Source organism: Peribacillus sp. NPDC060253 (assembly GCF_042727425.1).
Taxonomy (GTDB): Bacteria; Bacillota; Bacilli; order Bacillales; family DSM-1321; genus Peribacillus.
Genome location: NZ_JBHXAS010000018.1, coordinates 1 through 57,671, shown reverse-complemented (window position 1 = coordinate 57,671; position 57,671 = coordinate 1). Strand labels below are relative to the sequence as shown.

General features: G+C 41.3%; 55 protein-coding genes, 2 rRNA genes, 1 pseudogene and 2 riboswitches. Of the genes and pseudogenes, 15 read left to right on the top strand and 43 right to left on the bottom strand.

All coding sequences use genetic code 11. The features are described 5' to 3' along the window. The first annotated feature begins 118 nt into the window (after positions 1-118). A riboswitch (PreQ1 riboswitch) is annotated at positions 119-163 on the top strand. 6 nt (positions 164-169) lie between these two features. The 3 genes from ACFWE9_RS07315 to ACFWE9_RS07305 all read left to right on the top strand — a co-directional run bounded on the left by ACFWE9_RS07315 (position 170) and on the right by ACFWE9_RS07305 (position 3,173). Then, positions 170-655 carry a QueT transporter family protein gene (locus tag ACFWE9_RS07315; protein ID WP_230160889.1) on the top strand — a complete coding sequence of 162 codons (486 nt, stop codon included), beginning with the start codon at positions 170-172 and terminating at the stop codon, positions 653-655. Between the two features lie 121 nt (positions 656-776). Next, positions 777-1,433 (top strand): TVP38/TMEM64 family protein, encoded by a 657-nt coding sequence (locus ACFWE9_RS07310; protein ID WP_230160886.1) that lies wholly within the window; start codon positions 777-779, stop codon positions 1,431-1,433. A 114-nt stretch (positions 1,434-1,547) separates the two neighbouring features. Then, positions 1,548-3,173: a PAS domain-containing sensor histidine kinase gene (locus ACFWE9_RS07305; protein ID WP_230160884.1), complete on the top strand. Its 1,626-nt coding sequence runs from the start codon at positions 1,548-1,550 to the stop codon at positions 3,171-3,173. 62 nt (positions 3,174-3,235) lie between these two features. Here ACFWE9_RS07305 and ACFWE9_RS07300 read toward each other — a convergent pair whose 3' ends face one another. After that, the gene (locus ACFWE9_RS07300; protein ID WP_377356235.1) at positions 3,236-4,693 is read right to left on the bottom strand and encodes a cadherin-like beta sandwich domain-containing protein; all 1,458 of its coding nucleotides are present in this window, start codon (positions 4,691-4,693) and stop codon (positions 3,236-3,238) included. Positions 4,694-5,015: 322 nt separating this feature from the next. Between ACFWE9_RS07300 and ACFWE9_RS07295 the strand changes: the two genes are divergently transcribed. Further along, positions 5,016-6,650, top strand: coding sequence for a copper resistance protein CopC (locus tag ACFWE9_RS07295; RefSeq protein ID WP_377356233.1), 1,635 nt, complete (start codon positions 5,016-5,018; stop codon positions 6,648-6,650). 19 nt (positions 6,651-6,669) lie between these two features. Continuing rightward, on the top strand, positions 6,670-7,323 hold the full coding sequence (locus ACFWE9_RS07290; protein WP_230160878.1) for a YcnI family copper-binding membrane protein: 654 nt from the start codon (positions 6,670-6,672) through the stop codon (positions 7,321-7,323). Between the two features lie 80 nt (positions 7,324-7,403). On the opposite strand, the gene ACFWE9_RS07285 is transcribed toward ACFWE9_RS07290, so the two are convergent. The 5 genes and pseudogenes from ACFWE9_RS07285 to ACFWE9_RS07265 form a co-directional block, all read right to left on the bottom strand. Beyond that, on the bottom strand, positions 7,404-8,363 hold the full coding sequence (locus tag ACFWE9_RS07285) for a S8 family peptidase (RefSeq protein ID WP_377356231.1): 960 nt from the start codon (positions 8,361-8,363) through the stop codon (positions 7,404-7,406). Between the two features lie 334 nt (positions 8,364-8,697). Beyond that, positions 8,698-8,775, bottom strand: a pseudogene (locus ACFWE9_RS27125) (SEC-C metal-binding domain-containing protein); the annotation flags it as partial. Between the two features lie 614 nt (positions 8,776-9,389). Continuing rightward, positions 9,390-9,959 carry a nitroreductase family protein gene (locus ACFWE9_RS07275; RefSeq protein WP_230160872.1) on the bottom strand — a complete coding sequence of 190 codons (570 nt, stop codon included), beginning with the start codon at positions 9,957-9,959 and terminating at the stop codon, positions 9,390-9,392. A gap of 11 nt (positions 9,960-9,970) precedes the next feature. Beyond that, positions 9,971-11,143: a toxic anion resistance protein gene (locus tag ACFWE9_RS07270; protein WP_377356229.1), complete on the bottom strand. Its 1,173-nt coding sequence runs from the start codon at positions 11,141-11,143 to the stop codon at positions 9,971-9,973. Then, positions 11,140-11,796: a 5-bromo-4-chloroindolyl phosphate hydrolysis family protein gene (locus tag ACFWE9_RS07265; RefSeq protein ID WP_230160867.1), complete on the bottom strand. Its 657-nt coding sequence runs from the start codon at positions 11,794-11,796 to the stop codon at positions 11,140-11,142. The genes ACFWE9_RS07270 and ACFWE9_RS07265 overlap by 4 nt, the downstream gene beginning before the upstream one ends. 248 nt (positions 11,797-12,044) lie before the next feature. Between ACFWE9_RS07265 and ACFWE9_RS07260 the strand changes: the two genes are divergently transcribed. Together ACFWE9_RS07260 and ACFWE9_RS07255 are read left to right on the top strand one after the other, a co-directional pair. Beyond that, positions 12,045-12,509, top strand: coding sequence for a hypothetical protein (locus tag ACFWE9_RS07260; RefSeq protein WP_290370623.1), 465 nt, complete (start codon positions 12,045-12,047; stop codon positions 12,507-12,509). Positions 12,510-12,757: 248 nt separating this feature from the next. Continuing rightward, positions 12,758-12,928, top strand: coding sequence for a hypothetical protein (locus ACFWE9_RS07255; RefSeq protein WP_377356227.1), 171 nt, complete (start codon positions 12,758-12,760; stop codon positions 12,926-12,928). Between the two features lie 338 nt (positions 12,929-13,266). Here ACFWE9_RS07255 and ACFWE9_RS07250 read toward each other — a convergent pair whose 3' ends face one another. The 4 genes from ACFWE9_RS07250 to ACFWE9_RS07235 all read right to left on the bottom strand — a co-directional run bounded on the left by ACFWE9_RS07250 (position 13,267) and on the right by ACFWE9_RS07235 (position 17,421). Next, the gene (locus tag ACFWE9_RS07250; protein WP_377356225.1) at positions 13,267-15,087 is read right to left on the bottom strand and encodes a hypothetical protein; all 1,821 of its coding nucleotides are present in this window, start codon (positions 15,085-15,087) and stop codon (positions 13,267-13,269) included. A gap of 369 nt (positions 15,088-15,456) precedes the next feature. Continuing rightward, positions 15,457-15,684, bottom strand: a complete 228-nt coding sequence (locus ACFWE9_RS07245) for a group-specific protein (protein ID WP_230160862.1) — start codon at positions 15,682-15,684, stop codon at positions 15,457-15,459. 49 nt (positions 15,685-15,733) lie between these two features. Then, positions 15,734-17,011: an ammonium transporter gene (locus ACFWE9_RS07240; protein ID WP_230160860.1), complete on the bottom strand. Its 1,278-nt coding sequence runs from the start codon at positions 17,009-17,011 to the stop codon at positions 15,734-15,736. Next, positions 17,008-17,421 (bottom strand): hypothetical protein, encoded by a 414-nt coding sequence (locus ACFWE9_RS07235; RefSeq protein ID WP_230160858.1) that lies wholly within the window; start codon positions 17,419-17,421, stop codon positions 17,008-17,010. Before ACFWE9_RS07235 ends, ACFWE9_RS07240 begins: the two co-directional genes overlap by 4 nt. A 283-nt stretch (positions 17,422-17,704) precedes the next feature. Between ACFWE9_RS07235 and ACFWE9_RS07230 the strand changes: the two genes are divergently transcribed. From ACFWE9_RS07230 to ACFWE9_RS07200, 7 genes are all read left to right on the top strand, one after another. Further along, complete coding sequence (locus tag ACFWE9_RS07230) at positions 17,705-17,908, top strand: DUF1657 domain-containing protein (RefSeq protein ID WP_230160856.1); 204 nt, start codon at positions 17,705-17,707, stop codon at positions 17,906-17,908. A 77-nt stretch (positions 17,909-17,985) separates the two neighbouring features. Beyond that, entirely contained in the window at positions 17,986-18,456 is a 471-nt protein-coding gene (locus tag ACFWE9_RS07225; protein ID WP_377356222.1) for a YhcN/YlaJ family sporulation lipoprotein, read from the top strand. Positions 18,457-18,479: 23 nt separating this feature from the next. After that, positions 18,480-18,959 (top strand): stage V sporulation protein AC, encoded by a 480-nt coding sequence (gene spoVAC, locus ACFWE9_RS07220; protein WP_377356220.1) that lies wholly within the window; start codon positions 18,480-18,482, stop codon positions 18,957-18,959. Beyond that, positions 18,959-19,978 carry a stage V sporulation protein AD gene (gene spoVAD, locus ACFWE9_RS07215; RefSeq protein ID WP_230160850.1) on the top strand — a complete coding sequence of 340 codons (1,020 nt, stop codon included), beginning with the start codon at positions 18,959-18,961 and terminating at the stop codon, positions 19,976-19,978. The genes spoVAC and spoVAD overlap by 1 nt, the downstream gene beginning before the upstream one ends. Continuing rightward, on the top strand, positions 19,975-20,325 hold the full coding sequence (gene spoVAE, locus ACFWE9_RS07210; RefSeq protein ID WP_230160849.1) for a stage V sporulation protein AE: 351 nt from the start codon (positions 19,975-19,977) through the stop codon (positions 20,323-20,325). Before spoVAD ends, spoVAE begins: the two co-directional genes overlap by 4 nt. 12 nt (positions 20,326-20,337) lie before the next feature. Further along, on the top strand, positions 20,338-20,544 hold the full coding sequence (locus ACFWE9_RS07205; RefSeq protein WP_230160847.1) for a DUF1657 domain-containing protein: 207 nt from the start codon (positions 20,338-20,340) through the stop codon (positions 20,542-20,544). Between the two features lie 32 nt (positions 20,545-20,576). After that, positions 20,577-21,437, top strand: coding sequence for a DUF421 domain-containing protein (locus ACFWE9_RS07200; protein ID WP_377356217.1), 861 nt, complete (start codon positions 20,577-20,579; stop codon positions 21,435-21,437). A gap of 11 nt (positions 21,438-21,448) precedes the next feature. Here the strand turns inward: ACFWE9_RS07200 and ACFWE9_RS07195 are convergent, their stop codons facing one another. The 18 genes from ACFWE9_RS07195 to ACFWE9_RS07110 form a co-directional block, all read right to left on the bottom strand. Continuing rightward, the gene (locus ACFWE9_RS07195) at positions 21,449-21,997 is read right to left on the bottom strand and encodes a YitT family protein (RefSeq protein ID WP_377356215.1); all 549 of its coding nucleotides are present in this window, start codon (positions 21,995-21,997) and stop codon (positions 21,449-21,451) included. A 218-nt stretch (positions 21,998-22,215) separates the two neighbouring features. Next, complete coding sequence (gene rlmD, locus ACFWE9_RS07190; protein ID WP_230160842.1) at positions 22,216-23,586, bottom strand: 23S rRNA (uracil(1939)-C(5))-methyltransferase RlmD; 1,371 nt, start codon at positions 23,584-23,586, stop codon at positions 22,216-22,218. 476 nt (positions 23,587-24,062) lie between these two features. Beyond that, positions 24,063-24,638, bottom strand: a complete 576-nt coding sequence (locus tag ACFWE9_RS07185; RefSeq protein WP_230160840.1) for a GNAT family N-acetyltransferase — start codon at positions 24,636-24,638, stop codon at positions 24,063-24,065. 64 nt (positions 24,639-24,702) lie between these two features. Continuing rightward, a complete protein-coding gene (locus tag ACFWE9_RS07180) occupies positions 24,703-25,617 on the bottom strand; it encodes a diacylglycerol kinase (RefSeq protein ID WP_230160838.1) in 915 nt (304 codons plus the stop codon). A gap of 181 nt (positions 25,618-25,798) precedes the next feature. Next, the gene (locus ACFWE9_RS07175; protein ID WP_230160836.1) at positions 25,799-26,716 is read right to left on the bottom strand and encodes a LiaF transmembrane domain-containing protein; all 918 of its coding nucleotides are present in this window, start codon (positions 26,714-26,716) and stop codon (positions 25,799-25,801) included. Further along, positions 26,713-27,783, bottom strand: a complete 1,071-nt coding sequence (locus ACFWE9_RS07170; RefSeq protein ID WP_230160834.1) for a hypothetical protein — start codon at positions 27,781-27,783, stop codon at positions 26,713-26,715. Before ACFWE9_RS07170 ends, ACFWE9_RS07175 begins: the two co-directional genes overlap by 4 nt. Further along, positions 27,776-28,243, bottom strand: a complete 468-nt coding sequence (locus ACFWE9_RS07165) for a hypothetical protein (RefSeq protein WP_230160832.1) — start codon at positions 28,241-28,243, stop codon at positions 27,776-27,778. The genes ACFWE9_RS07170 and ACFWE9_RS07165 overlap by 8 nt, the downstream gene beginning before the upstream one ends. Next, positions 28,240-28,782: an RNA polymerase sigma factor gene (locus ACFWE9_RS07160; RefSeq protein ID WP_230160830.1), complete on the bottom strand. Its 543-nt coding sequence runs from the start codon at positions 28,780-28,782 to the stop codon at positions 28,240-28,242. The genes ACFWE9_RS07165 and ACFWE9_RS07160 overlap by 4 nt, the downstream gene beginning before the upstream one ends. A 184-nt stretch (positions 28,783-28,966) precedes the next feature. After that, positions 28,967-30,394: an Asp-tRNA(Asn)/Glu-tRNA(Gln) amidotransferase subunit GatB gene (gatB, locus tag ACFWE9_RS07155; protein WP_230160828.1), complete on the bottom strand. Its 1,428-nt coding sequence runs from the start codon at positions 30,392-30,394 to the stop codon at positions 28,967-28,969. A gap of 12 nt (positions 30,395-30,406) precedes the next feature. Then, on the bottom strand, positions 30,407-31,867 hold the full coding sequence (gatA, locus tag ACFWE9_RS07150) for an Asp-tRNA(Asn)/Glu-tRNA(Gln) amidotransferase subunit GatA (RefSeq protein WP_230160826.1): 1,461 nt from the start codon (positions 31,865-31,867) through the stop codon (positions 30,407-30,409). 12 nt (positions 31,868-31,879) lie between these two features. Continuing rightward, positions 31,880-32,170 (bottom strand): Asp-tRNA(Asn)/Glu-tRNA(Gln) amidotransferase subunit GatC, encoded by a 291-nt coding sequence (gatC, locus tag ACFWE9_RS07145; protein WP_137018236.1) that lies wholly within the window; start codon positions 32,168-32,170, stop codon positions 31,880-31,882. Between the two features lie 457 nt (positions 32,171-32,627). After that, entirely contained in the window at positions 32,628-33,797 is a 1,170-nt protein-coding gene (locus ACFWE9_RS07140; RefSeq protein ID WP_230160824.1) for a CamS family sex pheromone protein, read from the bottom strand. An 11-nt stretch (positions 33,798-33,808) separates the two neighbouring features. Further along, positions 33,809-35,815: an NAD-dependent DNA ligase LigA gene (gene ligA, locus ACFWE9_RS07135; RefSeq protein ID WP_230160822.1), complete on the bottom strand. Its 2,007-nt coding sequence runs from the start codon at positions 35,813-35,815 to the stop codon at positions 33,809-33,811. Positions 35,816-35,917: 102 nt separating this feature from the next. Next, the gene (gene pcrA, locus ACFWE9_RS07130) at positions 35,918-38,167 is read right to left on the bottom strand and encodes a DNA helicase PcrA (protein ID WP_230160821.1); all 2,250 of its coding nucleotides are present in this window, start codon (positions 38,165-38,167) and stop codon (positions 35,918-35,920) included. 61 nt (positions 38,168-38,228) lie between these two features. Continuing rightward, a complete protein-coding gene (pcrB, locus tag ACFWE9_RS07125; RefSeq protein WP_230160819.1) occupies positions 38,229-38,912 on the bottom strand; it encodes a heptaprenylglyceryl phosphate synthase in 684 nt (227 codons plus the stop codon). Positions 38,913-39,145: 233 nt separating this feature from the next. After that, entirely contained in the window at positions 39,146-39,460 is a 315-nt protein-coding gene (locus tag ACFWE9_RS07120) for a YerC/YecD family TrpR-related protein (RefSeq protein WP_061461279.1), read from the bottom strand. A 26-nt stretch (positions 39,461-39,486) separates the two neighbouring features. Continuing rightward, entirely contained in the window at positions 39,487-40,524 is a 1,038-nt protein-coding gene (locus tag ACFWE9_RS07115) for a DUF3048 domain-containing protein (RefSeq protein WP_377356207.1), read from the bottom strand. A gap of 43 nt (positions 40,525-40,567) precedes the next feature. Continuing rightward, positions 40,568-42,313: an adenine deaminase C-terminal domain-containing protein gene (locus tag ACFWE9_RS07110; protein ID WP_230160815.1), complete on the bottom strand. Its 1,746-nt coding sequence runs from the start codon at positions 42,311-42,313 to the stop codon at positions 40,568-40,570. A 146-nt stretch (positions 42,314-42,459) separates the two neighbouring features. Here ACFWE9_RS07110 and ACFWE9_RS07105 point away from each other — a divergent pair, with 146 nt between their 5' ends. After that, positions 42,460-42,726, top strand: coding sequence for a YgaP-like transmembrane domain (locus ACFWE9_RS07105; protein ID WP_377356205.1), 267 nt, complete (start codon positions 42,460-42,462; stop codon positions 42,724-42,726). Between the two features lie 65 nt (positions 42,727-42,791). Here ACFWE9_RS07105 and purD read toward each other — a convergent pair whose 3' ends face one another. From purD to ACFWE9_RS07030, 15 genes are all read right to left on the bottom strand, one after another. Further along, positions 42,792-44,051 (bottom strand): phosphoribosylamine--glycine ligase, encoded by a 1,260-nt coding sequence (gene purD / locus ACFWE9_RS07100; RefSeq protein ID WP_230160811.1) that lies wholly within the window; start codon positions 44,049-44,051, stop codon positions 42,792-42,794. 19 nt (positions 44,052-44,070) lie between these two features. Next, positions 44,071-45,606, bottom strand: coding sequence for a bifunctional phosphoribosylaminoimidazolecarboxamide formyltransferase/IMP cyclohydrolase (gene purH / locus ACFWE9_RS07095; protein WP_377356203.1), 1,536 nt, complete (start codon positions 45,604-45,606; stop codon positions 44,071-44,073). 18 nt (positions 45,607-45,624) lie between these two features. Beyond that, positions 45,625-46,200, bottom strand: a complete 576-nt coding sequence (gene purN / locus ACFWE9_RS07090; protein ID WP_377356201.1) for a phosphoribosylglycinamide formyltransferase — start codon at positions 46,198-46,200, stop codon at positions 45,625-45,627. Then, complete coding sequence (gene purM / locus ACFWE9_RS07085; protein ID WP_377356199.1) at positions 46,200-47,225, bottom strand: phosphoribosylformylglycinamidine cyclo-ligase; 1,026 nt, start codon at positions 47,223-47,225, stop codon at positions 46,200-46,202. Before purM ends, purN begins: the two co-directional genes overlap by 1 nt. A 42-nt stretch (positions 47,226-47,267) precedes the next feature. Further along, positions 47,268-48,683 (bottom strand): amidophosphoribosyltransferase, encoded by a 1,416-nt coding sequence (purF, locus tag ACFWE9_RS07080; RefSeq protein ID WP_230160803.1) that lies wholly within the window; start codon positions 48,681-48,683, stop codon positions 47,268-47,270. Further along, the gene (purL, locus tag ACFWE9_RS07075; RefSeq protein WP_377356197.1) at positions 48,668-50,890 is read right to left on the bottom strand and encodes a phosphoribosylformylglycinamidine synthase subunit PurL; all 2,223 of its coding nucleotides are present in this window, start codon (positions 50,888-50,890) and stop codon (positions 48,668-48,670) included. The genes purF and purL overlap by 16 nt, the downstream gene beginning before the upstream one ends. Then, positions 50,874-51,560, bottom strand: a complete 687-nt coding sequence (gene purQ, locus ACFWE9_RS07070; RefSeq protein WP_230160800.1) for a phosphoribosylformylglycinamidine synthase subunit PurQ — start codon at positions 51,558-51,560, stop codon at positions 50,874-50,876. The genes purL and purQ overlap by 17 nt, the downstream gene beginning before the upstream one ends. Beyond that, positions 51,557-51,811: a phosphoribosylformylglycinamidine synthase subunit PurS gene (gene purS / locus ACFWE9_RS07065; RefSeq protein WP_098177030.1), complete on the bottom strand. Its 255-nt coding sequence runs from the start codon at positions 51,809-51,811 to the stop codon at positions 51,557-51,559. The genes purQ and purS overlap by 4 nt, the downstream gene beginning before the upstream one ends. Then, the gene (purC, locus tag ACFWE9_RS07060; protein WP_377356194.1) at positions 51,804-52,523 is read right to left on the bottom strand and encodes a phosphoribosylaminoimidazolesuccinocarboxamide synthase; all 720 of its coding nucleotides are present in this window, start codon (positions 52,521-52,523) and stop codon (positions 51,804-51,806) included. The genes purS and purC overlap by 8 nt, the downstream gene beginning before the upstream one ends. Positions 52,524-52,625: 102 nt before the next feature. Beyond that, positions 52,626-53,918: an adenylosuccinate lyase gene (purB, locus tag ACFWE9_RS07055; protein WP_230160796.1), complete on the bottom strand. Its 1,293-nt coding sequence runs from the start codon at positions 53,916-53,918 to the stop codon at positions 52,626-52,628. Further along, positions 53,915-55,075, bottom strand: coding sequence for a 5-(carboxyamino)imidazole ribonucleotide synthase (gene purK, locus ACFWE9_RS07050; protein WP_377356192.1), 1,161 nt, complete (start codon positions 55,073-55,075; stop codon positions 53,915-53,917). Before purK ends, purB begins: the two co-directional genes overlap by 4 nt. After that, on the bottom strand, positions 55,059-55,547 hold the full coding sequence (purE, locus tag ACFWE9_RS07045; RefSeq protein WP_230160967.1) for a 5-(carboxyamino)imidazole ribonucleotide mutase: 489 nt from the start codon (positions 55,545-55,547) through the stop codon (positions 55,059-55,061). Before purE ends, purK begins: the two co-directional genes overlap by 17 nt. Positions 55,548-55,728: 181 nt before the next feature. After that, positions 55,729-55,830, bottom strand: a riboswitch (purine riboswitch). Positions 55,831-55,904: 74 nt separating this feature from the next. Next, complete coding sequence (locus ACFWE9_RS07040) at positions 55,905-56,174, bottom strand: NETI motif-containing protein (protein ID WP_377356190.1); 270 nt, start codon at positions 56,172-56,174, stop codon at positions 55,905-55,907. 622 nt (positions 56,175-56,796) lie between these two features. Next, a 5S ribosomal RNA gene (gene rrf, locus ACFWE9_RS07035) occupies positions 56,797-56,912 on the bottom strand. A gap of 64 nt (positions 56,913-56,976) precedes the next feature. Next, positions 56,977-57,671, bottom strand: a 23S ribosomal RNA gene (locus ACFWE9_RS07030); the annotation flags it as partial.

Here is a 57,671-nt window from a genome sequence, read left to right as displayed (position 1 = left end):
GCAATAAATCAAAATCCTTTTAGACTTTCACTGCATGATGAGTTATCATTTAAAAACCATTCTTTACAAATTGACGCAACAAGCATATATGGGCTACTATTAATCTTCGGGAAAAAGCCTAAACGTGGTTCGTAACCATCCCACGATAAAAAACTAGGGAGAGAATAAAATGAATGTTCGTACACTCGTGATAAACGGGTTATTGGCTGCCTTGTATGTGGCGGTCTCATTGGTGTTTAAACCAATCGCTTTTGAGATGTTCCAATTTCGAGTTCCGGAAATGTTGAATCATCTGATTGTATTCAATAAAAAGTATATCTACGGTATCGTCGGCGGAGTCTTCATATCGAATCTGCTCTTTTCACCGATGGTTCCGTATGATTTGATTTTTGGGGTGGGGCAATCCGTGCTCGCCTTATTGCTGGTCATTTTTGTATCGCGGTTCATAAAAAGCATTAAAGGGCGGATGATCGCAACGATTATCTTTTTCACATTCACCATGTTTTTGATTGCAATTGAACTGAACCTTGCCTTTGGCTTACCATTCTGGTTTAGCTGGATGACCACGGCTGTCGGTGAGTTCGTTGTCCTCTTGATTGGTGCGCCAATTATTTATGGAATGAACAAAAGAATTCAGTTTGAAAAGTGGCTTTAAAGGAATCTTCGCTTCGTAAACCCACTATAATGTAAAAGAGCTGTGTGCATCATGCGACAGCTCTTTTTTTCACCAATGAGCCTGAAAATGATAAACTATTAGTAAGAATGGTGGTGACCCTTTGAAAAAAGTCCTGACCTTAATCGGTCTTCTGGTAATCGCAATATTCATTTATTCTAATGCGGAATTGTTTACTTTGGTTTGGAAAAGTGATCTTGATTCAGTCATTAACATATTGAAGGAAAACCTTTTGCTCACTTTTTTCGTGACATTCGTATTGATGTTTATCCAGAATTCATTTACAATCATCCCTTTAATTTTGCTCCTTACTATCAATGTCACGATATTCGAGTTCATATATGGCTATCTATGGAGTTGGTTTACAAGTGTTGTTGCGTCCGGATTGATTTTTTATGCAGCAAGAAACTGGTTTCAGGAACCACTCTTAAAGAAGATGGGCGAAAAATGGCAAGAAACCGTTGTGGAGCATGGCTTTATGTACGTATTTACAGGGAGGATTTTCCCGCTTATCCCAACGAGTTTAATTAACTTGGCTGCTGGAGTCAGTACCGTCACTTTCAAGGATTTTTTATTTGCGACAGCACTGGGAAACCTTATATACTTTTTCTTTCTATCGCTAATCTCATATGGACTCCTATCTGTTGAAATGAACCTGTACACGGTAGCTGCACTCGCAATCCTCTTCTTACTATTTATCATTATCTATAAACGTTTAAAAAAGAAAAAAGCCCTAACCATCTTCAGGAAAAACAGGTGACCGCATTGGTCCCTGTTTTTTATTTATGATTCTGCATATATTTTTCTCCGATAGTTTGTTAAAATGTGTATGTAATTTTACCTTAGAAATGTCTTAAAATCAGGGAGAATCTCCATGTCCAAACGCTCCATCTTAGCAATATATATCCTTTCCGGGATTTTTACATTAGTCGTGTTCGACTATTTTTTAACTACAAATATCCACAACAAAGTGGTTTTCATTCAACTTCAAAGAGCGGAAGGCATTGTCTTTCTTTTATCAATAGGCTTGGTCCTATACCTTTATTTAGCTAAAAGGGAAGAATTCAAACAATTAAAAGAAGCGGAACAACGTCGGCGTACACTCATTAATTCAATGGTGGATTTCGTTAACTTCAAGGATGGTGAAGGCCGTTGGCTTGAATCCAATGCCTTCGGACTGCAATTATTTCAATTGGAGCATGTAGACTATAAGGGCAAAAAAGACAGCGAGCTCGCAGAATACACCGAATTTTATAAAGAGTCGTTGATCTACTGTGAAGTTTCCGATGAAGAAACATGGATTAAAGGGGAAATCACAAGGTGTGAGGAAATCATCCCTCTTCCCGATGGCAATCACAAAACCTTTGATACGATCAAAGTCCCATTGTTCTTTGAGGATGGTTCCCGAAAAGGCTTAGTCGTAATAGGCAGGGATATATCTCAAAGAGTTGTCGCAGAGAATCAATTATTCGATAGTGAACAACGCTATAAATCATTGTTTGAACACAACCCATATCCGATGCTCATGCTTGATTTAAACGGTATGATCACTACCGTAAACCCTAGGTTTGAAACGGTAACAGGGTTTCAACAAGAAGAAATCCATGGCGCCTCATTCATACAGTTGAACTTTTCAGAGGAGGATGAAGAACTGATCCGTACCTCTTGCCAATATGTCGTGGAAAACCATAAAGGGATCAAGAAAGGGAAAGATATTGAATTCCTTACGAAATACGGGAAGTCCATCTTGCTTTCCTGTACGTTTGTCCCGATGATGATTGGTGAGGAATTAGTCGGAATCATTACTTATGCTAAAGAGGTCACTCAAATACGAGAAACGGAAGCACGATTAAGAAGAACGGAAAAATTATCGATAGTCGGCGAACTTGCCGCCAGTGTAGCCCACGAAGTCCGTAACCCGTTAACTTCGTTAAAAGGATTCGTCCAGCTGCTTAAAAAGAACGATCATCCATTTGAACAATACTATACAATCATGTTAAGCGAATTGGACCGGATCAATCTTATTGTAAGCGAGTTACTCGTTCTGGCAAAACCACAGGAACTTCCATTCAGCAAACATCAAATCATCGGACTGATGAATGAAGTCAAGACCTTATTGAAACCGGAGGCAGACTCTTATCCAACCCAAATATCAATATCCGTAAAAAATGAAATCCCCCTGCTTTCATGTGAGGCAAACCAACTAAAGCAAGTATTCATAAACATGCTCAAAAATTCCATGGAAGCATCTGCCGATCACATTTGGATTGATTTCGAGCATATGGACAAAAACCTTTCCATTACCATCAAAGATAATGGCAGCGGAATAGAAAAAAATCGGTTAAAGCATCTTGGGGAACCTTTTTATTCTTCTAAAGAAAGAGGAACCGGTTTAGGATTGACAGTCAGTTGCCGAATCATTGAGGCACATCGGGGAAAGGTCCATTTTAACAGCGAGCTAAACCAAGGAACCGAAGTTCAAATCATTTTGCCCATATAAAGCGTAGGACAAGTGTTAGTACTTGTCCTTTTTTGCATGATCGAAAATAACTTTTGGTGCATTTAAAAAAGGGAAGTGAAGAACGCCTTGACCTTCCCCCAGAATGACCCCGCCGCTGCAGGCTCATTCCCATTCAACATCCCCTGCACGACTTTGTCATTCGATGGAACAGTCTCCGTTTTACCAGCTGTACTCATTTGCGTTGCCTCAACTTCTGTTTCATTTGTTTTGATATCGTCCACGGTTTCTTCTTCATCCATTTCCACATCCATATCCTTTTCGAAAACAATAACGTAAGTACGCCGGTTCCCATCTTTTGAAACCGTAACTGAAATGGCCGTCTTCGCTTTATCCTTGATCTTTACATTCCTACTGCTCTCACCTTCATATTCAACCGTGGCTCCACTAGCACTTGAAGCAGCATTCATTTCGACTGAGGTAATATCATTATCGACTTTGACATGATAGGTATGCTCATTCGAATCAAAAGGCTTGTTCCATACTCCAGTTGATACTGTCAGATTGTTCAAAAATGGCGGGGTTTTACCTTCTTCACCTAAAGAATCAGCAGATACTGCCTCCTCTACAGGAATTGATTTCGTTTTTTGTGTTGAAATGTTTTCATTCTGTTGTACCTTCGATACTTTGCTGCCATTGCTTGTTTTTACATTATTAAATGAATCAACAGGGGTGGAAGATGGTTTATCTCCTTTAGACGCGGATGGCTGAGTTTTATTCGCCCCAGTAATAGGTTCCTTTTGAACTGTATCCTCTTTAGATTCGGCATCCTTATCCTTCGATTCCGTTTTCTTAGCTGCAGCCCGTGTAATCGTTAGCGTATATGTTTTTTCATCCCCATTTTCTGCAGTAACGATAATCTTCACCATTGTCTTACCAATTCGAAGGGGTACCTTTACACCTCCACTCGTTGCAGCCGTTCCGTTCACCTTTACATTTGCAGCACTATCACTCAATGTCGGAGACAAAGTAATTGTCTTGATTTCATTCTCCACAGAAACATTATAAGCCGTCACTTTAGAATCAAAAGGTAACGAGCCGCTTGATAATCCAATCGAAGTTAAAAAGTTGTCATCACTTTCAAGTTTTTCAACCTTGACGGTATAGGTCATCGTTTCATTTATTCCATCGCTGACTGTGATCTTGAATGTATTGATGCCAGTTTGAAGAGCTAAGTCCTTGGCCTTCCCATTTGTCAGTTTGACACCATTCACGGATATGGTGGCATTCTCATTGATACTCTCAGCAAGCAAGGTGATCTTTTCAACTTCATTCGCCACTGTTGCACTATAGTCGAGTACATCTTCTGCAAATTTTTGATCCAATGCAATATCTTTTATTTCTAGCTTCGAAAGACTATTCACCGTTCGGGCATCTTCCTGAATGACGGCTGTCCCTTCCTCAGCGTATGCGGCAGGCATATAAAATGATGTTCCTATCCCCGCAAGAGAACAAACCAAGACCACCTTCACGCTTTTTTCTTTTAACCCCTTCTTTAGCAAAGCCTATCCCCCCTATAATTCCTGCAAACACGATAGGGCCATAGTAACAAAGAAACCTTAATTATTTCTTAATGGGCTGTTGCACTAACTATCCAACCCCTAATGATCAACAACATCATGCAAAGGAATTCCAAACCAATATTTCCTTTTGATTATTTACATGTCTATAATGTTGGGAGGTAGGCTATTCTATTCATATCGTTTTCCTTTTCTTTTGAATCTCAAACTGCCTTTAGATCATTCATTTAATTTCACTGTTTTTTCACATTTTGCTCTTATAATAATCTTACATAAGCTAATGAAAGGGTGATGGCACACCAAGATGAAGAATTATTTATGGGTGGTAGTAAGCTTATTCAGTTTGCTTTTATACCCGGCAATGGCTTCTGGTCACGCTACAGTAATAGGCTCTAACCCTAGCCCAAATGAAGCGATGGAAAATCTGCCTGAAAAGATCAGCATTCAATTCAGTGAGAATATACAACCAGCTTTCCATTCGCTTGAAGTATTCAGCCAGAATGGGGACAAAATTCAAATTCAAGACAGTAAAATTTCGGAACAAAGTGAAACAATACTGGAAGCTAAGTGGAAAGGCAAAATCGATGAAGGGATTTACTACATAAAATGGAGAGTGGTTTCGAGTGATGGCCACCCCATCGAAGGGACAATCCCCTTTCAATTCGGAAACTCGACCGCCCTATCAGATCAAGACATTTCTGAAGTGAACGCAGGATTTCCGAATTCCATCATCATTTTCCTGCAAAGTCTACAATACATAAGCTTCGCAGCTCTTTCAGGCGTCCTTTTTTTCCAATTATCTTTAACGAAGGATACCAACCTTTTTCAAGCTAGCAGGAGAGCACGTCTATACCTTTGGGTTTCATATGCAAGCTTGGCACTTTCCGTCTTCTGCAGTCTGCCTTTAAAAGTGACGATTGACGCTGGTGTAGGGTGGACGGATGCGTTTAATGTGACTTATATAAAAGAAGTATTGAATGCTACAAACTTCGGAAACATCTGGGTCATTGAAATTCTAATGTTGCTCCTTCTATTTTTAGCTATTTATTTCATGCTCGAGAACTCCTTGATTAAATCATTACCCATCTTTTCTTTTATCATTATAGCCATTTTGATGGTCTGTAAGGCATTCACAGGACATACAGCTGCTGTTCCTAATCACATTCTGGCTGTTGTAATGGATTTCCTCCACTTACTGTCCATGGCTTTATGGCTTGGCGGCCTTATGGCCTTATTGGTTATTTTGCCTGGGCTTGCCAATCGACAGGCAGTCCAAAAAGATAAGAAAACATTTTACTGGTCGATCATTCATAGGTTTTCCAGATGGGCGTTTTTATTTGTAATCATACTGATCATTAGCGGGATATATAGCAGCTTTCAACATGTACCGACTTTCCATTCATTGTTAAACACAACATATGGACAATTATTACTTGCGAAAATCGGTCTTATGTTAGTCATGATCGGTTTAGGAGCCTTTCATTTTTTCAGGGGGAAAACGCAAGCGAAAAAACTTGGTTTTAGTGTGGGAATGGAATTTGGTTTAGGGATCGTCGTACTCCTTGTTGCGGCTCTATTGACAAATGTCCAAACTGCGATGTCTTCCCCTGGGCCAATTGAGAAAACGGTAATGACGGAAGAAAAAAATGAGGTTACATTATTGGTGACTCCAAATGAAGTTGGGGACAATCTGATTCAAGTTGATTTATCCAATGAAGACAAGCCAATTGCTGAAATAGAACAGCTTACAATCACGATGCAGCCAATCGATACGCCTGGCGGTGAACTAAAGCTGCAAATGCAAGAAAAAACTACAGGTACATTTACATCAAAGTCTTTATTAACCATGCCAGGAAAATGGAAAATCAATATTCACGGATTAACTGAAAGCCTCGATTCAATCAATGCTGATTTTACAATTTTCATAGGAAATTCATAACAGAAGGGATTTTATAAAAATGAAAAACTTTTCAAAGCTACTGATCTCTACATTTGCTGCATTATTCATTTTCTCCGGTTCGGCGTATGCACACGTTACAGTCAAGCCTAGTTCATCTGCCCCTGAAGCGTGGGAAACTTATACAATTAAAGTGCCCGTTGAAAAAGAAACGGCCACAACAAAAGTGACCTTAAAAATACCTGAAGGGGTTACTTTTGAAAGCTATCAGCCTGTACCAGGATGGAAAGTAACCACCGAAGACAAAAATGGGCATGTTAAAACGGTAACTTGGACTGCAACGGATGAAGGAATTGCAGCTGGACAGTTCCAGCAATTCTCATTCGTTGCCCAAAACCCTAAAGAAGAAACGAATGTGGCCTGGGATGCATTTCAATATTACGAAGATGGTGAAATTGTTGAATGGAGCGGTGACGAAGGCTCAGATCTACCGCATTCTGTAACGGAAATTTCACTAGCTCCTAAGGCTGATGCAGAATCTACGGACCATGGTCACAAAGATGAAGCTGATACGGATAATACCAAGGCAACTGACAATTCAAAGGATACGGTACAGACAGAAGATGATAGCAATGAAACGCTGATCATCACCCTTTCTGTCATATCACTAATACTCTCCATTGTAGCGCTTTTTGCGGCTCTAAGGAAAAAATAATCATTAAGGAAGGTGTCCCAAATTTCTTGGGACACCTTTTTTCACTTCTACTATTCCATAACCATCGTTTTACTCGGGAACTAGAAGGTTTTCTGTGAAACCTTAATGGATTGATTAACCCTTTGTTCCGCTATAGTTAAGTTAAGCAGTCCATTCCCTTGTGCTTTTTTGCTTATTCCGAGATCTTCCGTACTTTTCACTAGCTGTGCATATAATTCCGCTTCAGTTAGCGTGCGGCCAAACTCCTTTTCAGCAATCACTTTCAAGAGAGCTGCTGCACCGCTTACATGAGGCGTAGCCATTGACGTTCCGCTCAGCCTAGCATATTTATTTCCTGGATACGTAGAGAGAATATCAACCCCTGGCGCCACCAAGTCTATTTCATCATTTGTATTTGAAAAATCCGCTAAATTTCTGCTTAAATCCACAGCACCGACTTCCACCACTTCTGGATATGCACCCGGATAATCCAATTCGTCCGTTTCATGACGCCCATCCCCGCTATTTCCAGCTGCGCAGACAACTAGGATATCTTCCTGAAGCGCTCTTTGAATGAGCTTATGTTCTGCTTCATCCGCAGGACCTCCAAGTGAAAGTGAAATAACTGAAACCTTTTCCTCATTCGGTCCCCGCCAATTGATCGCATACTCTAAAGCTCCATTGATCCAATTAATATCACCTTGACCTTGGCCATTTAAGGCCTTTAACGCTAATATGCTCGCTTTCGGGGCCACTCCCACTACACCAACACTATTAATGGCCGCCAAAACCGTACCGCTCACATGTGTTCCATGCCCGTTATCATCTTGATAATCACCGGTATTGGTAAAATCCTTCCCACCAATGATTCTTTCTTTGAGGTCTGGATGTCCCTTATCAATACCTGTATCGATGACGGCAACTACCACGCCCTCACCATGATTGCTTTTTTCCCAGATTGCCGGGGCTTTCACAAGCTCGACACCCTCAGGAATCCTTTCTTTCACAGTCTCCATTACTTCAAGAACTTTGTACGGTATTAATCTTTTTTCTCTTGTCATTTGATTACCCCTTCCTTCGTTCAAAGTTAAACTGCCATCATTGTAGGGATTTTCATCCCGTCTGGCTGCCGTCTACCGTTGAAAGAGATGAGATCAAAAAACTCTTCTCCCTTATATATACCAGATTTTTGAAAATAATAAATAAGTTTTCGGAAAATTCCGTCTAAATGACTACTTTTTATTTCTTTTACTGCTATTATCTGGTACTCTCATTATAGAACAAACGTTCGTAAAACACCATGTTTTTTTTATTTATTACACAATTCGTTTTCAACCGTTACGATTTTCAAAAAAAAAAGAAGTGACTCCTAATCGAGTCAACTTCTATGAATGATCAAGCTGCGCCGCAGCATTTTTTGTATTTTTTTCCGCTTCCGCATGGACATGGTTCATTCCTGCCAATGACCGGCTCCGTATGAACATGAGGCATTTTAGCTGCCTTTGCACTTTCCATGATGATTTGCGTGCCTTTTTCCTTCATTTGCTGATATCGCTGTTTAAATAAATCCATTACGTCTTTACTGTATTTTAACGTGTCCTCCGCAATATCCATTGCCTTTTGCTTGGAAATATTATAATCCTCTAGGGTAAATTGATTATCCCCGAAAGAAACCCTCACTCCAAAATGCTGTCCTGCCTGTTTATTGGACTTGCTCTCCTCAACGAATTCAAGGTATACTTCCTGGCAATCACATGTCTGATGCATGCAATAGTAATCATATATCCAATACGTTTTGTCTTCGTACTTACTCTTTAAAGCAATTCCATCCTCAACGCCAAAAACATCCAAATACTTTATCGCTTTTCCATCAAGTATCTCAAATGGATCAATCGTTCTCATCTATAGACACATCCTAATTCATCAAAATTTATTCTTCCTATGTATTGTACAACCTAAATCCTCAATCGTCACTTGAAACGAAGCGTGACTAGGATAAGTCCCTTTTTGGTAAAAGGATTAAAACAATCCAATAAAAAACAGCTGCAACAGTGTGTTTGCACTGATGCAGCTGCCCCCTTTATCCATCATCCGATCCATGTGGTCAATTCATCAATCGGTGTTTTCTTAGCAGGCTTCGGCTCCATGTCAGGGTAGCCCAAGTAAATGAATGCCAGTATTTCTCCTTTTGAGGATAAATTGAAAAATTCCCGGACCTTTTCATGATAAGTTATTTTTCCCGTTCTCCACACTGCCCCCAGCCCTAAGGAATGTGCAGCAAGAAGCATATTTTGGATAGCACTGTTCACTGCCGCATATTCTTCGGTTTCGAGGACATTATTCTTATCACTAGGCTCTATGCCCACGGCGATGATGACCGGAGCCCTAAGGGGATTCTTTTTTTGCCTTTCAAGCTTACTTATTAAATTTTCCGGAGTATCATCCGCGTTTTCAATTCGCGTTATTTCTTCGAATACCTGCCCAAGTTTATTTCTTCCATCTCCAGTCAAAACAAAAAAACGCCAAGGCTCCGTCCGATGATGATTAGGTGCATATGTTCCAGCTTCAATAATTTGCTCAATCATTTCTTTAGGTACCGGATCTTGCTTAACGATCCCAATGCTTCTTCTCGTTTTTATAGCTTCGATAGTTTCCATATTATCTCCCCTTATCCCTTAATCTCCAATAGTTTTTGTTTCAGCTCATTTTCCATGGACGCCAATTCCTGTTCGGCATGTCGGCGTTTATGCCTGCCCTCCTCTTGGATCCGCATGGTTTCTTCAAGTGTAGAAATCAAGTTAGCTTGGGTATTCTTTAGAGTTTCAATATCGACAATTCCCCGCTCATTTTCTTTAGCCGTTTCAATGGTATTTGTTTTGAGCATTTCAGAGTTCTTCAATAACAAATCATTCGTGGTTTTGGAAACCTGCTTTTGCGCTTCTACAGCATGACGCTGCCTGATTAGGGTCAATGCAATCGCAACCTGATTTTTCCAAAGTGGAATCGCCGTCATGATCGAAGATTGTATTTTTTCGACTAGCGCCTGATTCGTGTTTTGGATCAGCCTGATTTGCGGTGCGCTTTGAATCGTGATTTCACGACTCAATTTCAAGTCATGCAGCCTTTTATCCAACCGTTCAGCAAATTGGCGCATATCATTGACTTCTTGAAACTGCATTTGATCATTGCTCAATTCCGCAGATTTCTTTAGCTCAGGAATCGTTTTCTCATGAATTTCTTCGAGTTTAATTTCCCCCGCCGCAATATAGACATTCAACGCCTGGAAATATTCCTTATTCGTTTCATATAGCTTTTCAAGGATTACGATATCCGATAACAAGATATTCTTACTCCGATCGAGCTTCACACTGATGCGATCAATCTGGGCACCCGTTTTTTGATACTTGGAAAGCGCTTCCTGTACAGTTCCCGAGAGCTTCCCGAACATCCGCGCAAAAAATGAGGGCTTATCCGGTTTAAGCTCATCAGGGCTCAGCTCGTTTAACTTCTTCATTAAATCACTGATAATGTCGCCTACTTCACCAACATCTTTTTTCTGTACATGCTCAAGCATCGAATTCGAAAAAGTCAGGAGCTTTGATTGGGCGGGTGTACCATAGGATATCATCGCTTGATGATTCGTTGGGTCAATTTGTTCAGCAAGCTGATAAGCCTTGGCCCGGTTCTCTTCTGGAATGACATCAATCAGTTTAACCGGCTTCGCTTCCTTGGGAGACGCTTTCTCCAGCTCCTGCACCTCATTAAAGGGATTGGCTAAAAGATCATCCATCAAATTGGCATTATTCGTTTTATTCAACAGGTTTGGATCATTGTTATTCATTTTAACCTCCTGCTTTCATCAATTACTTGTGACTCTTTTTTAGTTTTAATCGATTGCTTTGCAACGTCCAATTCGAAGTTAAGGTGATCGATATCATCGGCAATCACTTTGTATAAATCTTTTTCTATCGTTTTAGTGAGTTCCTTTAAGGTTTTGCGGGTTTCTGTTAAAGATAGTTCGAGTTCCTTATTCTTTCTTGGCTGCTGTGATAAAAAAACATATTTCTCCGCAAGCTCCGTGGCAGAATCCAGATGCGAATAATAAAATTGTTCCGCCTGGTAAAATCGCTTCGGTTCTTTTTTAGTCAGACTATATATTTTTCTGATCATTTTAATCATATCCTTCCTCTGTTTAAAAGAAGAGATATGTCTGACCGAGATTAGCGCCTTTTGCACTCGCCATATTTTCGGTTTTGCTTCACTTAAATTTTTCTTTATATATTGATATTCTTTTCTCGTCAATTCATGTTTTTTGAGGAAGCGCGAGGAAAAATAAACGGAACTTAGCCAGTATGCAAGCGTCCCTCCCGCTAAGGAAATGGCAACAGACAAAACAAACGGTTGATTCAATACAAAATAGCTAATTAGCCAAACTGGTAAAACCGTTGGAAATCCAATCAATATCGGAACAAAACCAGCTAGAAATCGATTCATGATCATTACACTCCTGACTTACACTCTTTTCTATATATACGGATTATCCTTTTGATTGGTTTCATGATAAAAAAAGATTTTCTCTTACCCTAAACGATATAGGAACAGGATGATTTCTGCAAATTTATTGAAATTTTTCTTTAAAAAACATACCTCGTGATTCGCTCATATGGGCTATCGCCTAGTCACTTATCTGGAACTTACATAAGTTATAACGTACCATCCCGATTTTAAAAGGAGAGTTGACTATGAATTCATACGGATTTTATCCTTTTCCACAACAAAATGGAAATCACCAGTACATTCAACCTAATTACAACCCATATTTCCAACAACCGGAACGATTTGATTATGTCCCGCAGCAGGATTGGGATTATCAGAGAGATTGGGATTATCAGCAAGTTCAAGAAAATTCATACACCCAAGTGTCCGACCCGTTAGATATAGATAGACAACAGCCGCAAACTCAGCAACTTGAAAGAAGAGTCCGGGAACTTGAACGTCAAAACGAGCGTCAATCGAGGGAACTCACTCGGCAGAACCAAGAAATTACAAGGATAAATCGAGAAGTGAACCGTGTAAACCAGGAAATAACCAGACTGAATCAAAATGATCAACGCCATACGAATAGGCTGAATCGACTAAATCAAAGACTTCGTGCCGTTGAACGAAACCTAAACATCCCCTTCACCGCAACAGATGATGGCTTTTAATAAAAAAGCAGGAGCTCATTATGAGCCCTGCTTTTTTATCTGCTTTGCTGTTTGTGCGTTCTCTTGAGTTTCGGCTGTTTACTCGTGAATTGGGAGCATTTACTCGTGAGTTTGTGCTTTCCTCATTAGTTTCGGCTATTTACTCGTGAGTTTCGTGCATTTACTCGTGAGTTTCGGCCGTTTACTCGTGAGTTTTGTGCATTTACTCGTGAGTTTGTGTCTGCCTCATTAGTTTCGGCTGTTTACTCGTGAGTTTCGTGCATTTACTCGTGAATTTCGTCCGTTTACTCGTGAATTTCGGCCGTTTACTCGTGAGTTTTGTGCATTTACTCGTGAGTTTTGGCCGTTTACTCGTGAGTTTCGTGCATTTACTCGTGAGTTTCGGCTATTTACTCGTGAATTTGTGCCTTCCTCATTAGTTTCGGCTATTTACTCGTGAGTTTTGTGCATTTACTCGTGAGTTTCGGCTGTTTACTCGTGAGTTTCGGCTGTTTACTCGTGAATTTGTGCTTTCCTCATGGAGCAAATACTTGATAATCAGTACTGTACAAGAAAATTAATCAAACGATTGATTAATTTCGAGCATTGGATTCCGCTTTGTGCAGCTTTCCATATCATGTAGGGCTAGCTCAGCTGTTGGCCGTTCCTGGTAACCTTTGCAACATCATGACAGATGCGCCCAATAAAATTAGAATCGGAGTCAGCTACATCCCTGCGGCGTTTAACTAACGTGTTTCTTATAAAAAACACACCCAAGCTAGAACTTCCCTTTAGAATCTTCATCTTCTATTTCATAATAGCCGTCATAACTAGCTTCATCATAGCCGTCAAACTGATAAACACCTTTTGGCACAATTCCGTATTTAACGGCTAACTCCATTAAATTCATTCCTATTTCTTCTTGAATTTCATCCATTTCATCTTCGGGAATGTTTACTAAGCTTACGCCTTCACCAGAGTTAATTTTCAAGTCCGCCATTTCCAGCTTATCTTTCAGTTTCGTTTTAGCATCCAACTTGACCGTGACCATACCTGAGTCCACATCTTCTATCCCAAGCTTCAATTCGACTTTCTCGTAGGAATAGTCCTTCTTTAAGTTAAGATCACTCGTTTGTTTCATTGTCCCTTTAAAAGAGGATGGCAAATCAGAGATATGGCCACTGACGAAATTTATATTGAAATTCCTTTTGATTTTCTGCTTATCTCCGTTTTCTCCTTCAATATCACTAATCATCGAAAGTTTGATTTCCTCATGTTCCCCATACTCTTCAAATTCAAGGAAAGCCTTAAGATTCTCAATCCGTGTATCTTTTTTATAAGCCACATCATTCGTAACCAGGAACATAAGCTTTGATTCCTCATCTTTTTCAGGAGCTAGTGCCACGCTGAATTCTTTGAAAGCTTGATTGTTGCCATATGGAACGTTTTTGCTTTTCATTTCCACGTTGACTTGGTTATGGTTACTTCCAAAAGCCGTCGTTACTTTACGGTCGATGACTTGCTCATCTTTATCGATAAGCAATGTGGAAGAAAATCCTTTAGGAAAACTATTATCCTTGATTTCATTTTTTACATGTTTTAAACCATCGACCAATTGCCGTTTTATTTCTTTAGTATCAGAACTCCTAGCTTCATCTGTCATTGTGCCGGTGTTTGATACTTTTTGTACCCTAGTAACTATCATGCTATGAAGCTTTACATCTTTAATTAAATGGTCCAAAAAATCATTTACAAGCTTTTTAGTTTCGGAAGAAGATAGTTTAAGTGTCAGTTCCCTTACTTTCCTCGTTTCGCCTTCATGTTTATAATCCAGGCCTTTTTTCAGCTTGAAGTTTTTTTCTTTCAACCGGTCCAACATAAATGCCCCATATCGTTTTTGGATGTATTCCTGTTCTATCTCCGTTAATTTCAAGTCTTGCCATTCAAGGTCAGATACTTCCAACGTTTCAGGGCCAGCATATGATGGGTTTAACATCCGCAGAAACTCACCATATTCGTTTAAATTTAGATAGAAGAATTTTTCATATAACTTTGGCACCTTCATACCCAGTCGCCCCTTAGTTTGGAACATTTCTACATCCATTGCCTTTTCCTTATCAACATTCAAGGCTAATTTGTAATAACCTTGATTGCTTATTGGATCCTGTTCAGCTTTGGCAGTGAACGATGCTTGGGTCAATAATTCTTGAACCATCTCTATGTCTGGATCATTCGTTAATGAATCCATTTTGACATTTCCGCTTAGCGTCACCTCTGAACTTGAAGGTTCCTTCTTCATTCTCTCTTGAAATTCCATTGTATCGCCAAACTTATCGTCCCATCCTTCTTTGGCATTCTTGTACGTTTTATATTCAGAAAGAAGATACAGCTCTTTCGGGGTTTTATGAAGAATAATAGCTGATGCACTGAAAATCATGATAAAGGCCAATATTGCTGTAATGATTAACGTTTTTTTCTTAAAATGCTTTTTAGAAGACTTTTCCTCTTCAGTTATTTCACCAACTATAGGCGCACCACAGAATGTGCAAAATCGAGAACTCTCGCTAACAGGATGCGCGCATGATTTACATTTTTTCATTTTTTATGTCGCTCTCCCTTTTCTTACTCATTACAATATATAAGCCTACAATTTATGTTCCATTTATCGGATTATGCAGAAATAATAAGTACTTCAGACCTTCTCTTAGGCGCATTTGAATGTCCTTTTCTCAATTTCTCACCTCAAATCGATTCTCTGATATTTTTGATTACTAATATAGAGTAAGCTTTCCCTTCACCCACTGTATAAGTATGTAAAAACTTCATGAGATAGTATCATTAACACTCCTTAAATAAAGGGAACACCCTTCTTCCCTTTAGCATCGTTTGAATGTCGGCTATTCCAAGAATGGTCCGAGGCAAAACAAAAAAGAACGGGAGCCATACTTGCGCTCCCATTCTTTCAAATTCACAACATTATTTGATTCAACTTTTCATTTCTAGATTCTTGTTCTTCCTTGGAGGACAAGTCATACTTCTTTAACAGATGAAAAAGTTCATTCAACATTTCCTGTGAATGCTCATTTTCTAAAAAAAGATTAATTGATTGACCCAATTCCGTTGGTAAAAATGCCTTTTGACTCTCAAACTTCAGCCTGACATCTTGCTGTGAATGATTAAGATTGCATGTACCCATTTATACTCCACCTCTTACTTAACTTTGCCATTAGTATATATATATGTCCTTATCTTTTCAATTCTTCATCCTGCTTATAATAGTCTTCTACTTTAATGAACTCCGGCGATGTATGTGTGGCCATGATGCCGTGATAACTGATGTCCAATCCAAGTTCTTCTTCTTCATCAGTCGATCTTATAGGCACCCAAATGTTCATAACTTTAAACACGATCCATGTCAATGAAAAGCCCCAAATGCACAGCACTATTAATCCTAACAATTGAACCCCAAGCAAATGCCATCCCCCGCCTGTAAACAAACCGTCTTCCGAGGAGAAAAGCCCTACCGCTATCGTACCCCACATGCCGGATACCGCATGAACAGGAAAGGCACCCACCGGATCATCGATCTTCCTTGATTCCAACCAATTTGTCGCAGCCAACATGAGCATTCCAGATACTGCTCCAATCAGGATTGCCACCAGATCACTGACGAATGCACAACCTGCCGTAATCCCGACAAGGCCTGCAAGTGAGCCATTGATGACGGAAGGGGCATCCGAGCGTCCATACCTAAACAGTGTATAAAGCATTGTCGCAGCTCCCCCTGATGCCGCTGAGAGCATCGTGACAATGGCAATATGGCCAATCCGTCCGTCTGTAGCCTGCAAAGTGCTTCCTGCATTAAACCCAAACCAGCCAAACCATAGGAGGAATGCCCCAACAGATGCCAACGGGAGATTACTTGGTAACGAAATGGAACTAGTGCCTCGTGAAGTGAATTTACCTGCTCTCGGCCCAATGACAATGGCAGCTGCGAGTGCCGAAAATCCGCCTAGCGCATGAATGACCGCAGAGCCTGCGAAGTCCTGCATGCCCAGCTCACTTAACCAGCCTCCCCCCCATACCCAGTGACCGGCAATCGGATAGATGAATGCCGTCATCATTACGACAAAAATAAGATAGGCACGAAAATTAATCCGTTCCGCAACGGCTCCGGAAACAATGGAAATGACAGCAATGACGAATGCCCCTTGAAATAACCAAAATGCATCTATGGAAATCGTAAGGTCGATGTGCGACAGGTTACCTTTCAGCAGAAAGCCGCTTGCTCCGATAGTGCCAAATATATCCGTTCCATACATTAAGCCAAAACCAACGACAAAATAACAAAGCGTCCCAATCGTGATATCAGCAAAAACCTTCATGATGATGTTCACATTATTCTTTGTACGAACGAACCCTGCCTCCAATAAGGCAAACCCGCCCTCCATCAATAGGATCATGGCTGCTGTCAGGACAACCCAAATTGTATCCAAGCCAGCGTTTAACGTTTCGATTGTCATCTTGGTAGTCCATCCTCTCTCTGCCAGGCCATTATCTCTTTAATGATGTCTGATGGTAAATTCATTTTTCGTTTTTCCGGTTCTGCTTCAAGTAAAATGATCACCTCATTTAATAAAGCGACCTTACGTTTAATCTTCTCGATTTTTTTATATCTATCTTTAACATTCACCAACTGCTCCACGGCCTGGTGATGACTTGGAGCACGCCCTGTAAAAAAACGTTTAAACGGTGATAGAGATTGATACCATGCTTCCTCAGCACTTCGTTTCTGCTCGTACTTATGAATTTTGTTTTTGATCGATTCAATTTCCGACTCTTGTTTGCTTTTAAGGAATAGCAATCCTTTTATCAATTCTAAAGATGAAATTTCAAAAACAACTCTATTATACAAATCATCCACAATCATCATATGTCATATCACCTCACGCGATCACGTTATATTTTCTCTAATTATATGCATAATTCTGAATTCAGTCAATATTTACACATAAACAAAAACGTAACGAATGAATCGTATTTAATGGAAGTCACCAATGCCTTCCTACCTGTTTTTTCTTCATTAATCAAACGTTTGATTAATGGAGAGATAGATCAAATTTACAACTTCAATTATCCAGATAAAATTTGGAAGGTATATATAATCATTTTTTCCTTATTCTAAAAAGGCAGTTACAAACAAGGAGGTACCCTTCATGACAGTAATCAATGATGTCAAAACAACTTTAGCGGGACTCAAAAGTGCTCAAGCAAGCTTTGAAACCTTTGCACTTTCCACAGATAATGAGCAAGCCAAACAACTTTATCAACAAGCTGCCCAACAAACACAAACGATTGTAGACAGCATCACCCCTCGCATTAATGAGATACAAAGTGAGGAACCCCAATATAAACAATGATTATTCATATAAAAAAGGTTGGTTGAGGACAACCAACCTTTTTTATATCTTTAATTCATCTATAAGGAGACGATATCTTGCCCTATAAGTTAAAATGTTACATTCCCATTTTTTCTCTTATCATCGTTTTGCTTATAACTGGATGTTCGCCAAACTCAAGTCAAATCGACAACAAGGATCAGGACTTGAAAATAAGAAAGGTACATACCAATAATCCCATTGACCAATCAGTGGCCAATCAAGCTAAAGATACGCTATCGAATGCGGACGGAGTCACGAAGGTAAAAGCTGTGAATTCCAATAAGGAATTGCTGGTGGCCCTTAAGGTGGATAACTTCAATCGCCTTCGCTTAAAAAAGATTGAAAAGAAAGCGCAAACCGAATTGGAAAATACGTTTCCCCATTATAAAATACTGGTCTCGACAGATCAAAAGATGTTTATAGAACTTGATCAACTCGAGCAAAAAGTGGAAACGGATCATACCAAGGTTGAATCTTTAGAAAAAGATTTCAAAAGACTCAAAGCCTTGTTGAATGAAAAAACGTAACAAATGGAAGAAGTGATAAGAAGATGTTAAATAACAAAAAGAAAAAGCTGACACCTGTCCAACAGGAATATCAGCAGCTTCAAACCCAATTGGAAACCAAAAGACCTGTACTGCTAAATTGCTTAAAAGCTTTTATGACAGGCGGCATAATTTGCTTATTGGGTCAATGCATTTCAAATTTTTATATCCGTTACTTCGACTTCACGGACCAGACAGCTGGAAATCCAACGGCTGGTACCTTAATATTCATCGCCATGCTCCTCACAGGATTTGGAGTGTATGACCGAATTGCCCAATTTGGAGGGGCAGGTTCTGCTGTGCCGCTGACAGGATTCGGGAACGCGGTTATATCGGCAGCCATTGAACACCGAACAGAAGGTTTCGTTTTAGGAGTCGGTGGCAACATATTTAAATTGGCTGGTTCCGTTATTTTATTCGGCGTATTTTCTGCATTTATCGTAGCACTGGTAAAAACAATACTCATACAATGGGGTGGTTTATAATGCTTACCGGGCATCGCACATGGGTGTTTGACCAAAAGCCTGTCATCATCTCCACAGGAACTGTGGGTGGACCATTTGAAGCAAACGGATTGCTCGCTGATGATTTCGATCTCCTTCATTCCGATTTATGGATAAATCAAGATACCTATGAAAAAGCACATAAAGTTTTATTGGAAGAAGCTTGTACAAAAGCAATCGAAAAGGCTGGCCTTCAGAAAGAACAGATTCAATTTTTCCTTGGGGGCGACCTTATCAATCAAATAACCCCTACAAGTTTTGCCTGCCGAACGCTGGGTACTCCTTATCTTGGCTTATTTGGAGCTTGCTCTACCTCCATGGAAGGACTTGCTCTAGGTGCATACCTTGTCAATACCAAAGGGGCAGATTACTTATTGACAGGTGCATCAAGTCATAACGCAGCCGTTGAAAAGCAATTTCGTTACCCAACTGAATACGGCGGGCAAAAACCTCCAACTGCCCAATGGACCGTTACGGGGGCCGGCGTGGCCTTATTAAGCCATGCAGGGGCTGGCCCAAGGGTCACTTCAGCTACAATAGGCCGTGTAATCGATATGGGATTGACCGACCCTTTCAATATGGGCGGTGCCATGGCCCCGGCCGCTGTTGATACGATTGAAGCCCATTTAAGAGAACGGAACCTCGACCCCTCCTATTATGATTTAATTGTAACTGGGGATTTAGGAAAGATCGGACATGAAGTTTCATTGGAATTATTAAAAAAGCACGGTACTCCAGTTAAGGAAGAGCAGTATAGGGATTGCGGATTAATGATATACCGGGATGGGCAACCTGTCCTATCAGGAGCAAGCGGTGCCGGATGTTCGGCAACCGTCGTTTACGGTCATTTATTAAACCGCATGAAAAAGGGAGAAATCAAACGAATGCTTGTCGTAGCTACCGGTGCCTTGTTATCTCCTCTATCCTTTCAACAAAGTGAAACGATTCCATGTATTGCCCATGCCGTATCGATTGAATATGGCGGCGAGCCCCAACCATGATCTACTTTTGGGCTTTTGTTGTCGGGGGCACAATTTGTGTAATCGGGCAGATCATGTTTGACGTATTCAAACTCACGCCTGCTCATACTTTATGTACCTTTGTTGTTGCGGGAGCACTGTTGGATGGTTTTGGTTTATATGAACCATTCATTGATTTTGCAGGTGCAGGAGCAACGGTACCCATTACGAGTTTCGGAAATTCCCTTGTACACGGAGCGTTGGCAGAAGGGGAAAAGCATGGATTGATCGGTGTTATTTCAGGCATGTTCGAAGTGACCAGTGCCGGGATTTCAGCGGCGATCATTTTTGGAATGATAGGAGCCATTATTTTTAAACCTAAAGGATAAGGAGGATGCAGCATGACGATAGCTTCTGAAGTGAAACAATGTGTCTCTAGCCTTAAAGGAGTTGAAGCAGGTTTATCCAGCTTAGCACTTCGGACCCAAGACGATGAATCGAAACGCATCTTGCATGAAACGATGCTGGAGGTGAATGAAGTGATGAAGGAAGTACAAAAGCGAGTGGGTGAGTTAGAACGGGAAGAACCACAATATAAAGGTTTCTAATAACAAAATGACTATGCAGGAGGTGTGAAGTAATGCCGGGTTGGTTAGAAATTATTTTGCGTTCACTATTCTTTTTAATCGTTCTTTTTGTAATCACGAAAGTGTTAGGTAAAAAACAATTATCTCAGCTCTCCTTTTTTGAATATGTAACGGGGATAACCATTGGTAATGTTGGGGCCGAATTAGCTACGAAGGTCGAAGGAAATGTTATACATGGAGTACTGTCCATCCTCGTCTTTGCCTTAGCACCCTTCATTGCAGGTTCTATATCTTTAAAAAGTAAAACGTTCCGTGACCTTGTGGAAGGAAAAGCATCGGTTTTCATCAAAGATGGCAAAGTCATGGAAGACAATTTAAAAAAAGAGAAATATACCATTGATGAATTGTTGGCATTACTCCGAAAAAAGGATGTCTTCGATATCTCAGAAGTCGAGTTTGCCTTATTGGAAGCGAACGGGGATTTTTCCGTAATGCTAAAAAAGCAAAATCAACCCTTAACAGCTAAGGACATTAACTTGGCAGTTGCTGCAGTCAAGGAACCACAAACTATCATTATGGACGGCAGCATACTTGATGAACCACTTTCCACGATTGGACTGAACCGAAATTGGCTTCATACTGAACTGGATAAGTTGGGTGTAACCCTCGAGAATGTTTTTCTTGCTCAAGCGAATTCAAACGGTGAATTAACTGTGGACCTTTTTGATGATAAACTTAAAGTGCCTTCTCCTCAAGAAAAGCCTTTAATGCTAGCAACCTTGAAAAAATGCCAAGCAGACCTAGAGTTGTTTGCCCTTGGAACTGAATCAAAGGAAGCTAAAGAAATGTATAGTAAAAATAGTGAAAAACTGCAAAAGGCAATAGATGATGTAGCCCATATCTTGAAAAACTGATGACCGTGAATTCAACCCTTCACTTTCATAACCGAAGTGATCAGTCCAATGATGAAGATCGTCACACATGAAAAAAGGAAAATTTCCATACCCAATGTGAAGGCAGCGGCTGAAATGATTAGTGTATCTATAATAATAATGGCTAAAGCAATATCTAATGTCGAAGATTTGGAAATAATTTTGGCTAACATATCCGTTCCCCCGCTGCTTGTCTCATATCGAAGCATGAGCCCTATGCCCATTCCTATGATCGCCCCACCAATCAAGGAACTAGTCAGTATCGAAATGGAGAAGACCTTTTTCAATGGACTTAGCCAATCCATAAAAAGGGATGTCAAAAGTAACCCGTGGATGCTGCTATAGAAAAAAGGACGTTCATAGTACCAGGCATATAAAAATATAGGAACACTAAGAATTAACATGGATAGCCCCGTTTGAAAATCAAAGAAATAATGAAGGATGAGTGCAATTCCAATAACGCCGCCATCTATTAAATGATGAGGAACTAAAAAAGCATTGATTCCAATACCCACCAAAAAACTACCAACAATTACAGCCACCGCTTTTTGAAAATTAATAAAATCACCTTACCTCCCATTCCATTTTCTATAATATATGTCCAAGTTGGAGCATCAAGAATATGCATGCAAAAAAAAATTCGCAATGACCCTTACCACTATTCTTCGGCTAAACCACCCAAAAAAGGGAACACAAAGATTTTGCTCATTTCCTTTTCAACAAAAAAAGAACCCGGTCTAATGACCTGAGTTCTTTCACATTATTTTAACTCTAATAACACTACATTTTCAACATGTGTCGTCATCGGGAACATATCAACAGGTTGAATATCAACGGCCTTATATCCGCCTTCTTCCAAGATATGAAGATCACGCGCCAGAGTGCCTGGGTTGCATGACACATATACGACTTTGTTCGGTTTCATCTCGATGATTGTGTTCAGAAGGGATTCTTCACAACCTTTACGAGGTGGGTCGACGACGATGACATCTGCCGTGTTGCCCTTTTGATACCATTCGGCAATAACGTTACCTGCATCGCCAACGATGAATTCTGCATTTGAGATTTCATTCAATTCAGCATTGCGGCGTGCGTCCTCGATCGCCTCTGACACCACTTCGACACCGATGACTTTTTTCGCTTTTCCAGCTAGGAATAAAGAAATGGTACCAATGCCGCAATAAGCATCTATTACCGTCTCTTCACCCGTAAGCCCTGCATAATCAAGGGCTTTATCATAAAGGACCTTCGTTTGGTCTGGATTGATTTGATAAAAGGATTTTGCAGAAATGGCAAATTTCACATCACCGATCATATCATGGATCACTTCGTCGCCCCATAGGATTGTCATGTTATCACCTAAGATAACATTCGTTTTCTTGGAATTCACATTTTGAACGATGGATTTCACTTGTGGAAGACGTTCAGCGATTTCCTTCACGATAGTTTCGATGAAAGGGATACTATTTGTTCTTGTAACGAGAACAATCATTAATTCGCCTGTTTGCTTGCCATAACGGGCCATGATGTGGCGCAATACACCTTTATGAGATTCCTCATTGTAAGCAGGAATACCAAGTTTACTGAAAATCTCTTTCACAACCTGAACGGCTTCACTGATCACTTCGTTTTGGATAATGCTTTCTTTCGTTTCAACGATTTCATGTGTCCGCGGTTTAAAGAATCCCGCTATTAGCTTGCCATCCTTTTCGCCAACAGGTACTTGAGCTTTATTGCGATAATGAGTTGGATTCTCCATCCCTATGATCGGGTGAACCTTCACATCCTCAAGTTTTCCGATGCGCGTCATCACTTCACGTACTTGCTTTTCCTTGAATTCCAACTGTCCTTCATAACTCATATGCTGCAGCTGACAACCACCGTATTTATGGAAATCTTCAGTGGTGACCTCAACACGGTATGGACTATTTTCTATAATTTCCATTAACCGTCCGAAGCCATAACCTTTATTTGCCTTCATCACTTTTATTTTTGCCTTTTCACCAGGAAGGGCGTTCTGTACAAAGATCGGGTAGCCATCAACTTTAGCCACTCCAGCTCCTTCATGTGTTAAATCTTCGAATAAAACCTCTATAATATCATTCTTAGCAACAGGTGCTGTTTTTTTCATATCATCTTCTCTTTTCTTTTTTATGCTAGCCTGTATTTTACCACAATAGGAGCCTTGCCACAAAACGACTCACCAATTTACCTTTGTTTTCATAAAATATAGTGGAAGGAATTACGGATTTTTCATAGTTCCATGTATAAAAACTCAACAAAATAAGAAAAATAAGGAAAAATAGATGAGGTGAGGAAATGGGTTTATTTAACTCTATATCAGCCTGGAATGCAACAAGGTTAGAAAAACATCGTGTAAGTATGGAGGAAAAAGGCCTCTGTCCGGATTGTTACGGGCGAGGATACAGCTCCTTCGTACCAACGGAATATCATTTTTCCGATATACACGACTGTCCCGGCTGTAATGGTAGTGGAGAATACGCTGATTGGGCTGCCATGAACGGACAGCAGATGTAATTACACGAGCAAAAAAACGTATTAACATGGTATTGTCAAATATCAAAAAAAACAAAAAAGGACCCCCTGTCAAACAGGGGGTTCTTCCATTTCTTTTACCATATAGCCAAATTCAAAACCGCTAATCGTAATCGTTTTTATTTTTTTATAACCTAATCTGTTATAGAGACGATTCGCCCCTTCATTTTCATTTTCAACGACTAAGGAAACCCTTGGATATCCCTTATGTTTAGCGTATCCCTCAACATATTGAATCAGTGCACTGCCAATTCCTTTTCCTTGAAAAGTCGGGTCAACGCTTACTGTATCCAAATAGAAGTCTCTCATTTCCGCTTCCTTATCGAGCGTAACGCTTGGGTCTTTCATTTTCAACCTTAATTGTTTGACGATTGGTTCATCCAAGCTTTCAGCATCCTTGCCATGGTAAGCAATGATTAATCCCGATACTTGTCCATCATGTTCACTGACGAACGTATTTTCATGGCTGATCCGATTTCCACTTTTCCTGAACAACTCGGCAAGAACGGCAAGTACTCTTTCTTCTTCCGTTTCGCCGGTCAATGCCTCTGCAATTTCCTTAATCGCTAACCGGGTCAATACAGCACACTTCTCCGCATCTTCCGGTGTCGCTCTCCTGATATACATGTTTACACATACTCCTTACTGAATTAAGCTGAAAAGGCCACCCGATTTCTGTGACCTTTTTTTCCTATTTATTTGCCGGATCGTCCGGCAGTAATCCTTGTGGAATGAATACATCAAAATGGCGGTACTGATTTACGAATTCAGCTGGGGCCATTCCGCCAAACTCTCCGTCCAAATTAAGCATCATGTCGTTTTTGGCCTGTACTTTAATTCGATTGGCTTTTTCATAAATGACGTTTTTATCATGAATATGTTCACCGCGCATTGCCAATGTTGCGACACGGACAATATCAGCTAGGTTGGCTTTTTTCAAAATGAGCAACGTGAACATACCATCATTCAGAGATGCATCTGGAGCCAATTTCTCAAATCCTCCGACCGAATTCGTGTTAGCCACTAAGAAAAGCATGATCTCTCCTTCAAAAATCTTTCCATCATATTCAATGGAAACTTCCGTCGGTTTAATGGAAGGCAGCATTTCAATTCCTTTAATATAGTACGCTAGCTGCCCTAGCATGGTTTTAAGCTTGATTGGCACGTCGTAGGTCAACTCAGTCAATCGGCCACCGCCAGCGATATTGATGAAATATTTATCGTTCATTTTACCAATGTCTATCGGCATCGTATGCCCACTGGCAATAATTTCGGCTGCCCCTTCGATTGACTTCGGTAAATGCAGTGCCCGCGCGAAATCATTAGTCGTTCCAGTCGGAATGATTCCTAGTTTCGGGCGCTTTTCTGCAGTGGCCAGTCCATTAACAACCTCATAAATCGTTCCGTCGCCCCCTGCAGCAATGACAATATCATAGCCGCGTTCAATCGCAATCTTAGCCGCTTTCGTCGCATCGCCAGCACCTGTCGTCGCATGTGCAGAAGCCTCATAACCAGCTTCTTCAAGTTTGGCTAGCACACCTGGCAGGCTCTTCTTAATGGCTTCCCGTCCCGAAGTCGGGTTGTAAATCAACCTTGCTCTTTTCATTTCCCATCATCCTTATACATATTGATTCCATAATTTACATCTTAATCCTTCATTACATGAAAAGCAATATTCGAAAAAAAGAGACCGTATTTCGGTCCATTTCTTTATATTCATTTTACTAGAAATCTTATCAGGGAAATTATAAAGCTTTTTACAATTTTATTCTAGTAAATGATTTCAATCATGGATAATGAACTTTCACGTTAAACGTATCTGTGACGGTTAAAATATGATTCCCTTTTCCCATATTGAATATCCCATTCTTTTTTACAGTATCACTTGTTTCTTTTTCTTCAGTCATCTTCCAACTGTTCTCGGGACCTTCAAGTTCTTCGACCCCTCTTGCATCTATCTTGATATCACTATCATTTTGAAGGAATACACTAACATTCCCACTATCCTTTACACTCCAATCATTCATAAGCTGCCTAGGCTTCAAGACAAGGTCGGTATTTTGTCCCTCTATCTCTAATGCCAATTCAGCAGGGATGATAAGAGTGGCCTTAAGATTCATCGTCCCGCTGTCTAAAAGTCCATTTTGAATCGGTAAATCCTTGAACCTGATATAAAGAGTATCTCCAATTCTCTCAACCATTAAATAATCTTCCTTCTTTTTCAACAATGAACTTGTATCTTCCATTACCCGCTCATCGTATGTTCCAAAAATGGAAACTTCCGCATCAGCACCACTTTCAATCGTCAATGGGTATGATCCAGAATCCAGGACAACTCTCTGTATGCCTTTCCCAGCCTTTTCATTGAAACCAGGCAAATTGACCGTTTTTTCTTCACTTTTCACGGCTGCCCTGACTTGATCCATCAATCCGCTTGATGTTAGCAGAACTAAAGCAATCCCCGTCGTGCCAATTAATCCCACGAAAAGAATACTAAGAAGATCATACTTAACAAAAGAACTCTCTTTTCTGGAAAAATAAATATAGAAAAGAATCTCCGCTCCCAAAATTATGAACAGCAACGGCCACCAAGATAGCAGAATCGTCGTCAAATTCATTTCGGTAATTTGAGAAACCATTAAAACCACACCCAAACCAACGAGGGAGACACCCATTGAAATCGTTCCGACTCTCCATGTTCTCACTTTGTCTCCTCCTTCACTTGCGCTTTTTTGCTCCCTGCCAGCAACTTGATTCCCCCACCTATAAGCAGAATGCATACCAGTCCCTTTTGAAAATAATCTCTAAACCAATATTCCAAGTTGTTGCCAATCCAGTCATCTAAATAAGGAGCAATTGCCGGAACGATTATATTACTTGCCAAGAAATAGATACCAAGTCCCACTAAACCAATTCCTACCCATTTTTCTTGATTGACGATTCCTGAAATAATGGGCGTATCTTCAACAGGCCCCTCCTCCATTTTTGAGGCCTTTTGCAATCCATCAAAAAAACTATAAAACCAGATGATCGGAATAAGGAAAAAGAAGAAACCTAAACGAAGTAAATCCAGTATGTAAATGGCGAATAAAAAGCCGGCCATCAATTGGATACCGCGTTTTTGCAGGCCTAAATATAAGTGACCAGCGCCGGGGAAAATCGCGAATAAAGACGCGACCGATTTACTTTTTTTCCCGGATTCCCGTCTCTCCTCGAAATCTTCCAAAACGGTCCGATCGATAAGCTCCTCACCACTTTGCTTCTTATTCAGCTGTTGAACAGAATCAAAAAAGCTGTAAATCCAGATTACCGGCAATAAAGCCAGAAATATTAACAGACCTTCCATTTGTGTCATCACACTGATGAATATCACCATAATGCCAAGGCCTAAAAAGCCAATGAGAAAAATGAGTCCCCGATTCATGAGCCCCAGCTGAAAATGCCCTAACCCTGGAATGAATGAAAGGATGATAACATAGAATCTTTCTGCTTCCGGCTGATCTGCCGTTCCCTCTATTTCCGTTTCACTTTTAGGATTTCTTAGAGAGGTGACCACCAAGTCGAATATACTGATGAGATAAAAAACCATTCCAATCATGGAAATGACCAGAAAAGAATCCGTTTGACTGATCAATGCTAGAAAAAGACCTCCAAGCCCCAATCCAGCCGTGGCAAGAAAATAAAATAAACCTTTATATTTCCTTCCTAGGTAAAAGTGTCCGAAACCTGGCAGAAACGATAACAAGAAAGCTAAAACCGGACTTTTATTCATTTCTAAACCCCTCCTTATTTTTCTTTTCAATAGAGTCCATCCAATTAAATGTTTTATCAATAAGGCCATCCGTTAATGATTGTGTTTCCTTAACACTGCTGGATTCCACAGAATCGACGTATTTTGTCAATGATTGAAATACTCCGCCTGCCATTAATAAGATCGTGAACCCGGCTGCGATCAGGTAATGTCTTGTGATCGTCCGAAGAGATTTCTCTTTTCGGATTTGCTTTGTCTCTTCAAGAGATTCGCCTTTCAAGAGGTTGATTGAGTCCATGACAGCACCTGCAATATCCAATCCTTCAGCGTCCAGAATGGATTCTTCTTTTTCCATCGCGTTCATATAGGCTGATAAACATTCGTCACAGGAGTATAGATGATTTTCATATTCTAATTTTAAATCCTCAGTTATTTCATCTGCCAAATAAGCAACCCATCCTGTTTCTGGAACATGATTCATGAAAAATCCTCCTCTTTCCAATGTTTTCTCATCCAATTTCTTGCCCGATATAGCTTTACCTCCACAGATTTAACTTGAATCTGCTGTTCCTCTGCAATTTGCTTGAATGTCTTTTCCTTTATGTAAAAGCCATAGACAACGTCCCGATACCCCTCCGGAAGTTCATTCAGCTTTCGTAATACTTGCTTTCTTCTTTCATTCCGAAAAAATACTGCCTCGACATCATCAGATAAGCCCAATTTAGCTTCCGATGAATATTCCTCATGCGTTTCTTCCTTTTGGCGTTCCCTTTTTCTCTTTAAATCTATTGCATGATTGACTGCAATACGGGTAATCCAAGTTTTGAAACCTTGATTCTTATATTGAGGAAGAGAAGTATAGATTTTGATAAAGACTTCCTGGGTGACATCTTCTGCATCCTTTTGATTGCGTAAAACGGAATAGACGGTTCTAAAAATCGTCTGTTTATACGTTTCAATCAATATTCGGAATGCATGATCATTCCCAGCCCTGACCCTCTCAACTAACTCATCCGTCACTTCTCTTCCTCCTTCCCTTTTAAGCATTCATGTAATAGACGACGCAAAAAGGAGCTACCCCTACAGATAACTCCAAAAAAAATCAAAAAGTTTATTCGCTTGCACAGGTTCGTTTATTTTTCTCGTAAAACACTCTTCTTAATCATGGGAAAACCGTACCACTTTAAAAGTGATACGGTCCAGATTAACGCTTATTGATTTCTTCCACCAAGATTTTATTAACAAGTTGCGGATTAGCTTGTCCTTTTGTCGCTTTCATAATCTGCCCGACAAGGAAGCCGATTGCTTTTTGTTTACCGGCCTTAAAGTCTTCGATTGATTGCGGGTTATTATTCAATGCCTCTTCAACTGCAGTACGCAACGCGCCTTCATCAGAAATTTGGACAAGTCCCTTCTCCTTGACGATCGTTTTTGCGTCCCCACCGTTTTCAATCAATTCCTTGAAAACCTTTTTAGCTATTTTAGAAGAAATCGTGCCATCTTCAATCAGCTCGATCATTCCTGCCAATGAATCAGCAGTCAATTCGACATCATGCAGTTCTTTTCCTTCTGCATTTAAGAAAGCGGAAACCTCACCCATGATCCAGTTAGATGCAAGTTTTGCATCCGCTCCTGCAGCAACAGTCGCTTCAAAGAAATCAGCACTTTCTTTCGTTACCGTTAAAACGGCCGCATCATATTCCGGTAAGCCAAATTCTTCGACATAACGTTTTTTCCTGGCATCCGGAAGTTCTGGAATCTCGGCAGCGATGCGTGCTTTCCATTCTTCGTCGATATGGATTGTCAATAAGTCCGGCTCCGGGAAGTAACGGTAATCATCGGAACCTTCCTTAATTCTCATTAGAACCGTTCTGCCTGTAGCTTCGTCAAACCGGCGTGTTTCTTGCTCGATTATGCCGCCTTCATTCAAAATTTCCGCTTGCCGGATTTCTTCATGCTCCAACCCTTTGCGAACGAAGTTGAATGAATTCAGGTTTTTCAATTCGGTTTTCGTACCGAATTCTTTTTGCCCGACAGGTTTCAAGGAAATGTTAGCATCACAGCGAAGTGAGCCTTCCTCCATTTTACAATCGGAAACACCCGTGTATTGAATGATGGATTTTAATTTTTCCAGATAAGCATATGCTTCTTCAGGAGAAGTGATATCCGGTTCAGATACGATTTCGACAAGAGGAGTTCCCTGGCGGTTATAATCGCAAAGTGAATAGTTCCCCTTATGTGTCAGCTTGCCTGCATCCTCTTCCATATGAATGCGGGTAATGCCGATTTTCTTTTTCTTGCCGCCAACTTCGATTTCAATCCAACCATGCTCACCGATCGGTTGATCGAACTGAGAAATTTGGAATGCTTTAGGATTGTCCGGGTAGAAATAGTTTTTCCTGTCGAATTTCGTTATTTCAGCCACTTCGCAATTCAAAGCAATTGCAGCCTTCATTGCAAAATCAACAGCCTTTTTATTGACGACAGGCAATACGCCTGGATAACCTAGGTCAATTACAGTCGTGTTACTATTTGGAGCGGCACCGAAATGATTCGGGCTCGCTGAGAAAATTTTTGAATCCGTTTTTAATTCTACGTGTACTTCTAGACCAATGACCGTTTCAAAGTCCATTTTTTTCACCCCTTACAGCTTAGGAAATTGTTTATGAAAATCTGTTGCTTGCTCAAATGCGTGAGCCGCGCGGTAAATCGTGCTTTCATCAAAATGCTTCCCAATCATTTGCAGTCCAAGCGGGAGCCCATTAGCTGCAAATCCACATGGGACGGATATACCTGGTACACCAGCAAGATTGACTGGAATCGTTAAAATATCATTCGCATACATCGTTAATGGATCATCGACTTTTTCACCAATTTTAAATGCAGGCGTAGGTGTAGTAGGCCCAACGATGACATCATATTTTTCAAAGACATCTTCAAAGTCTTTTTTAATTAATGTACGTACTTTTTGAGCCTTTTTATAATAAGCATCATAATAACCTGAACTTAAGGAGAAAGTTCCAAGCATGATACGGCGTTTCACTTCGTCACCGAATCCTTCTGCACGAGTTTGCTTATACATTTCTATAAGTGTTTCTGCATTATCTGTACGGTGTCCGTAGCGCACTCCGTCAAAACGGGAAAGGTTAGCTGAAGCTTCCGATGAAGAAAGCAGATAATATGCAGCTAGGGCATATTTGGAATGTGGCAAGGATACCTCTTCCCACTCAGCTCCAAGTCCTTCTAATACTTTTAACGCTTCAAGAACGGAATTACGAGCTTCTTCGCCAACGCCTTCACCGAGATATTCTTTAGGGACTGCAATTTTCATTCCTCTTACATCGCCTGTTAATGAATTCACAAAATTCGGTACGTCAACGTTAGCAGAAGTGGAATCCATTGGATCTAAACCAGATATCGCTCCAAGCAAGTAGGCATTATCTTCTACTGTTCTAGTAACCGGACCGATTTGGTCTAATGAAGACGCAAATGCTACAAGTCCGAAACGGGAAACCCGTCCATATGTAGGCTTTAAGCCGACAACTCCACAATATGCCGCTGGTTGGCGGATCGATCCACCCGTATCGGAGCCTAAAGAGAATAAGACTTCACCGGAAGCGACAGATGCAGCAGAACCGCCTGATGAACCACCTGGTACATAATCCAGATTCCAAGGATTGCGTGTTGCCTGATATGCGGAATTCTCATTTGAAGAACCCATCGCAAATTCATCCATATTCAATTTTCCGATCGTCACCGTTTCTGCCTGCTGTAACTTTTGAACGACGGTTGCATCATAAATTGGATCAAAGTTCTCCAAGATTTTGCTCCCACAAGTCGTCCGTAAATTTTTTGTGACAATATTATCTTTCACTCCGATTGGCATACCAAATAAAGAGCCCTCGTTCTCGCCTTTTACTAATTGGTCATCCAATTGTTTTGCTTGATTGCGAGCGTTTTCTTCATCAAGTGTCAAAAATGCCTTTACTTTGTCTTCTACCTGTCCAATTCGCTCATATGATTCGTTAACAAGATCAGTGACACTGATCTCTTTCTTATGTAAGCGTTCATGAAGCTCAGAAACCTTTTGTTCGAACAACGACATCATTGTCCCTCCTTATTCAATTATAGATGGTACACGGATATATCCATCTTTGCTATCCGGTGCATTTTTAACTACTTCTTCTACTGGTAATCCTGGCTTTGCGACATCTTCGCGCATTACATTTTTCATATCCAAAACGTGAGAAGTCGGATTTACTTGATCTGTATCAAGCTCATTCAACTGCTCCGCAAATGAAATCATTTGGTCAAGCTGATGTTGAAACTGTTGTGCTTCCTCTTCCGTAATTGCCAAACGGGCCAAATGGGCAACGTGTTTAACTTGTTCCATAGAAATACGTGACATTCTCTTCACCTCCGAAAAAATATCCAAATCGACTGAATTTCGCCGCTTTTATCCATAAAATCATCGTTTAAATCATATCAAACTATTACACAGTAAAGCAACAAGAGATACATTGTCGAAATTCAAATATTTCATAAGGAAAAAGAGATATTTTCCGGGAAATATGGGGAAGTTGCCGAAATTTCCGGGGAAATGACAAGATGGCCCTAGAATTCGACAAAAGATCGTCTGTAATATCAGGAAGCGTTTCCTAATATGGAAGGTTTTACTCTCTTTGGTATGATTGCAAAAGCATGTTAAGGATTATTTACTTACTCATTGCGTCCATAGGTGACTCCGATGCATTTTTAATTTATGTCGTGCTCGTTTCGTGTAAGAATCGATTAAACATTCACCATTTAGCGGATGGTGAATACAAAAAAAAGACGAAGCTGTTAAGCTTCATCTTTTTCATTTTTCATTCATATATATGCACGGTTGGTTCGTCCTGATTTGCTTCACGGACAATGAGCGCTTCAGGCCCATTTACAGAGGTAATGGATACTTGTACGGAAATATAGTTAGGGAAGCGTTCCATTACAAGCCCAGCTACATATTGGGTAAACCCAAGCGCTTCCGAGTTCCCATAAAATTGAATGGGAATATCGATGTTCAGACTTTGTAATTGTTTATCCATATAAAACGCCCTGCCGATGACTCCGTTAAAATTAGGGAAATACTCTTCGACATCTTCTTTAAAGTTCGTGAAAGTATTGACATCATCCCTATATTTTTTTTCAGCACTAGCAGAAGGAAATAAGAAATACTCTTCGTCCAAGTCTGTCCATTTTCCAATACTATCAGAATTTTGTCCGACATTCGTATAGGAAATGAAATTCCCAGGCACTACAGAGGATTTTTCATTTTGCTCGAATAAGGCAATCGTAATCGGAACATTTTTCAGCTTGTCTGTGTTACGCAGCCTTTTTAAAACTTCAGCAGCAATTTTCTCCCCTTCTTGCTTTATCTTATTACTATCGATTTTCTGTTCATATGTGGCACCATATGCCTCTTTTTGATAGTAATGCACTGAATTCATCGCAAGACCTATTACCACTCCACCAAGGCTCACTGAATTATCTTTTGTTTTTACTAAATAATTATGTTCTAAAATATGAGCAAGATAGATTGGATTTTCTTCATTCCGCTTATCGATGTCACCTTTACCAGGATCAACCGGATTCAAGCCAAGGTTCTCCGAGGCTTTCATGTCCTTTTCTTTCAACTGACTTTTGGTATATTTTCTGTTCAGCCAGGAAGATATCGTGGAGCTACTAAGCATTTGCCCTTCTTGAAATAGGTAATCGTCAGGATCAAATTGTGTTTGTGCCAACCGCATAAGACCATTTTCGAATTCTTCAATATCATATCGGGTATTTAAATTCGATACGACTAACCCGCGTGCTTTTGATGGTTCAAACGGAAGGATTGTTTGATAATATTCATCCGAAATTTTATACTTCGGAATTATTGCCGTTTCTTTTTTGCTTTTGGAGTCTTGAACTACCTCTTGCTTATCCTCAAAACTAGGTGCACATCCAGCAAGAAGCAGTATAAGAATCATCCCCAAAATAGAGTGTTTCCTCATAGCTACACCTCTTATTTTTTTAGTTCCTCAACCAGTCTCTCTTCATCCCATACCAATACGCCTAAGCTTTCCGCTTTTTCCAGTTTGGAACCGGCATCTTCGCCAGCCACGACCAAATCGGTTTTCTTGCTGACACTTCCAGCAACGTTAGCTCCTAGCGCCTCTAATTTTTCTTTTGCTTCATTACGTGTTAGCTGATGCAATTTACCTGTTAAAACGACCGTTTTACCGGCAAAATAGGAATCAATGTCTTCAATGGGAATAGCTCTTGGCCCTTTATAAGTGAGATTCACACCGTATGCTTCCAACTCGTTCAATAGCGCATGGACCTCTTCCAATTCAAAATACGCTACGATGGAATCGGCCATCTTATCACCTATTTCATTAATGGATGTCAGTTCTTCACGGCTCGCCTTACTTAAGGCTTCCATCGTCCCAAACTCTTGTGCTAGCGTTTTCGCCGCTTTCGAACCAACATGACGAATACCTAGTCCAAATAGTAATTTTTCCAAAGAATTGGTTTTCGAAGCTTCAATTGCTTGAAGGAGTTTATTGACCGATTTATCCCCCATCCGCTCCAATGCAATCAGTTGATCGTATGTAAGCTTATAAATATCAGCCACGTCTTGTATGAGTTTTTCTTTGAACAACAAGCTAATCACTTTTTCACCAAGACTGTCTATATTCATGGCCGTCCGGGATACAAAGTGAATCAAGCCCTCCCGTATTTGTGCAGGACATTTCGGGTTTATGCAGCGTAAAGCAACCTCCCCGTCTAGCCGAACAAGTTCACTGCTGCATTCCGGGCACTCAGTCGGCATCTGGAATTCGATTTCTTCCCCTGTACGGCGCTCTGCCAGTACATTGACCACCTCTGGAATGATATCACCCGCTTTTTTCACGACAACTTGATCTCCGATTCTGATGTCCTTTTCACGGATTAAGTCTTCGTTATGCAGGGAAGCTCGCTGAACAGTCGTACCTGCTACCCGGACGGGATCCAAAACGGCGGTCGGGGTCAAAACACCCGTACGGCCGACATTCAGCTCGATATCCCTTAGGGTTGTAATGACTTCTTCAGCTGGGAATTTATAAGCAATGGCCCATCGCGGACTTTTTGCAGTAAAACCTAATTCATCCTGCTGTTCAAGGGAATCCACCTTTACGACAATTCCATCAATGTCATAAGCTAAGTTTGGACGTTGTTCCGTCCATTCTACTATATAGGCCAGTACTTCCTCTATATTCGTGCATGTTTTTCTTTCCTTATTCGTCTTAAACCCCAGTCGGTCCAATAAATCAAGACCCTCACTATGGGATTGGACCCCTGTTTCGCCCAAATCAGCAATCGCATAAAGGAAAATGTCCAAGTTCCGTTTCGCAGCAAGCTTTGGGTCAAGTTGCCTTAAGGAACCAGCAGCAGCATTCCGTGGGTTTGCAAAAGGTTCTTCACCACGTTCTTCCTTAGCTTTATTTAAGGATTCGAATGATTTTTTTGGCATGAATGCCTCACCGCGCACTTCTATGGCAACCGGCTCCCGCACCTTCAATGGAATCGACTTGATCGTTTTCAGGTTAGCTGTAATATCCTCCCCGATCGTTCCATCTCCACGGGTTGCCCCTCTTACGAAATATCCATTCTCGTATTGAAGCGTGACGGCAAGACCATCTATTTTCAATTCACATACATAGGAAAAATCGTCACCTACGGATTGCCGGACCTTTCTGTCGAAATCCCGTAAGTCACTTTCATTGAAAGCATTGCCTAAGCTAAGCATCGGTGAGGTATGCTCCACTTTTTCAAACATATCCAAAATGGCGCCACCGACACGTTGTGTTGGTGAGTCCGCCGTTTTCAGTTCAGGAAATTTCTCCTCATACTCAATAAGATCACGGAGTAGCCTATCATATTCAGCATCAGGTACTGATGGCTGGTCCATCACGTAATATTCATAGCTGTATTGGTTCAATAATGTTTGCAGTTCTAGTACTTTCTTCTCTGCAGCTTGTAAGTCCATACGTTCAATCCTTTCTAAAGAAGACTCCACCGCACTTCTATGGAAGAGCGGTGTCTAAAGTCAGATATCCCTATTCTTTTCCAGTAGACGCATAAAAATAGCTTAAGCTTTTTCAACTGGTGCAAATTTCGCCAGTAAGCGTTTGATGCCGATTGGACTAGGAAATGCAATATCCAGTTCCTTTCCTTCGCCTTCCCCTTTTACGCTCACCACGGTTCCTATACCCCATTTTTTATGGGATGCACGATCACCGACAGCCCAGCCGATTTCTTCACCGCCTGTTGCAGATGGTGCGGAAACAGCTTTTCCAAAGGCCGGCACTTTTCTTCCGGAAGGTGCTGCAGGAGATCCGCTTCTCGACGAAGAACTGAAAGGTGTTTGCCTAGCTCTAGGAGCAGGTTTTGGTTTAAGATCTTCAAGAAGTTCCTCTGGTATTTCTCCGATGAAACGTGAAACTGGATTCATGCTCGTCCGTCCATACAATGTCCTCATTTGGGCATTACTTATGAATAGCTCATTTTCAGCCCTTGTAATCCCCACATAAGCCAGACGGCGTTCTTCTTCCATCTCCTCTTCATCCATGAGCGAGCGGCTATGAGGGAAAACACCTTCTTCAAGACCCAGTAAAAAGACTACCGGATACTCTAGTCCCTTCGCAGAATGAAGTGTCATCAGCGTTACCGTGTTTGTAGCTTCTTCGGAATTCTCATCTAGTTGATCTATATCTGCAACCAATGCCAGGTCAGTTAAAAAGCCAACCAATGATTTGTCCTCGCTGTTTTCTTCGAATGCTTTCGTAACAGATAAAAACTCATCTATATTTTCAAGCCGGCTTTGTGATTCAATCGTTTTTTCTGCCTGCAGCATCTCACGGTAACCAGTTTTCTTAATGACTTCTTCCACCAGCTCAGTCACGGATAAGTACTCCTGCTGATTTGTATAATTAGTGATTAACGTATGGAATTCCCTAGCTGCTTTGGTAGCCTTCCCGCTTATCCCTACCATTTCCACTGATTCAAGTGCTTTATAAATGGAAACATCATACTGAACTGCATAATCTGCCACTTTGTCCATTGAGGTTGCACCAATGCCGCGTTTTGGTACATTGATTACACGGCGAAGACTGATGTCATCATCAGGATTCGCAATAAGGCGAAGATAAGCTAGTAGGTCCTTGATCTCTTTACGGTCATAGAACTTAGTGCCGCCGACGATTGCATAGTTAATATTGGATTTAAGCAGAACTTCCTCCATGACACGGGATTGTGCATTTGTTCTGTAAAGGATTGCTATATCGGCATATTTTCTACTGCCGTCCATAACTAACTCATTGATCTTTCCGGCAACAAATTGCGCTTCCCCTTGTTCATTGTCTGCACGATAATAGAATATCTTATTACCATCTGCATTCTCAGTCCAAAGGTTCTTTGGTTTCCTGTTTTGATTGTTATCGATGACCTTATTCGCCGCTTCAAGAATCTTTTTCGTCGAGCGGTAATTCTGTTCGAGGAATATCATGTTAGCATTCGGGTAATCTTTTTCAAAAGAAAGGATATTTGCAATATCCGCACCTCGCCAACGATAGATCGATTGATCTGAATCCCCAACAACACACAAATTACGAAAACGCGAAGCTAGTAGTTTCACAAGCATATATTGAGCCCTGTTCGTATCTTGATACTCATCCACATGAATGTATTGAAACTTGCGCTGATAATATTCAAGCACTTCCGGTACTAGTTGGAACAATTGAATCGTCATCATGATCAAATCATCGAAATCGAGCGCTGAATTCTTCCGCAGCCGTTTTTGGTATTCCGTATATACATCGGCAGTTACTTTAGTGAAAAAATCTGATGCCGTCTTCAGGTATTCTTCCGGACTGACCAATTCATTTTTTGCTGAACTGATGCTGCCCAAAATGGCACGGTAATCATATTTCTTCGTATCCATATTACGCTCTTTCATGATTTGCTTAATGACCGATTGCTGATCTGTCGTATCCAATATCGAGAAGTTCCTATTAATTCCGATCCGATCAATATCTCTTCGTAAAATGCGGACACACATCGAGTGGAAAGTCGAAATCCAGATATCTTCGGACGCACCGCCAAGTATGGCACGAATCCTCTCCTTCATCTCACGTGACGCTTTATTGGTAAACGTGATGGCAAGGATGTTCCAAGGTGCTATTTCCTTTTCGACCATCAAGTAAGCTATACGGTGAGTCAGCACACGCGTCTTTCCACTTCCCGCTCCAGCCATGATTAAAAGTGGGCCATCAGTCGATTTTACTGCTTTTTGCTGCTGTTCATTCAAACCTATTAGTAATTTTTCCGCTAAATATTGCATTATCACACCACCTATACGAACATTCGTTTCCGTTTTAGTATACTACATTTATTCCATGATTTCATTTAACTGCCGGAACTGTTGCAAGTGCCACTTTCAAATCTTCATATATCACATTACCAACAACGATAACATCTGCAAACTCCGACATTTCTTTGGCCTGTTCAACCGACTTTATCCCACCGCCATAAAACAGCACGGTATTCTCCAAACTCTCTTTGGCCGCTTCCACCATCTGGACATCGCCATAATCACCGCTGTATTCCAGATAAAAAATAGGCAGGTTGAACATCTTTTCTGCCATCAGCGCGTAAGCTCCCACATCATCCATATCCAAACTCGTATTTGCTTTTGTCAATTCGGCCGCCTTACAATCAGGATTCAGGATACAGTAGCCTTCAACGAAAATTTCATCCCAATTCAAAAGATATCCGTATTCTTTGACTGCTTGCTGATGCAGCTTCATCATCCAATCCGGATTGGTGCTATTCAGGACACTCGGAATAAAATATAAATCAAAACCTGGCGTCACCGTTTCAACTGATGAAATTTCCATCACACATGGCACGGTGTAACGTCTGACCCGTGCCATTAAATGAAGCACATTTTCAAGTGTGATTCCATCCGTTCCCCCGATCATGATTGCATCAGTACCGGATTCGCAGACTTTTTCCAGAGCCTCATCACTTATTTCTTTATTTGGATCGAGTTTGAAAACATGTTTCCACTCGCGAAAATCGTACATTATAATCCTCCATTCACACTTCCCATTACACCATTATAGCATTAAGATTTTTCATTAAAAAAGAGAAGTATCGATAAAATGTTTACCAATTGGAAACCACTGAATCTAAAATCCAATATAACACGGATACGACTGAAAGACAGCTGACAAAGAAAGCGCAAAAAAATCAAAATAAAAAGCCGGAAAATGAATTCCTCGGCTTTTTCTCATTCACCATATAAAAATCCTGTGCATTAAGATTCAGTTGTTTCCTCAACGTTTTCTTTAATACGGTTAAGAGCCATGGAATAAGCGTCATTTCCGTAATTCAAACAGCGCTTGACCCTTGAAATCGTAGCGGTACTTGCACCCGTTTCCGTTTCGATCTTATGATAGGTTTTACCTTCTTCAAGCATCCGAGCTACTTCAAGTCGCTGAGCTAATGAGGAAATTTCATTAACTGTGCATAAATCATCAAAAAATCGATAACATTCGTCTAAATCGCGCAAGGAAAGAATCGACTTAAACAGCTGATCCGTCTCTTTTCCTCTTAACTTATCAATTTGCATGTTACTCCCCCTCAATTTCATGGGTATCAAAATGAGACGTCCCCTACTAAACCAGGTTGATTCGGAATTATATTGACCCAGGTTTTTCCTGGAATCAACCCTACCTCTTTATCGTTTTTCACTGGAATAATCCGACCATCCTTATTAACCCATTCTACTTCATTCGCTTTTCCTTTTTGAAGTAAATAACCTTTTCCACCATTCTTCAAATCGATTTTACGACGCCCTTTATCGTCAATCACTTGATGAGTGGCCTCAATGATCAATATATTATCCAGTAAAATAGGCTTATTCGATTTATGTTCGACTGTTTGCTCACCATTCGAATAACGTTTATATTTCTCTTCCGTGGCCTCGTATTCATACTCTACATCATACTCTTCCAATCCGTAGGATATCTTGGTTTTCAGTGCCGGTTCCCCTTGAAGACCAGCCTCCTCATCCTCAGTAAGGAAAGTAAATGGCTCAGGTGCACCGTTCATGTCATATCCCTTTTCCTTCGCACCCTTTTGGATGTCATCAAAAGAAATGTAAGAATTATGCGGTGCTTTTCGATCCGCCGAGCGTTGAAACAAAGTTCCATCATAATATAATCCGTTCAAGTTATCAATATACCCTTTGTCCAGCATGTTTTTTGCCTCTGGGCTATTCCCATGACACACATAGATGCAATCCAGGCCTTTAGCCAGTTCGATATAATAGTCCCTTGCACTCCGAATCGGACCGATCTGGCTTGGCATTTCACTTTGGAAGATAGCTAAAAATCTGGTTATGTCACCTTCTGCGAGCATTTCGTAGACTAAGTCGGCTTGAGATAGGCCCGATTGTGGGCGTGCCTTTGGATGATTATTAATCATCACTGCAACAGCCCTTTGCTCACTGCTTTCATCGGTGGCTATACCAGTAAGTGGGAACTTATTGGAAGGCTCATTTTTCACATCTGTATTTTTGATGACAGCTTGGTCTTTCGGCTTACTGTCATCCGTTGCAGGTTCTTCTTTCGTCGAACAGCCTGCCAGCAGTAAAATAGAAATCATCATGAAAAGAATTCTCTTAAAATTCATCCTTCCACTCCTCTGATTTATTAGCTATTTCTTCTCTTATATTTTAACGCATTATAGTAGGAAAGAGTATAGTTTTATTCATGACATCATATACTCCTCGCTGAGTTAGCCTTATATAAGGCAGATGGGTCGTCGAAAAGAACGAGATGGTGTACACAGGGTCGTCGAAGCGATAGCCCCTTTCACGCAGCAAATTTTTCAACTCATTCTCTTCTTCGATCAGTTCAGGTACTTCCTTGGTGGACATGACTCCTTTTAATTTTAGAGGAAGTTCATGGATCACCTTACCGTGTTCGGTTAAAATGATGCCACCGCCAATTTCCTTCAACCGGTTAAATGCCAAATGCATATCCTTTTTCCGTTTACCGATCAGTATGATGTCTCCGGTATTCGTATAAGAGCCAGCAAAGCCACAAAGTTTATTTGCAAATCCCTTTAATATCGTATTGATGCGCCATTTCCCTTCCCGATCAATGAGCATGAAAAAGCACTCATCATCCTCAAAGTTCAACTCTTCATGACCAACATCATTGGCAAGGGAGTACGGCTTCGTAATTACGTTATTGACCAATTCAATTCCAAACGGCATCGAGAATTCAAAATCTTCCTTTAAACTAAGATCCCAATCAATATCAAGTGGTTTAAAATCAAAATCACTCCATTCGATTTCCTGTGAATCGGAAATGATTTCACCATCCCTTTTCACCCATTTCCCTTTTGCCATTACCGAAACCGGTGCAGGTTCCTTTACATCGGTTAGGAAGTTGATGTTCGCCACCCTTCCAGTAGCAATATTGCCATGAAGGTATTCAATATTATAATATCGTGCGATGTTGATAGTTGCCATATTGTAAGCATCTATGACCGGAACGCCATGCTCTATTGCAATCTTTATTAAACAGTCTATGAATCCATCTTCATAAAAAGAAGGCGGCGATCCATCTGTGGTATAAAAGAATTTGTCGTAATGATCAATGCCGAGTTCATGGATTTCAGATATCATCTTAGGAAGATCCGGCCGGATCGAAGAATGCCGTAGCGACACATAATAGCCCTGCAGCAATCGGGACATGACTTCATCACCTGTCATTGCCTCATGATCACAGTCGGCGCCGAACAGGGTCATTTTTGCCAAAGTCTTCTCTGAAGCACCTGGAAAGTGTCCCTCTATTTTTTTCCTCATCCGCTTGGCTTCCTGAATCCAATGCAGCATCATGTCATCCCCATCGAGAAGCTTAGGCCAGCCGGTCAGTTCCCCGCCCTGTAAAACGGCATCATGCTCCAGCCAGGATTTAACGGCCCCATGGGAAAATACCACATCTTCATCGATCAATTCAGTTTGGCCGTCAAAACGGCTCCACCAGTACATTGTAACAGGAATGTTACGTAATTCTTTCAAAAGAGAAAACGCTTTCTTTTTATCTAACTGCAAAAGAAACGGCAAGTTATCATTAATCAATGTCGTTGTGCCAAAATGAGATGCATAACGTGAAAAAGAAAGGGGATTATATAATTGAGAAGGATGTGAATGCGGCTCAATATAACCCGGGACCAAGTACTGGTTTGTGCAGTCAACAATTTCACAGCTGTCTATGTTATCAGGAAGGTTTTCGCCAACATAGATGATGCGATCATCATATATCCATATATTCGCTTTCACCCATTTTCGCAAAGCCTGATTTAAATAAGTCGTATTTTTAAGCAGAATGTGTGGTGCCCTATTGCCATCCAGCACATCTATATGTTCTCTTAGATGTTTATTTTTCCATCTATAGCGCTGTTCAAGCATAAAACATTCCCCCATAATTTTTTAGAAACAAAGTTTTAAAAAAACCATTTTCAATCCAATTTTATTTCATAGTAACATACTTGCCTCAATAGAACAGTAATGTTACCCAGAATATTGTTAAATTTTTGTGAAGGGATGTACTTTAAATGAAGTTTAAACAAAATATCAGTATAATCAATGCCTTAATGCGAATTACATGTGGCTTTACCTTTCTAACATGGGCCATGGCCAAGATGGTTAAAAAACCATGGAAAAACCAATCTTATCTAGTCGTCGTCATGATTTCTGCCATGAAAATAGGCGAGGGCATTCTCCGCTATTGTCCAATCGTGGATGCTATGGAGAATGGGCAGACCTTTATGAAGAAAGAGCAAAACCAGGAATATGACTCCAATCCTTCTGATTCCTATTAAGTTTTTTTCTAAAGAAGAAGCTGACTCCGATTGGAGTCAGCTTCTTTCATATTATCAGGAAAATTTTATTGTATTGCACGGTAGCCAATATCCATTCGCCAGAATAAGCCGTCTTTCTCAACATGCCCCAACTCTTTATATACTTTAGCTTGGGCAGAGGCTAAATCTTTCCCTTTTGCAGCAACCAAAAGAACACGTCCGCCGCTCGAGATAAAGTCCCCTTCACTATTGAGAGCTGTTCCAGCATGATAAATATGGGCATCCGATTCAATCTTGTCCAAACCTTTAATGATTGAATTCTTTTTATAATCCCCAGGATATCCTTCAGCTGCCACGACCACTCCAAGAACTGCTTCATCATGCCATTCCAGCTGTAAATCCTCCCCAGAAAGGACCGCTTCAAGTGTATCAACGAAATCCGTTTTTAGGCGCGGTAAAACAACCTGCGTTTCCGGGTCTCCAAAACGAGCATTGAACTCAATGACTTTTGTGCCTTTTTCAGTAGCGATTAACCCGGCATATAATATACCTGTAAAACTCCTGTTTTCTGAAATCATTGCATTCACCGTGGGCTGAAGAATGGTTTCCACTGCAGTCTGAACCATTTCATCGGAAATTTGCGGCACCGGTGAATAAGCACCCATTCCACCTGTGTTCGGACCTTTATCTCCATCAAAAACCCGCTTGTGATCTTGGGCAATGACCATCGGATACACTTTTTCCCCGTTCACGAATGCCATCAAAGAAAATTCCTCTCCATCAAGAAATTCCTCAATGACGACTTTGGCAGAAGCTTCCCCGAACTTTGCTCCGACGAGCATATCATGGATGGCGTCTAGCGCCTCTTCCATTGTCATCGCAACAACTACACCTTTCCCCGCAGCCAAGCCATCCGCTTTTATGACGATAGGGGCACCCATTTTTTCAATATATGCCTTTGCTGAATCATAATCAGAAAACGTTTCATATTCGGCAGTCGGTATGCTGTAGTTTTTCATTAAATCTTTTGCAAAGGATTTACTTCCCTCGATGACTGCGGCACGGCCATTTGGTCCGAATACCTGTAAGCCTGCCTCCGTAAAGTCATCAGCAAGTCCGTTCAATAATGGCGTTTCAGGCCCAATCACCGTCAATGAAATGGCATTTTTCTTAGCGAAGGCAACCAATTCCTCATGATTGTTTTCTTCAATTGGAACAAGGGTCGCTACATCAGCCATGCCTGGATTTCCTGGTGCTACAAAAACCTTCCCAACCCGTTTACTTTCAAATAGTTTGCGGGCTATAGCATGCTCCCTGCCACCCCGGCCAATTACTAAAACATTCATTATCGCACCTCATTTTTGATTAATGTTTAAAGTGACGAATTCCTGTAAATACCATCGCAATCCCATATTCATCAGCTTTCTTGATTGAATCTTGATCTTTAACAGAGCCACCAGGCTGAATGATTGCCGTGACGCCCGCTTTCGCTGCGACCTCAACTGTATCATCCATTGGGAAGAAAGCATCCGACGCCAATGCACTGCCTGCTGCTCTTTCCTCAGCTTGTTCAAGAGCAATTTTTGCCGCTCCTACACGGTTCATTTGGCCTGCGCCAACACCTAATGTCATTTGGCTGTTACTTACCACTATTGCATTCGACTTTACATGCTTCACGATTTTCCAGCCAAGTTCCAAGGCTTTCCACTCTTCAGGGGTAGGCTCACGTTTCGTTGCCACCTTTACTTCTGCATCCTTTAAGCTATGTGCATCGCGATCTTGAATAAGTAATCCGCCTTCAATGGAAGTTAATTTACGCTCAGGCTTTTTAACCGCATCGAAATCGATCGTTAATAAACGAAGGTTTTTCTTGCTTGTTAATACTTCCACTGCCTCATCCGTAAATCCAGGCGCAATGATGATTTCAAGGAAAATTTCATGTAGTTTTTCCGCAGTCGCTTTATCGACTTCACGATTCAAAGCAATGATTCCACCGAAAATGGAAGTGGAATCTGCTTCATAAGCTTTTTCATATGCTTCTAAAATGGTCTCTCCGACACCTACGCCGCAAGGATTCATATGCTTGACTGCAACAGCGGCCGGCTCATTGAATTCCTTAACAATTTGAAGTGCTGCATCAGCATCATTAATGTTGTTGTATGAAAGCTCTTTTCCATGTAATTGCTTCGCTTCAGCAATTGAAAAAACGGAACCAAGCGGTTTTTTATAGAATGCTGCTTTTTGATGCGGATTTTCCCCATAACGAAGCGACTGTTTCAATTCATAGGTAACAGTCAATGATTCAGGATTTTCTTCATCGGCAAGCTCTGTCATATACTCCGAAATAACAGCGTCATATGCTGCTGTATGGCGGAAGACTTTTGCAGCCAGACGGCGATTCGTGGTTTTTGATACGCCGCCGTTTTCTTTCAGCTCAGCCAATACGGTAGGGTAATCATTGGAATCAACGATAACGGTCACATATTCATGGTTTTTAGCAGAAGAACGAAGCATTGTCGGTCCACCGATATCGATGTTTTCAATGGCATCCTCCACAGTGACTTCCGGTTTGGAAATAGTCGCTTGGAATGGATATAGGTTTACACAGACAAGTTGAATCGGTTCAATATTATGCTCTGCAAGCTGTGCTGCGTGGTCCTTGTCATCATGTTTTGCCAGCACTGCCCCATGGACATTCGGGTGAAGCGTTTTAACGCGACCATCCAAGATTTCCGGGAAACCGGTGACATCACTGATTCCGATCACATCAACGCCATTATCCTGCAGCGTTTTTTTCGTACCGCCTGTTGAAATAATTTCAAAACCTGTCTCAATTAGTCCTTGAGCAAATTCTACGATACCTGTTTTATCCGATACACTTATTAAAGCACGTTTCTTCATGTGTTGTGGGTCCCTCCATTAAGTAAGTTTCTTTTGGCATAGCTGCTGCAAAACTGACGGATACATGTCATGCTCCGTTTCCTGAATCCTTTTTTGAAGAATATCTTTCGTATCCCCATCAAGAATTGGCACTGTTTTTTGGGCAATGATCGGTCCTGTATCCATTCCATCATCAACATAATGAACCGTGACCCCTGTTTCCTTCACTCCGGCGTCAAAAGCCTGGCCGATTGCATCCTTGCCTGGAAAGCTAGGCAGAAGTGAAGGATGAATGTTTAAAATCCTCTGTGAGTACTTTTGTAATAATGTTGGACCAATCAAACGCATATATCCAGCCAGAATGATAAAATCTACATCGTGTTGGCGAAGTTTCTCCAGGATTTCCGTTTCAAACTCAGCCTTGTTAGCGTAATTCTTCGGTGAAAAGGAGAAAAGATTGATATTCTCAAGCTTAGCTCTCTCAAGTACATAAGCATCTTCACGATCGCAAACGACAAGACAGATTTCAGCCTCCAACGTTCCACTTTTAATTGCATCAGTAATTGATTGGAAATTACTACCGTTACCTGACGCGAAGACAGCGAGGCGCTTCATTATTTAAACGACACTCCATTTCCATCCACAATCGTTCCAATAACCGATGCTTCTTCACCGCAAGACTTTAGATGGGCTAGCACAGCTGATGCTTCTTCTTTTTTCACGACAGCCGTCATTCCGATTCCCATATTGAAAATATTGAACATTTCCTCTTTTACAAGGTTTCCTTTTTCTTCAAGGAATGAGAATATTGGCGGAATTCCCCAGCTTCCAAGCTCGATTTCCACACCGGCTCCTTCAGGTAGAATACGCGGGATATTTTCGATGAACCCGCCACCAGTAATATGGGCAAGGCCCTTAATTTCAAATTTTTCCAATGTAGATAAGATCGATTTCACATAGATTTTTGTCGGTTTTAATAATTCCTCGCCTAACTTGCAGTCCAATTCCGGTACGAATTCATGAAGGTCCATACCTGAATCTTCAAGAAGAATTTTACGAACGAGAGAATATCCATTACTGTGGATGCCGCTTGAAGCAAGTCCAATCACAACATCACCAGCAGAGATTGCCTCACCAGTAATTAGACGTGATTTTTCAACTGCACCTACAGTGAAGCCTGCCACATCGTATTCTTCCGTGTCGTACATGCCTGGCATTTCCGCCGTTTCTCCACCGATTAATGCACAACCCGCCTGCTCACACCCATCTGCAATTCCTTTGACAATCATTTCGATTCGTTCTGGATCCGCTTTACCGCAAGCAATATAATCTAAAAAGTATAAAGGTGCAGCACCTTGAACGACAACATCGTTGACGCACATAGCTACACAATCCACTCCAATTGTATCGTGCTTATCCATCATGAACGCCAACAAAAGTTTCGTACCCACTCCATCCGTACCTGAAATGAGCACAGGTTCTTTAAGGTTCAAGGAAGACAAATCAAACATGCCCCCGAAACCGCCCAGACCATTCATTACTTCTGGACGAAATGTCCGCTTCACATGTTTTTTCATCCGATTTACCGCTTCATAACCAGCCTCAATATCAACACCAGCCTGTTTATATGCATTAGCCATTTGAAATCCCCCTCCGAAAATCAATCTTCAATTCCGACATGATTAACATTTTGTTTTTTCTCGTTCGTATTCAAAAATTTCAGTCGGATAATTTCCGGTGAAACAAGCTAGACATGACCCGCGCGTTTCTCCAGGAAACGGGCGGCCAATCGCTTCGACCATACCTTCGACACTTAGGAAAGTTAAGGAATCAGCACCAATGATTTCTCTTATTTCCTCCACCGATTTTGAGCTTGCGATCAATTCTTCTTTTTTGGACGTGTCTATGCCATAAAAACAAGGATTCTTGATCGGTGGTGAGCTGATTACAACATGCACTTCTTTAGCTCCTGCATCTTTTAACATGCGGACAATCCTTCTGCTCGTTGTCCCGCGGACGATTGAATCATCAACCATTATGACCCGCTTACCTTCTACGACACCTCTTACAGGTGAAAGTTTCATCTTCACGCCTTGTTCACGAAGACTCTGTGATGGCTGAATGAATGTCCGTCCAACATAACGATTTTTAATTAGGCCCATTTCATAGGGAATGCCTGCCGCTTCAGCATAGCCTATCGCTGCTGAAATGCTGGAATCAGGTACGCCTGTAACGACATCAGCTTCAATTTTAGCTTCCAGCGCCATTTGCTTGCCAAGGTTCTTTCGTGCAGTATGAACATTGATCCCATCAATGTTGCTATCCGGACGGGAAAAATACACATATTCCATCGTGCACATCGCCTGTTGACTTGAAAGTGAAAAGTATTCGGATGTGATTCCCTCATCATTAATGACAACGAGTTCACCCGGCTCTATATCGCGAATGAATTCTGCACCTACAATATCAAGTGCACATGTTTCGGATGCAGCGAAATATGCATCGCCTATTTTCCCCAAGGAAAGCGGACGGAAACCATGCGGATCTCTCGCCATGATCATTTGGTTTTCTGTCATGATAACAAATGCGTAAGCTCCCTTAAGCATGCTTAAACTGTTTTTCACGGAATCTCTGACATCTGAGTAGCCGGACCGTTTAATCAGATGGGCCAGAACTTCGGTATCAGAAGTCGTTTGAAAAATGCTTCCTTGTCCTTCAAGCTGTGCTTTTAACTGATGGGCATTGACGATATTCCCATTATGGGCAAGGGCAAGCCCTCCTGTATGTGAATTGAACAAGAAAGGCTGTACATTTTGATACCCGCCGCCGCCTGCCGTTGTATAACGTACATGGCCGATTGCAGCTCTTCCAGTACCGGAAAGAGCCTGCATTTTTTCAGCCGTGAATATCTCTGTAACAAGACCTTCACCCTTAGAGATGGACATTTGCTCACCGTCTGTCACGACGATGCCCGCTCCTTCTTGACCACGATGTTGTAAGCTATGCAAACCGTAATAAGCAAGCTGTGCTGCATCGGGATGTCCCCAGACTCCAACTACGCCACACTCTTCGTTTAGACTTCTTATTTCAGCAAGCATGGTATAGCTCCCTTCCAAGCTGTTTGTAACTCTTCGACTGTCGCTTCCAATACTTTGCCATCATTATCTGCCGTCACGACCAATTTATTATCCTCAGTTACCGAGCCTATGCATACCGCATCTTCAACAAGTGCTTCAAATGCTGCTTGATTATCAGGATTGATGGATAGCAGGAATCGTGATTGCGTTTCACTGAATAGTTCGGATACCGCTTCGCCGGATATATTCACTTTTGCCCCAAGCTTGTTTGCCCCGAATAAAGACTCTGCTAAAGCGACTGCCAAACCGCCTTCCGAAAGATCATGGGCTGATGCTACAAGTCCAGTTTGGATCGCAGAAAGGATTTGCTGCTGACGTTTTTGTTCAACGGCCAAATCAAGTTCTGGTGCACGTCCAAAGATTTTTCCTTCGAGCATTTTTTGTAATTCACTGCCGCCAAATTCCACCTTTGCTTCGCCGACAACATAAATCAAATCGGATTCATTTTTAAACGATTGCGTAGTGATATGTTGAAGATCACTGACAAGGCCGACCATCCCAACTACAGGTGTAGGGTAAATCGCTTCACCATTCGTTTCATTGTAAAGCGACACATTTCCTCCAATTACAGGAGTACTTAAGCTTCTGCAAGCTTCACTCATACCGTCTGCCGCTTTTTCCAATTGCCAAAATATTTCAGGTTTTTCTGGATTCCCGAAATTCAGGCAATCCGTAATCGCTAAAGGTTCCGCACCGGAGCAAATAATGTTACGAGCTGCTTCAGCGACAGCGATTTTACCTCCTGTTTCAGGATCCAAATATATATAACGGGAGTTACAATCCGTCGTCATCGCAAGAGCCTTATTCGTGCCTCTGACACGTACTACCGCTGCATCCGATCCAGGTGAGACAACTGTATTCGTGCGGACCATGTAATCATATTGGTCATAGACCCATTCTTTACTCGAAATTGTCGGTTGCTTCAATAGTGACACTAGTGTTTCTTTATAATCCCCAATGACTGGAACTTCTGCCGTCATGCTTTGGAAGTCACGGAAATATTGCGGTTCTGCAGATGGCTTGTGATAAATCGGAGCTTCTTCAGCCAACGCATCAACCGGAACCTCAGCAACGATTTCACCTTGATGAGAAAGTGTTAGATTTTTATCATCCGTTACTTCCCCAACAGATACAGCCTCTAAATCGTATTTCGTAAACAAGTCAACGATTTCTTGTTCACGTCCTTTAGTAACTACGATCAACATCCGCTCCTGTGATTCAGAAAGCATCATTTCATAAGCTGTCATTCCCGTTTCACGCTGCGGTACCAAATCAAGGTTCATTTTAATGCCAGAACCCGCTTTACTCGCCATTTCGGCAGATGAGCTTGTAAGACCCGCTGCTCCCATATCCTGAATGCCAACAAGAGCGTCATTTTGAATCAATTCAAGGCATGCTTCCAAAAGCAGTTTCTCCATGAATGGATCGCCCACTTGTACGGCAGGCCGCTTTTCTTCTGAAGACTCTGATAGCTCTTCAGATGCAAATGTTGCACCATGAATACCATCACGTCCAGTTTTTGCACCCACATACATCACTGTGTTGCCCACTCCATGCGCTTGTCCTTTTTTAATGTCCTTATGATCGATCAAACCGACACACATGGCATTGACTAAAGGATTTCCTTCATACGATGGATCAAATTGAATTTCACCGCCGACAGTTGGAATTCCGATACAATTCCCGTATCCTGCAATCCCGGCTACCACTTCTTTAAATAAATATTTAACACGATCATTATCTAACTCACCGAAACGAAGAGAGTTCAACATCGCAATCGGACGGGCACCCATGGAGAAAACATCACGGATAATTCCGCCGACACCAGTAGCGGCACCTTGATAAGGTTCGATTGCCGATGGGTGGTTATGACTTTCAATTTTAAAAACGACAGCCTGATCGTCACCGATATCAACGATTCCTGCCCCTTCACCAGGACCTTGAAGCACTTTCTCCCCTGTAATCGGGAATTTCCTTAAGATGGGTTTTGAATTTTTGTAGGAACAATGCTCTGACCACATAACCGAAAACAATCCTGTTTCCGTATAATTCGGCAGTCTGCCTAAGATTTTCTCCACCATTGCAAATTCTTCATCGGATAGTCCCATAGTTGCATATAAACGATCCGATTTAATTTTTTCCGGACTTGGTTCAAGCTGTAATAACATGTGATTCCCTCCAGTTTTTTACGATGGATTGAAAAATCTTTAAGCCGTCTTTACTGCCAAGCAGTGAATCAACAGCACGTTCGGGATGAGGCATCATTCCGAGGACATTTCCTTGTTCATTTGTAATTCCCGCTATTTGTTCCAAGCTTCCGTTTGGATTTTCACCATCATAAGTGAACAAGATGCGGTTATCTCGTTTCAATTCAGCCAATGTTTCATTATCACAATAGTAATTCCCTTCACCATGGGCAACCGGGATCGTAATCGTTTCACCTAATTCATAGCCTGTCGTAAACATCGATTGATTATTTTTAACCTTCAATCCTACATTACGGCAAATGAATTTCAAGCCATCATTACGGCGCATCGCTCCAGGTAAAAGTCCTGCTTCAAGTAAAATCTGAAAACCATTGCATACTCCAAGAACAGGCTTTCCTGCCTGTGCCGCTTTTACGACTTCGGCCATTACATTCGAAAAACGGGCAATTGCTCCAGAGCGTAAATAATCTCCATAAGAGAAGCCTCCAGGAAGGAGAATCCCATCATACTGATCTAGATTGTCTGTGGAATGCCATACATACTCCACTTCTTCCCCTAGTGCATCCTTAATCGCATGGTACATATCGACATCACAATTGGAACCAGGGAAAACTATGACAGCAAATTTCATTGGGTGATAACCTCCTCAACATCATAACGGTAAGATTCAATTACCGTATTGGCCAATAGTTTTTCACACATTTCTTTCACAAGTTGATCTAAATCACGGTCTGTATCTTCAATTGTAAGTTCAATGTATTTCCCCACTCGAACATCACTTACTTCGTTATAAGTCAAACTATGAAGTGATTGTTGAACTGCTGCTCCCTGTGGATCTAGTACACTTTCGCGTAGTGTGATATATACCTTAACCTTATACATGTTGAGTACCCTCCAACTTTGCTAGAATTTTTTCGTAAGCATCTGTTAAACTGCCTAAATTACGACGGAATACATCTTTGTCTAACTTTTCGTTCGTTTTTACATCCCATAATCGGCAGGTATCAGGTGAAATCTCATCAGCCAGTAAAATTTCCCCATTCGAGGTTTTACCGAACTCTAATTTAAAATCAATCAATTTAATGTCCAACTCTTTAAAGAAGGAAGTTAAGACGTTGCCTATTTCTTGTGCCTTTTCTTTTAAAATGGCTACATCTTCCTTGCTTGCAAGTTCCAATTCTTCAATATGGTCTTCCGTTAACAGAGGATCGCCGAGCTCGTCATCTTTATAGTAAAACTCAATCAGCATTTTCTTGAGCGGCTGGCCTTCTTCAATGCCAGTCCTTTTAGAGAAACTGCCGGCAGCCGTATTTCTAACGACGACTTCAAGCGGAATGATAGATACCTTCTTGACTAGCTGCTCCCGGTCCGAAAGCTGTTCAATAAAATGAGATGGGATATTTTCTTGGGCAAGCTTTGAAAATAGTAAGCTAGTAATTTGATTATTCAACTTACCTTTTCCGGCAATCTCTGACTTCTTCTCACCATTAAACGCCGTTGCCGAATCCTTGTATTCCACCCATACTATTTCACTGTTGTCCGTTGCAAAAATCTGTTTCGCTTTTCCTTCATACAACAATTCTCGTTTTTCCATCTGTCCAGACCCCCGCATTGTGAATATTATGAATCTTCCTATCATTTGTCAGGCTTGGCAAACATAATACCGGCTAATGGTACTATGTTTGCCGCCTTCATTTTATAAACCTAAACGATCAAAGATTACATCAACATTTTTCAAGTGATGTGTAGGATCGAAACAATCATCAAGTTCTTCTTTCGTAAGCAAGCTTGTGATTTTATCATCCTTTTCGATCAGGCTTCTGAATGGAACCTGTTGCTCCCATGCTTCCATCGCTTTCGGCTGAACCGTATCATAAGCTTCTTCACGGACAAGTCCTTTATCGATAAGGGATAACAGCACACGTTGTGAGAAAATCAATCCCAGCGTACGGTCCATATTGCGTTTCATATTTTCTGGATAAACAGTCAAGTTCTTCACTATGTTACTGAAACGGTTCAGCATGTAGTTTAAAGCGATCGTTGCATCCGGCAAGATGATGCGCTCAGCAGAAGAATGTGAAATGTCACGTTCATGCCATAATGGCACATTCTCATATGCTGTCATCATGTAACCGCGGATTACTCGAGCCAGTCCCGTCATATTTTCAGAACCAATCGGATTCCGTTTATGAGGCATTGCCGAAGATCCCTTTTGACCTTTTGCAAAGAATTCTTCCACTTCGCGTGTTTCGCTTTTTTGTAAGCCGCGAATTTCCACCGCGAACTTTTCGATTGATGTCGCAATTAAAGCCAATGTGCTCATATAATGTGCGTGGCGATCGCGTTGCAATGTTTGTGTTGAAATTGGTGCTGCTTCAAGGCCAAGCTTTTCACAAACGAATTTTTCAACGAACGGGTCAATGTTTGCGTAAGTTCCGACAGCTCCAGAGATTTTCCCAACCTCTATGTTCTTTCTAGCTTCTTCAAAACGCTCGACATTGCGTTTCATTTCTTGATACCAAAGTGCCAGTTTCAAACCAAAAGTGGTCGGTTCCGCATGAACACCATGTGTACGTCCCATTTGAACCGTGTATTTATGTTCTTTCGCTTTATTTTTCAAGATCTCAACGAAATTATTTAAATCCTTGGCAAGGATATCATTCGCTTGCTTAATCACATATGAAAGAGCTGTATCGACCACATCAGTAGAGGTCAATCCGTAATGGACCCATTTCCGTTCTTCACCTAACGTTTCAGAAACCGCACGTGTAAACGCAACAACATCGTGGCGAGTATCTTTTTCGATTTCATTGATACGCTCCACATCGAACGTAGCATTTTCACGAAGTAGCTTCACATCTTCTTTTGGAATGACACCTAGTTCAGACCATGCCTCACAAGCTAAGATTTCAACTTCCAACCACGCATTAAAGCGGTTCTTTTCTGTCCAAATGTTCCCCATCTCTGGGCGGGTATAACGTTCAATCATTTTACTTCCTCCGTTTCAACCTGTTGATTCCATATTTTGCTTCGATCACTTTCCAAAAGAGCTTCCTCAATCGTTGGACGTAAAATATTCACATGACCCATTTTCCGCTTAATCTTGGCTTCTTTCTTACCGTAAAGGTGAACCTTCCAATCTGAAAGCGTCGGAATTTCATCCATTAATGGCCCGACATGTTCACCAAGGATATTAATCATTACCACAGGCTTCAATAACGCCGTATTTCCAAGCGGCCAATTGCAGACAGCCCTTATATGCTGTTCAAACTGTGATGTCTCACATGCTTCCATTGTATAATGGCCTGAGTTATGAGGTCTTGGCGCCAATTCATTAATGATGATCTCATCCTGAGCCGTTAAAAACATCTCGACTGCCAATGTCCCCACCAAATCAAGTTTCTCTGCAAGCTGTAAAGCCTCAGTAATAGCCTTCCGCTCAGCTTGCTTACTAATACGGGCGGGAACAATACTTTTATGAAGAATGTTTTCAATATGAATGTTCTCCGCTATCGGAAAATGACTTACCTCGCCATTTGCATTACGCGTCACGATAATGGAGATTTCTTTTAAGAAAGGAATCCAGGCTTCCAGCACACATACACCTGTTTTGAGCAGGGTCTCAGCCTTTTTGATATCGGCTTCTTCCTTAATGACCAACTGCCCTTTTCCATCATAACCGCCCCGGGTCGTTTTTAACACACTAGGGTACCCTAATTTTTCTATATGAAGGTGAATTTCTGAAATATCCTGTATTTCCTGATATGGAGCAACCGAAGCTCCTGCATCAGATATGGCTTTTTTTTCAGTAAGTCGATCCTGTGTAAGCTTTAATAATTTTGAACCCTGTGGAAGAAATGCATGTTGTTTTAACCAATCCAAAGCTTCTGAACTGATATTTTCAAACTCATAAGTTATGACGTCACTGACCTCAGCTAACCTTTTCAACGCATCTATATCATCATAAGCTCCAGTGATTTCAATATCCGCTACTTGCGCACATGGACCATCTGCCGTCGGCTCAAGGACAGCTATCCTAAATCCCGATGCCTTCGCCGATAAGGCCATCATCCTGCCCAATTGCCCACCGCCGATAATTCCAATGGTCTGTCCCGGTAAAATGATTGTATTATTTAAGTTGTTCACTGCTGCTTAACACCTTTTCTCTGGTTTCGTCTCGTAAAGCTTCCAATCGATCAGCAATCTCGGAATCGAAAGCTGCTAATATTTGAGCCGCGAACAAACCGGCATTCACTGCTCCCGATTTTCCGATTGCTACCGTCGCAACCGGTACGCCACCGGGCATTTGAACAATCGATAATAACGAATCCATTCCATTTAATGCCTTCGATTGTATCGGCACGCCAATCACTGGGACAATCGTTTTGGCCGCTGTCATACCTGGAAGATGGGCCGCCCCGCCTGCCCCGGCGATGATCACTTTAATGCCTCTCTCTTTTGCACTCTCTGCATATTCAAATAGTAAATCCGGCGTCCTGTGGGCGGAAACGACTCTTTTTTCATAGGGAATCTCAAGCTGTTCCAATGATTCACAAGCGTATTTCATCGTTTCCCAATCCGAGACACTTCCCATAATAACCCCAACTTGCGGTTTCATATCATCATTCCCTCCAACACTCATATTATGGCGTCCCGAGTATGCAGCTGGACGCTTATCATTAGCTATTACATTTTAAATTAAAAAACCGGACAGATTGCTTCTCATCGAGAAAGCAACCTGCCCGGAAAAGAAAGCCCTTTTGAAGAAAAAACTCAAAAAGACTTGGCTAGTTTCCGAATTAGTCAGATGCTTTTCTCATAGTCCGATGATTTACGGTCATCAGGTAGAAACTTTTGGGCCATATCCCCATGATTATATGAGATGTATTAATGTAACTTCATCTTACCTTCCGGCTATTTTAATGTCAAGTTAAAATCGAATATTTTTACATGATATTAATGAATCGTTCGTGTTTTACTCAATTAACTTTGCTTCGAATACAATTTTCCGATCAACTGGCACATAATGGACTTTACCATTCTCAATTCTCTCGGCAAAGATGGGCTCTTCCGTTCGCCTTACAGGGAAGTAACCTGCTGCTTTTATTCGATCTAAACATGCATCGATGGTCTCTCCCTCGATAACTTCAAACTTTTCCTTACTCTTTTTACTCACAATACCGATCCCTTCCAAAATTCTATATTGTTTGCATTCTCCCTTAGCACCCAACTTGGATATAATCATTAATAAATTCTTCCTAGAATAATGAAAAGAACAAGTAAAGGCAAGGTCAATTTCAATAGATGTTTCCATTCGAATTCCCTTGTATGTCCCTAATACATATACTTCACAGAAAAAGACGTGATTAACGCTTAATTCTGCCCCTTCTGCCGCAAAAAAAGGGCCCTATCATCATCCACTGTACATTTATTCAATATCCCGACCTCCGCCCCTTCTTATTCATTTAATCCTCTTCAAGCTAAACCACTGCTCTGTTCTCTATGATTGCGGTACATAATTCCATTTTCAGCTCGACTTTCTTCGGCCATTCGGTTTCTCCTGATTGCTTATATAACCCATATACGGAAATCATTGTCCAAATATAACTTTCCAAACTTGTTGGATGGCTTCCTGAGGTTCCGAGACATCCCCTTGGGGAAGTATGAACATCACATATTTTTGTTCATCGAACATTCGTGACTCCATACAAAATTCACCTGTTTGTCGAATTCTATCGTGTCTAGGACGAATAAGATGCTTATTCACCATTATTTCGTAATGTTATTAGTTTTCATTCTCGACTAATCCCCATATCAAACCAAAGAGACACAAAAAAAGACCAGCCGGATGGCTGATCTTTAAAATGGCTTGGCGGCGTCCTACTCTCACAGGGGGAAACCCCCAACTACCATCGGCGCTGAAGAGCTTAACTGCCGTGTTCGGAATGGGAACGGGTGTGACCTCTTCGCTATCGTCACCAAACATATCAGGAACGTTGTTCCTTCAAAACTAGATAATAAGAAGGTATTTCATTTTTCAAAAAGCGTTGGTTAAGTCCTCGATCTATTAGTATCAGTCAGCTCCACATGTCGCCACGCTTCCACCTCTGACCTATCAACCTGATCATCTTTCAGGGATCTTACTAGCTTGCGCCATGGGAAATCTCATCTTGAGGGGGGCTTCATGCTTAGATGCTTTCAGCACTTATCCCGTCCGCACGTAGCTACCCAGCTATGCCTTTGGCAAGACAACTGGTACACCAGCGGTGCGTCCATCCCGGTCCTCTCGTACTAAGGACAGCTCCTCTCAAATTTCCTGCGCCCGCGACGGATAGGGACCGAACTGTCTCACGACGTTCTGAACCCAGCTCGCGTACCGCTTTAATGGGCGAACAGCCCAACCCTTGGGACCGACTACAGCCCCAGGATGCGATGAGCCGACATCGAGGTGCCAAACCTCCCCGTCGATGTGGACTCTTGGGGGAGATAAGCCTGTTATCCCCGGGGTAGCTTTTATCCGTTGAGCGATGGCCCTTCCATGCGGAACCACCGGATCACTAAGCCCGACTTTCGTCCCTGCTCGACTTGTAGGTCTCGCAGTCAAGCTCCCTTGTGCCTTTACACTCTACGAATGATTTCCAACCATTCTGAGGGAACCTTTGGGCGCCTCCGTTACTCTTTAGGAGGCGACCGCCCCAGTCAAACTGCCCACCTGACACTGTCTCCCACCCCGATAAGGGGC

Coding starts and splice junctions, on each gene's coding strand:
- ACFWE9_RS07315 (WP_230160889.1), top strand. CDS start 170: ATGAATGTTCGTACACTCGTGATAAACGGGTTATTGGCTGCCTTGTAT.
- ACFWE9_RS07305 (WP_230160884.1), top strand. CDS start 1,548: ATGTCCAAACGCTCCATCTTAGCAATATATATCCTTTCCGGGATTTTT.
- ACFWE9_RS07295 (WP_377356233.1), top strand. CDS start 5,016: ATGAAGAATTATTTATGGGTGGTAGTAAGCTTATTCAGTTTGCTTTTA.
- ACFWE9_RS07290 (WP_230160878.1), top strand. CDS start 6,670: ATGAAAAACTTTTCAAAGCTACTGATCTCTACATTTGCTGCATTATTC.
- ACFWE9_RS07285 (WP_377356231.1), bottom strand. CDS start 8,363: ATGACAAGAGAAAAAAGATTAATACCGTACAAAGTTCTTGAAGTAATG.
- ACFWE9_RS07275 (WP_230160872.1), bottom strand. CDS start 9,959: ATGGAAACTATCGAAGCTATAAAAACGAGAAGAAGCATTGGGATCGTT.
- ACFWE9_RS07270 (WP_377356229.1), bottom strand. CDS start 11,143: ATGAATAACAATGATCCAAACCTGTTGAATAAAACGAATAATGCCAAT.
- ACFWE9_RS07265 (WP_230160867.1), bottom strand. CDS start 11,796: ATGAATCGATTTCTAGCTGGTTTTGTTCCGATATTGATTGGATTTCCA.
- ACFWE9_RS07260 (WP_290370623.1), top strand. CDS start 12,045: ATGAATTCATACGGATTTTATCCTTTTCCACAACAAAATGGAAATCAC.
- ACFWE9_RS07250 (WP_377356225.1), bottom strand. CDS start 15,087: ATGAAAAAATGTAAATCATGCGCGCATCCTGTTAGCGAGAGTTCTCGA.
- ACFWE9_RS07245 (WP_230160862.1), bottom strand. CDS start 15,684: ATGGGTACATGCAATCTTAATCATTCACAGCAAGATGTCAGGCTGAAG.
- ACFWE9_RS07240 (WP_230160860.1), bottom strand. CDS start 17,011: ATGACAATCGAAACGTTAAACGCTGGCTTGGATACAATTTGGGTTGTC.
- ACFWE9_RS07235 (WP_230160858.1), bottom strand. CDS start 17,421: ATGATGATTGTGGATGATTTGTATAATAGAGTTGTTTTTGAAATTTCA.
- ACFWE9_RS07230 (WP_230160856.1), top strand. CDS start 17,705: ATGACAGTAATCAATGATGTCAAAACAACTTTAGCGGGACTCAAAAGT.
- spoVAC (WP_377356220.1), top strand. CDS start 18,480: ATGTTAAATAACAAAAAGAAAAAGCTGACACCTGTCCAACAGGAATAT.
- spoVAD (WP_230160850.1), top strand. CDS start 18,959: ATGCTTACCGGGCATCGCACATGGGTGTTTGACCAAAAGCCTGTCATC.
- spoVAE (WP_230160849.1), top strand. CDS start 19,975: ATGATCTACTTTTGGGCTTTTGTTGTCGGGGGCACAATTTGTGTAATC.
- ACFWE9_RS07205 (WP_230160847.1), top strand. CDS start 20,338: ATGACGATAGCTTCTGAAGTGAAACAATGTGTCTCTAGCCTTAAAGGA.
- ACFWE9_RS07200 (WP_377356217.1), top strand. CDS start 20,577: ATGCCGGGTTGGTTAGAAATTATTTTGCGTTCACTATTCTTTTTAATC.
- rlmD (WP_230160842.1), bottom strand. CDS start 23,586: ATGAAAAAAACAGCACCTGTTGCTAAGAATGATATTATAGAGGTTTTA.
- ACFWE9_RS07185 (WP_230160840.1), bottom strand. CDS start 24,638: ATGTATATCAGGAGAGCGACACCGGAAGATGCGGAGAAGTGTGCTGTA.
- ACFWE9_RS07180 (WP_230160838.1), bottom strand. CDS start 25,617: ATGAAAAGAGCAAGGTTGATTTACAACCCGACTTCGGGACGGGAAGCC.
- ACFWE9_RS07170 (WP_230160834.1), bottom strand. CDS start 27,783: ATGAATAAAAGTCCGGTTTTAGCTTTCTTGTTATCGTTTCTGCCAGGT.
- ACFWE9_RS07165 (WP_230160832.1), bottom strand. CDS start 28,243: ATGAATCATGTTCCAGAAACAGGATGGGTTGCTTATTTGGCAGATGAA.
- gatB (WP_230160828.1), bottom strand. CDS start 30,394: ATGGACTTTGAAACGGTCATTGGTCTAGAAGTACACGTAGAATTAAAA.
- gatA (WP_230160826.1), bottom strand. CDS start 31,867: ATGTCGTTGTTCGAACAAAAGGTTTCTGAGCTTCATGAACGCTTACAT.
- gatC (WP_137018236.1), bottom strand. CDS start 32,170: ATGTCACGTATTTCTATGGAACAAGTTAAACACGTTGCCCATTTGGCC.
- ACFWE9_RS07140 (WP_230160824.1), bottom strand. CDS start 33,797: ATGAGGAAACACTCTATTTTGGGGATGATTCTTATACTGCTTCTTGCT.
- ligA (WP_230160822.1), bottom strand. CDS start 35,815: ATGGACTTACAAGCTGCAGAGAAGAAAGTACTAGAACTGCAAACATTA.
- pcrA (WP_230160821.1), bottom strand. CDS start 38,167: ATGCAATATTTAGCGGAAAAATTACTAATAGGTTTGAATGAACAGCAG.
- pcrB (WP_230160819.1), bottom strand. CDS start 38,912: ATGTACGATTTTCGCGAGTGGAAACATGTTTTCAAACTCGATCCAAAT.
- ACFWE9_RS07120 (WP_061461279.1), bottom strand. CDS start 39,460: ATGCAAATTGATAAGTTAAGAGGAAAAGAGACGGATCAGCTGTTTAAG.
- ACFWE9_RS07115 (WP_377356207.1), bottom strand. CDS start 40,524: ATGAATTTTAAGAGAATTCTTTTCATGATGATTTCTATTTTACTGCTG.
- ACFWE9_RS07110 (WP_230160815.1), bottom strand. CDS start 42,313: ATGCTTGAACAGCGCTATAGATGGAAAAATAAACATCTAAGAGAACAT.
- ACFWE9_RS07105 (WP_377356205.1), top strand. CDS start 42,460: ATGAAGTTTAAACAAAATATCAGTATAATCAATGCCTTAATGCGAATT.
- purD (WP_230160811.1), bottom strand. CDS start 44,051: ATGAATGTTTTAGTAATTGGCCGGGGTGGCAGGGAGCATGCTATAGCC.
- purH (WP_377356203.1), bottom strand. CDS start 45,606: ATGAAGAAACGTGCTTTAATAAGTGTATCGGATAAAACAGGTATCGTA.
- purN (WP_377356201.1), bottom strand. CDS start 46,200: ATGAAGCGCCTCGCTGTCTTCGCGTCAGGTAACGGTAGTAATTTCCAA.
- purM (WP_377356199.1), bottom strand. CDS start 47,225: ATGGCTAATGCATATAAACAGGCTGGTGTTGATATTGAGGCTGGTTAT.
- purF (WP_230160803.1), bottom strand. CDS start 48,683: ATGCTTGCTGAAATAAGAAGTCTAAACGAAGAGTGTGGCGTAGTTGGA.
- purL (WP_377356197.1), bottom strand. CDS start 50,890: ATGTTATTACAGCTTGAACCAAGTCCGGAAAAAATTAAATCGGATCGT.
- purQ (WP_230160800.1), bottom strand. CDS start 51,560: ATGAAATTTGCTGTCATAGTTTTCCCTGGTTCCAATTGTGATGTCGAT.
- purS (WP_098177030.1), bottom strand. CDS start 51,811: ATGTATAAGGTTAAGGTATATATCACACTACGCGAAAGTGTACTAGAT.
- purC (WP_377356194.1), bottom strand. CDS start 52,523: ATGGAAAAACGAGAATTGTTGTATGAAGGAAAAGCGAAACAGATTTTT.
- purB (WP_230160796.1), bottom strand. CDS start 53,918: ATGATTGAACGTTATACCCGCCCAGAGATGGGGAACATTTGGACAGAA.
- purE (WP_230160967.1), bottom strand. CDS start 55,547: ATGAAACCGCAAGTTGGGGTTATTATGGGAAGTGTCTCGGATTGGGAA.
- ACFWE9_RS07040 (WP_377356190.1), bottom strand. CDS start 56,174: ATGATTATATCCAAGTTGGGTGCTAAGGGAGAATGCAAACAATATAGA.